The following is a 55,363-nucleotide window of genomic DNA, read 5'->3' as shown; positions in this document are numbered from 1 at the left end:
CCGGGCCCGCTCCGAAGGCCGCTCTCGCGCGCCCGAAGCCCGGTCCCGCCTGGACTCCTCCCACCGAGTTCAACGAGTTCCGCCTGGAGCGCCTGCTCGGCCGCGGCGGCATGGGCATCGTCTACCTCGCCCACGACACCTCCCTGGGCCGCCCCGTCGCGGTGAAGTTCATCGCCCCCGGCCAGCCCGAGCCCCAGGTGCGCGCGTACTTCGAGACGGAGGCACGCGCCATCGCCCGCCTGCAGCACCCCAACGTCGTCACCGTGTTCCGCGTCGGCTCGGTCGGCGAGCACCCGTACATCGTCTCCGAGTACGTCGTCGGCCGAAGCCTCTCGGAGCTTCCCCACCCCCTCCCCTGGCGGCGCGCCCTCACCATCGGCGTGGGGCTCGCCCGGGGCCTCGCGGCGGCCCACCGGCAGGGCGTGCTCCACCGGGACATCAAGCCCTCCAACGCCCTGGTCACCGCCGATGGCGAGGTGAAGCTGCTCGACTTCGGCCTGGCCGAGCAGTTCGATCCGAGCGAGTCCTCGCGGCCCCCCGGTACGCACGAGCCGGCGGGTACGCCGAACTACATGGCGCCCGAGCTCCTCCTCGGCGTGCCGGCGAGCCCCCAGAGCGACATCTATTCGCTCGGCCTCACCCTCTACAAGTTGTGCACGGGCCATCTCCCATCGCGCCCGTCCCCGAAGGGGGCGGCCGTCAGCGCCCTGGAGCAGGAGAAGGCACTCTCGCGCGGGCTCGGAGGGGACATCGACGCCGACTTCGCCGCCCTCATCCTGCGGTGCCTCGCGCCCGACCCCGCCGAGCGCTTCGCCTCCGCCGACCAGCTCCGCGAGGACCTGGAGCGCCTCGAGCAGCGCCACGCCTCCACGCCGCTCGCCGCGGGCAATCCCTACCGCGGTCTGGCCCCCTTCGAGGCCGAGCACCGCGCGCTCTTCTTCGGACGCGACGCCGACATCCGCGCCGTGCTCGAGCGCCTGCGCCACCAATCCCTGGCACTCGTCGCGGGGGACTCCGGCGTGGGCAAGTCCTCGCTGTGCCGTGCCGGTGTGCTCCCCCGCGTGTCCGCCAGCGCCGTGGACGAGGGCCGTGAAATCTACACGGTCACGCTCTACCCCGGTCACCGGCCGCTCCAGGCGCTCGCCGCCGCGCTCGCGCCCCTGCTCGGCAGGAGGGAGGCGGAGGTCGTCACCGCCCTCACGGACACCCCGGCTTGGCTCGGTCAGGCCCTGCGCGAGGCGTACTCGGGAAAGCGCGGCCTGCTCCTCTTCGTCGACCAGCTCGAGGAGCTCATCACGCTCGCCGAGCCCGTCCAGGCGCTGCGCTTCGCCGCCGTGCTCGGTGAGCTCGCCCTGCCCTCGGCGGGAGTGCGCGTGCTCCTGGCGGTGCGCGGCGACTTCCTCACGCGCGTGTGCGCGCTACCCGGCCTGGGCGACGAGGCCGAGCGCGCGCTCTACATCCTCCGGCCCATGTCGCCCGAGGGCGTGCGCGAGGCCATCGTCGGCCCGGCGCGCAGCCGCGGCGTGGTCTTCGAGTCCAGGGAGCTCATCCAGACGCTCGTCGACTCCACGGCGAACGGCGCGGGCAGCCTGCCCCTGCTCCAGTTCGCGCTCGCCGAGCTGTGGGAGCGGCACAACCCGGCGCACGGCCGCATCACCCGCGCGGCGCTCGACGAGATGGGCGGCGTGGCCGGAGCGCTGTCGCGGCATGCCGACGGGGTGCTCGCGAGGTTGAGCCCGGCCGAGCAGCAGGCGGCGCGGCGGCTCCTGCTCCAGCTCGTGACGGCGGAGGGCACGCGCGGGGAGCGGAGCGAGGAGGAGCTCGTCGCGGCGTCGGATGCCGACTCCCGCGCCGCCCTCCACGCGCTCATCGAGGGCCGGCTCCTCCACGCGAGGAGCACGGGAGGCAAGGCCCGGTATGGCATTGCCCATGACTCGCTCATCACGAGCTGGGGCACGTTGCGCAACTGGCTCGATGACGACATCGGCCACCGCGCGGTGCGCCAGCGCGTCGAGGTGGCGAGCGCCGAGTGGGAGCGCCTGGGCCGCGCCCGGGATGCCCTGTGGGGACAGCGTCAGCTCGACGAGACACGCCCGTTGGACTCCACGACGCTGGGGCCCCGCGAGCACGCCTTCCTCCAGGCCTCGCGCCGCGCCCTGAGCTTCCAGCGGTGGGGGCAGACCGCGGCCCTGCTCCTCGGGGTGCTCGCCCTCGCCGCCCTCTATGGGGGGCTGCGCCTGCAGGCGTACCTCGAGGATGCGCGCTTCGTCGCCGACGCGATGGACACCGCGCGCAAAGCGCTCGCCGAGGGCCGCACCCTGGGACAGGAAGCCCGTGCCCGCCGCGAGGAGGCGCTCGCGCTGTTCGACGGCCGGGCTCCTCCGTCCTCCGGCCCGGACAACCCACCCGGCCCCCATGACCTCCGGCCAACCGCCGAACGGCGATGGGACGAAGCGCTCGGATTGCTCGAGAAGAGCGATGCGGCCCATCTCCGCGCCACCATGTTCCTCGAGAGGGCGCTGGAGCGTGAGCGCGGCCACGCGGAGGCGCGGCGGCTCCTCCTCGAGGTCACCCATGAGCGCATGCTCCTGGCCGAGCACTTCCACCAGCAGCGCATTCTGGACGAGCAGGGACAGCGCCTGGAGCAGTTGCTCGAAGGCGCGGACGACGGCTCCGAATGGCGGCGGCGGCTCTCGGCACCGGCCGAGCTCCAGCTCGTGACATCCCCTCCCGGAGCACGCGTCCGGCTCGAGCGCTACGTCCCCGATGAGCGGGGCGTGCTGCGCCCCCAGTACGTCCAGGAGCTCGGCCAGACGCCCATCACCCGCGCGCTGCTGCCCGCGGGCTCCTATCTCCTCCACATCACCGCGCCCGGCCACGCGCCGGTCGACCTGCCCCTGCTCCTCACGCGGGGCGAAACCGAGCGGCGCCACCTCGAGCTCCCCACCCGCGTGCCTCCTGGCTACGTCTACATCCCTCCCGGTTGCTTCCTCCAGGGCACCGCCAAGCCGGAGGAACTCCGGGAGTTCATGAGCAGCGCGCCCCTCCACCGGACCTGTCTCAACGAGGCCTATCTCATCGGCCGCACGGAGGTGACGTTCGGTGACTGGGTGACCTACCTCGACACCCTCCCCCCGAACGCGGCGGCCCGACGCATCCTCGAGCAACCGCACTTCAGCCACGCCAGAGCCATCACGCTGCGGCATCAGCCCGGCACCGGCTGGGTCTTCTCCTTCCATCGTTCGCGTGAAGGCGTCCTCTCCGCACGGGACGGAGAGCCGTTTCGCTACCCGGACCGTACCCGCCGCGATACCGCCGACTGGCGCCAGTTCCCCCTGTCCGGCGTCTCCGCCGAGGATCTCGCGGGCTATTTCTACTGGCTGGACCACTCGGGGCGTCTGCCTGGAGCGCGCCTGTGCAGCGAGTTCGAATGGGAGCGCGCCGCCCGTGGCGCCGACGGCCGCGAGTACCCGCATGGGGAGCGGCTCCTGCCCGATGACGCCAACATCGACGTGACCTACGCCCGGCAGCCCATGGCCTACGGGCCCGACATGGTCGGCTCCCATCCCATCTCGACGAGCCCCTTCGGACTCGTCGACATGACCGGCAACGCGTACGAGCTCACGCGGCCCGTGACACCGGACCTCGGGCGTATCGTCCTGCGAGGAGGGGGCTGGTACTACGACATCATCATGGCGCTCGCCGCCAACCGCTCGGCTGGCGACCCCACCCAACGCGACCCCGAGATTGGCGTGCGCGTCTGCGCGTCCGTCTCCTCCCGGTAGTGCCCGCGGCAGGCGTGACTCCTGTCACACGAAGCGTGTGAGGGCGCGCACATCCCCACCGGAAGCACGTGGGTAATTCTTCATCCACGGTGCAGCCCTTCACGGTCAAAGGGACGGGGAAGGGCCGCGCCGGGCATGTCGTCCCCACCCCAACGGAGAGGTATGTCCATGAAGACGTGGAACAAATCCCTTATTGCCTCGATGTGTCTGCTGTTCACCACGCCCGCGTTCTCCGCGAGCCCGGCGTCCTCTCGATCCCAGAGCCCGGCGAGCGCGGCGGTCAGCACGGTGGCCCCGGTGTCCGAGACCGAGCGGTACGCGCGCCGCTGCCAGAGCCACGCGCCTGACCGCGGCAACAAGCCTCAGGGCACGCTCCTGTGGGGCACCCGGAAGGAGTGGAGCGCCAGGCACCAGGGTGACGAGCGACGCAGCGTGCTCGTCTCGGTCGACCTGGAAGCGCCGCTCCGCAGCGATGCCCAGGTGGGGAGTCCGCGATTGGAGAAGGGGCGCCTGGTGGGCTCCTCCCAGACCGCCACCAGCCTGGTGGGCACCGTGCTCCGGGGCACCTCCAGTCAGGGCAAACCCGTGGAGGTCGCCCTGTGCGGCGCCGAGCCCTCGCCCACGGACCCCGACGTGGTCTGGTACCGCATCGAGGCCTGGAACCCGGTGGCCCAGGAGTGGGAGAACCCCTGCGCGGCCATCGGCACCGTCTCCGATCCGCGGGCGCTGGCGGTGAGCGGCGTCTGGGATGCCAGCGGAGCGCACCACGACGTGCCGGGCAAGTTCACCCTGGCGTGCGAGACCGGCGTCATCTCCAAGTGCATCAGCTGGGGCTACAAGCCCTGGGCCAGCTGGAACGGGCAATCCCTGGCGGAGTTGCATCAGGCCTGCACCCGCATGGCCCGCGCCGACTACTGCGGCAACGGCCAGAGCCACACCCGCGAAGGCACCGTCATCGACATCTACGACGGGCTGGGCGTGCTCTCACGGACGACGGAGTCCTCTGCGAGCTGGGAGCCCTCGCGCGCCACCTTCGAGGCGGCCTGGGCGCCTGACGGAGCCACGTGCCTGTCGCGAACCCGGGATGGGCAAGCGATGGAGAAGATCCTCCAGGAGTGCCCGGAGCGCTTCCACGTGGGCGAGCCGGTGGATCTGGGACAGGGGGACCGCTGCACCGTGCAGCGCGTGGACATGAACAAGGGGACGACGCTGCTGCGAAACCAGTCGTACGAACGCCTGCAGGGCGCCTCGGCCCAGGCAGCGGCCCCTTGAGAAGCAACGTTCGTTTCTGGAACGAGCCGGGCAGGCAGGTCATGTCACCTGCCTGCCCGGAGGCGTTTTCGGAACGACCCCTGGCCAACGACGCCACCGCTGGCCGGCATGAGACGACCCGGGTCGTGACGGCATTCACACCCCGGCCGTGAGTCCGCGCACAGAGCTGGAAGGCAATCACTGGCACCTTGGTGGATGTCAGGACAACACCTTCCCGCGAGCGACCCATGCGAACCCAATCCTCATCCTTCTCGCGGCAGTGGTTCGCGCCGATGTCCTGGGCGATGACCCTGCTGCTCTCCCTGCCCCTGCTGCTGGCTGGCTCCGGCCAGGCCCTGGGCATGAGCCAGCGCCCGGACTTCCGGGAGACGTACAAGTCGGTGGAGAACCGCTCGCGCACCGCCGACATGGCATGGCCGGGCGATCGTCTCCGCTACACCATCACGACCACCAACACGGGCGACGACGTCTCCCGGGACACGAAGCTCACGGATCGGCTGCCCGCCCAGCTCCAGTACGTCCCCGGCACCATGATGTTGAACGACCGGAGCGTGACCGACCAACCGGGGGATGACGTGGCGTGGTTCAACGACGCCACGCGCACCCTCACCCTCTACCTGGGTAGGGACGCCACGCCGACCCAGGGCGGGAAGATGGCCATCGGTGAGTCGGTCACATTCACGTTCGAGGCGTGTCGCTGATGCGCTCGCGGCGCATGGGCTCCTCCACCCGCCGGGCGTCCTCCGCCGCCGGACTGGCGGCCCTGGGAGTGCTGTCCGCTCCCGTGGCCCGGGCCCAGGACTCCGCCGCCCCCCTGACTCAAGCCATCGACGTGCAGCGCTACAAACCCGGCCCTGGCGCCACGGACATCCTCGGCGTGCACGGTGCGCGGGTGGAGGGACACCTCGGCTGGCACCTGGGCGCCTCGCTCGACTACGCGAGCAACCCGCTGGGCTTCCTCGACGTGCGGCAGGATGACTTCGTCTACCAGGTGGTGGCCCACCAGGTGACGGTGGACCTGATGGGCTCGCTGTCGCTGTGGAACCGCTTCGAGCTGGGCGTGGCGCTGCCCATCACCTACCAGTCCTCCGAGCGGGGCGCCGCCATCACCCCCGCCTTCGCGGAGGGCGTGAGCGGCGCGGGCGTGGGAGACCTGCGGCTGGTGCCCAAGGCGCACCTGTACTCGAGGGGCGCGCTGCACCTGGGCCTCGCCCTCCCCGTGCTGCTGCCCACCGCGGGCGGCCAGGGTTTCCGTGGCGGCGCGGGCGTGGCCGTGCGGCCCCAGGTGGTGGGGGAGTGGGCCCCCGCGAGCGGCGTGCGCGTGGTGGCCAACCTGGGCGCCCAGGTGCGCGACGAGCTGCGACTCTTCAACCTGCGCGCCGGCACCGAGCTGTCCCTGTCGGTCGGAGCCCGGGTGCCCGTGGGCGAGCGGCTCGCCGTGCAGGCCCAGGTCGCGGGCGCGCTCGGGCTGGCGCGCGGTTCCACGGAGGCTCCGCTGGAGGTGCTCGCCTCGGTGCAATACCGCGTGCGTGACGGACTGCTGGCGCACGTGGGCGGAGGCCCGGGCCTCACGCGCGGTTACGGCACTCCCGGCTTCCGCCTCTTCGCGGGTATCGACTGGACCCAACCCGGCGAGCGCGCTCGGCTCTCCCGGCCGCTGCCTCCTCCCGCGCCCCTCGCCATGACGCCCGCTCCCGTGGCGCCCCTCGCGCCCTCCTCGCGGCCCGAGGACCTCCTCGTGACGAAGGTCCAGAACGACTGCCGCGACGTGGCCGGGAGCAAGGCCCGCCTGGGGAGCACGAGCATCGTCGTGGACGAGGTCTACTTCGACACGGCGAAGGACGTCATCCTGCTCGAGTCCTTCGACACGCTGAAGCAGGTGGCGGCGGTGCTGAAGGCCCACCCGGAGATCCACCTGCTGCGCGTGGAGGGCCACACGGACGACCAGGGCGATGACGCCAGCAACAGGGACCTGTCGCAGCGCAGGGCGGACAACGTGCGCGCCTTCCTCATCAACGAGGGCATCGCCGCGAACCGGCTGGAGTCGGTGGGCTACGGCGAGACGCGGCCCGTGGACACGAACAAGACGGCGAAGGGCCGGGAGAACAACCGCCGCGTCGAGTTCAACATCCTGAAGCTCGCGGGGACCTCCATCGCCCGGAGCGCGCCTCGAGGGTGATGACTGTTGTCCCGGGGTGGTAACTGTTGTCACCACGTCATTTGGACCGCACCGCCTTCAATTCCATGGAATCAAGTTCTTCCATGGGAAGCGGCTCCTGGCATACCGATTGCTCCGACCAAGAGAGAGGTGGGTCCCCCACCTCTCAGCCAATCGCAAGGAGAGCATCATGACGTATAGGAGGGTGTACCGCTGTCTGTCGTTGTTGGGCGTTCTGGGTGGCCTGGTGGGATGCGGTGTCATCGAGCCGAAGACCGCCGAGGAGAGCGGGCAGCTCCAGAGCGAGGCCATCGTGTCGAGCATCTCGGAGGGTGACTACGTCATCCGCTCCGTCGCGACCAACAAGTGCATCGACATCGCCTCGGGCAGCACCGCGGACGGAGCCAAGGTGCAGCAGTACGACTGCAACGGCAGCAACGCGCAGAAGTTCCACATCTCCCCGACGTCGGATGGGTACTGGAAGATCATCAACGTCAACAGCAACAAGGCGCTCGACATCTCCGAAAACAGCACCGCGCAGAACGCCAAGGTGCATCAGTGGACGTACGTAGGCGGGAACAACCAGCAGTTCAGGTTCGTGGCCCGGGGCAACAACCAGTTCAGCATCCACGCGCGCCACACGGACATGGTCATCGACCTGTATTGGGGCTCGGCGGCCAACGGCACGGAGTACGTCCAGTACCCGTACACCGGCACCACCAACCAGCTCTACACGCTCGACAAGGTGAGCGGCGGCGGCTCGGACAACCCGGGCCGCGGATGCGCCGTCGCCGATGGGCAGACCACCCTGCGCTTCATCAACAGGTGCTCCTTCGAAGTCGAGTTCGCCGGCAACAACATCACCGGAGGCACCCTGGGCTCGGGCCAGGAAGCGTGCCGGACCATCGGCTCCGTCACGGCGTACATGCCGACCAAGCGCTACTGGGGCTTCCGCAAGGGCGAGGACCCGGGCTTCGAGAAGCACTCCCTGGCGGAGTTCGGCTTCAACGAGGTGTTCTACTCCTACACCAGCTGGGACTGGTTCAACCTCAGCCACGTGGATGCCCACAACCTCCCCCTGAAGATCGTTCCCTATGAGCTGGGTGGGGGGACGACCTGCTCGGGGCAGACCCGCAGCTGCCCCATGGACCTGCTCCCGGGCTGCCCCGCGGAGGGCCAGTTCCGCAACGCCGCCGGCAAGGTCATCTCCTGCGTGAGCCGCGACCGCGACAACCCCAACAGCGTCGTGGCCCGGTACTTCGACGCGGCCTGCTCCCAGTCCTACTCGTGGTCCGGCGATGACACGGTGATGGCGGCCTGCAACGCCGAGGACTTCGACATCGTCTTCTGCCCGCCCAACTGAGCGGCGGCCTGGCGGGCATGGGGGGGGCCCGCGATCTTTTTTTCGGCCGACCGATGACTTTCGTCGATCGTGGCGGTCCAACCGTCGAATCCACTCCACGGAGGACCCATGACCACGACGACCCACACCGAGCTCCAGCACTCCGCCCCAGAGACCCGCACGCGGACGGGCACCCAGCCCGCCAAGAAGGCGCTGTGGACGGGACGCATCCTCAGCGGCCTCGCCGTCCTCTTCCTGCTGTTCGACGCCACTGGAAAGTTGCTCCAGATTCCCGAGGCGCAGCAGGGGACGATGGAGCTCGGCTACCCCGTGAGCGTGCTCTTCGGCCTCGGGCTCGTTCAACTGGCGTGCCTGGCCGTGTACCTCGTTCCGCGGCTCTCGGTGCTGGGGGCCGTCCTGTGGACGGGCTACCTCGGAGGCGCGGTCGCCACCCACGTCCGGGTCGGCAACCCGCTCTTCACCCACACGCTCTTCCCCGTCTATATCGCGACGCTGCTCTGGCTCGGGCTCTGGCTGCGGGATGAACGGCTCCGCGCCGTCCTTCCGGTCCGGGCCACGAAGTAATACGAGATAGCGCGCGGCACGACCGATGATTCCGGGCCGCGCGCGCCGTCAATGAAGCAGGAACCCTATTTTCGAAGCAGCAACCCACTCACTCCGAGGAGAAGAACATGGCAGCCACCCAGTCCCGAATGCTCTTCGTCAACCTGCCCGTGCGTGACCTGAAGAAGTCCATGGAGTTCTTCTCGAAGCTCGGCTTCGAGTTCAATCCCAAGTTCACGGACGACAAGGCGGCCTGCATGATCATCAGCGAGCAGGCCTTCGCGATGCTCATCACGGAGCCCTTCTTCAAGACGTTCACCAAGCGGGAGATCTGCGATACGAGCCGGTACTCGGAAGGACTGTTCGCGCTGTCGTGCAGCAGCCGGGCCGAGGTGGACGAGCTCGTCAAGAAGGCCATCGCCGCGGGCGGCAAGCACGCCATGGACTCGCAGGACCATGGCTTCATGTACGCCTGGAGCTTCTACGACATCGACGGCCACCACTGGGAAGTCATGTGGATGGACCCCAAGGCGGCCCAGTAGCCAGGGCGCTGCCCGAGCCTCGGCACGCTACCGGGACGGCGAGGGCCGGTAGGTGCCGAAGCTCCAGACGTACCCTTCCGGGTCACGCGCGGAGTAGTCCCGGGAGCCGTAGTCGGTATCGCGGGGCTCCATCACGATGGTCGCCCCCGCGGCCCTGGCCCGAGCGCAGTGGGCGTCGATGTCCCGCACGTAGACGTAGGGGGCCATGACGCCCTGGGCGCCGAACACATCGTCCCGGACGCTGCCCAGCATGAGGATGCTCGTCCCGAAGCGCAGCTCGGCGTGGGCGATGGTGTTGTCCGGACCGGGCACCACCAGCTGCTCCTCGAAGCCAAAGGCGGCGGCCAGCCACTTCAGGGCAGCGGCCGCGTCGCGGTAGCGCAGGTTGGGGTAGAGGGTCGGCGCGGTATCGGTGGTCATCTGTGTCTCTCCTGGGGTTCAGCGAGTATCCGCCAGGAGATATAGGCGGGGAGACATCCCCCGTATTGGACGGATTTGACCTGGGCGCGCGGGACTCAGCCCCCACTCACCCCACCGTTGTCCGGCAGCTGGCGGAGGAGGAACTCGCGGGGACTGCTCCCGGTGAACTGGCGGAAGTCCCGGATGAGGTGCGCCTGGTCGTAGTACCCGTGCTCCAGCGCGAGCTCTCCCCAGGCCGGCCGGCCGCCGGACTTCACCTGCTCCAGGAGGCGCTCGAAGCGCACGATGCGCGCGAGCAGCTTGGGCGGTAACCCCACGTGCTCGCGAAAGCGGGCGATGAGGTGGCGGTGGCTGAAGCCGAGCGAATCCGCCAGCGTGCCCACCTCCACCAGGCCGCCACTCTCCTCGATGCGGCGAAAGGCCCAGGCCACCCACTCGGGCACACCACGCGCGGCGGTGAGGCGCGCGGCGAGGTACTCGTCCAGGAGGGAGAAGCGCTCCTCCCATCCGGGCGCATCCTGGAGCCGCTCCGTCAGCAGGCGGCCCTCCGCGCCCAGCACGTCCTCCAGGCCCACCACCCGGCACGCGAGCTCCTCCATGGGCAACCCGAAGAAGCGGCGCGCGCCCAGGGGCGTGAAGTTCACCTGTACCCCCGAGGAGGAGCCGGGCGTCTCGGTGAGGGCGAAGGAGTCGTGCAGGCCCGCCACGAAGCCGGCCCGGTGCCGCGCGACCACCGTCTCCTGGCGCGGGTCGAGGATGCGCAAGGTGGGACCGAAGTCGATGATGAGCACCACCTGCGCCGAGGGGAACTCACGTCGCCGCATGGGCCCCGGGGTGCTCTCCACGAAGCCGCAATACTCGCGCACGTAGGGAGCCAGCCGCGGGTCCGGGTCGCCGTTCACCATCTCCCAGTTCCCCAGGTCCGACGCATGCCGCACGACACGGACCCGAGGGACATGCATCGCCATGAGCGACCTCCCGGACTCCTCCGAGGTGTAGCACGCGCCTACCGAGCGGGGCACACCCCACGCCACCCCGAGCCCTGAGCGCTCACCCCGCCGGGGGTCGTAGGCCGTCCAGCAGGATGGTCAGGTAGCGCTCGGCGAACACCTGCCGCTCGCCTCCGATGCGCACCGCGTGCTCGATGCCGCACATCAGCCGTTGGAGGCCGGAAGGTCCTGGAGAGGGTACACGCCATCCACGAGCGGGAGTACGTGGCGGGCGCCAGGGCGGCCTGAGGCCCGCGGCCTGGCGAAGCGGGAACCCCTGTGTGCCTTGAAGCGAGTCGGAACCAGACCGGGCGCCCATGGTGAGGGCACTTGTGGAGTAGGCCAGCCCGGAGCCACCACGCACCTCCTGGAGCGGGAGCACGGCTCGGTGCAAAGGAGGGCACCGGGCCTTGAGTGCTCGGGGCCGGCGAGGAGCACGCGTGGACGAGAGCGACGAGTCGAATTGGGAGGAAGTGGAGCGGCTGGGGCCCTACCAACTGCGCGAGCAGGTGCCGCTGGACGAGCACAGCCGGGGTGAGCTCTTCCGAGCCAGGAACGAGACGAACGGGGCGGCGGCCCTGCTGTTCAAGCCCGCCGAAGCGGACGGCTCGGAGCCGCTGACGGACTGGCGGGTGCGCTGCGTCAGCTCGGCCTCGCCGGGCTACCTGGCGATGGAGGTGGAGCAGACACCCTGGTCCGTGGCCCCCGACAAGCAATCCACGGAGACGCTGGTGTGCACGTTGGCGGATGTGCTCGCCGGAGTGCGTCGCATGTCCCAGGCCGTCTCCGGTGCTGACGAGCCTCGTCACTGGCGGCACCTGGGATGGGTGATGACGGGCGTTGCCCTGGCGTGCGCCCTGGGCTTCGCCCTGGCGCGCATGGACTTCGCGTCCCCACCGCCGAGCGAGCCGGACTCCCTGGCGAGCGCGCCAGCGCCCATGGACCAGGAGGCGCCCACGGACACGGTGGTGTCGGACTCGTTCACCAGCGGCCTCGGGGACACCACGCCCCCGGGACTCCCCTTTCTCGCCCGGCCCCTGCCACGCGAGCCTTTCAAGGGGCAGAAGCGTCCCCCCTGCACACGCTACACGGAGGTCGAGTTGGTGGGCGCCTGCTGGATGCCTCACAAGCTGAAGGCACCGTGCCCGGATGCCATCTTCGAGTACCAGGGAGAGTGCTACGCGCCCGTCTTCAGTGCCAAGCCGCCGCCCCAGTCGGTCGGTCAGTGAGAGTGACGCGGGGCACGTGGGCCGAGCCCCGCCTCCGCATCACGGTGAGGCGCGGCGTCAGTCTGGTATCCAGTAGAGACTGCGCCGGGTGCGCACGACCTGCTCCAAGAAATCCGAGAAGGACCTGGCGATCTGCTTGCAGTAGGCCGGATCTGGCTAATACGCGCAGGCGGGGAACGCCCATTCACGGGCGTAATAGTCCCCCGCGCGTAGCGCGCTCCGCAGCGGCGCGGATGGCTCGTCAGCGGCGAAGGCCCGCGTCGAGCTGGTAGAAGAGGTCGTCCAGCCGACCGCGACCAGCGCCGCGAACCGGCATCCGCCGCAGAACCTCGCGAACTACCGGCGAGGCGTGCTCGATCGCCCATCGGATCTCCTCGTCACCGACGCTGGGCTCGTCGCCCGCCGCGAGCTCGCGGGCCCGCGCCCCGTACACAGCAGGCCCAAGGACGTGTTTCGCCTGGTGAGGGGTTGCCAATGCGTGGAGGTAAGCGGTTGCCGCCGCGAGACCCGCGGCGCGAGCGGCGGCTGTGGCAGCCGGATTGCCGACCTCGCGTGCGGCTGCGTAAGCCGCCCAGGCAACGGAGCGCAGCCGCGCTGTCCGCTTTCCCCCGCGCGAGAAGGCCCGGATCCCCTCGATTGCCTCGCGCGGACGGGTGTCGGAGGGAGCCTGCGCCTCGAACAGCGGCAGCACCCGCTCGGCGCAATCGGCAGCCCAAAGTCCGACGAGGCGGCGGTCTTCGTCACTCAGCGTCATCCGACTGGTTTCGCGCTCCATCCTTCGCCTCCCTCACGTGATGGGCAGAACCCGGAAGCCGCAGGTCCGGGTCCAACTCCCAGCCCACCCGCCACTCGAATGCCTCGAGTTCCTGCCACTCTTTTATCCAACTTGCCCGACAATCGGACAAGTTGTTGAAGCCCCAGCCCGGAGGAGAGCGGGAAGCGCTGTCCATGCGGTTGATACAGCTTGCATCCTTCGGGATATGCCCCCGTCCTCCAGATACGCCATCGGGGCGGACTCACAGCACGACGCGACCGCCTACCCACCAGCCCCTCGCGTCGTCCTCGCCCGACCGTCCCACCACCAGGCGGCACGGACGTCCCATGTCCTCGCCTTGAGTGATGGTCAGACGCTCGAGCCCGGGATGTCCCCCGACCCGCCTGAGCCACAAGGCGGGTGCGGCGGCGGAGCCTCCCGTGGCCGGATCCTCGACAATGCCGATCCCGGCCGGGAACTGCCGCGCGGCGAGGTGCGCACCCATCGCATCCGCACGTTCGACCACGAAGGCGTAGAAGCCGGTGCAGCCCAGTTCAGAAGCGATGCGAGCGATGGACCCGGGCTCGACGTGTATCGCCGCCAATCGCTCGCGCGACTCCAACGGAACCAGCGTCTTCAGGCGCGCCCCGCCCGCGTTCCACAGTCGTTCGGGCAGGTCCTCCAGCGTGAGCCCGAGCGCCGCGGCCAGTGCCGCTCGCAACTCCCGTCCCGCCTCCACCGGAACCAGGAGCTGCCGTCCCAACTCCACCGAGACCTCGAAGGTGTGGGCGTCCACCGCCTCGACCCGCGCCGTGAACTCCCCGGAGGGGGTCGTCACCGTCACGGCCCGCCCCTCCCCAGCGATGCGCCCCTCGCGTCGGGCGAGCGCCAGTCCACCCAACAGGCCGTGGAGGCACAGGCTCAGCTCCCCCTCCGGCGCGATGAACCGGAAGTCCCGGCCCTCCACCTCGAGCGTCACCTCCACTCCGGTCTCGCGCGCCAGCACCCGGGCCATGTCGATCGCCGCTCCGACCGCACCTGGCTCCCGTCCCACCGGCAACACCCAGGTGGAGTTGCCGCCGCGTATGTCGGCGGAGATGAAGGCTCGGGCATGGTGGGCCTCGGCTGGCACGGCAATGGTCACGTCGGTGCTCCTCGGGAAGGTGGCGCCCCTGCTTCGGGTCCCTGTATCAGGGAGCCTGTGAATCAGGGGCGGCGTAGGTCTGCTCCAGTGCGGTGGTCAGCTCGTCACATTCCAGGAGGCCCATGACGGTGCGAGAGAAGGACGCCTTGGCATCGAAGACCTCCCGGGCCGGAAATCCCGAGGAGGCCAGATGCGCGTTGTACTTGTCCTGGAAGCAGAGCGCTCCTTTGGGATGGGTGACCTCGTCGAGGCTCGCGCGGTTCTTCTCCCACTCCGCGATCTTCACATGGCACTGCTTGCAGCCTTCTTCCTCGCACAGGTGTCTGGCTTCCCGGGTGTTCTGATAGACCCAGGCCTCGATGCTGTAGAAGGGGACGAGCAGGCGGAGCCTCTTCATGCGCTCGCTGGGAGCGTTGGAGTCCGGAGGCTGCTTCATGAAGGCACGCACACCGGCTTCGATGGGAGGAAGCATGCGCGATTTGAATTCGCGCTCGTTCTCGCTCGATTGCCAGGGGCTTGAAGTCGATGCAGTGGGTCCGCACACCGGGAACGAGCAGCTTGAGCATCTCCTTCACGAGGGCGCGCACGGTGTCATGAGCGCCCGTGCCGGAGTCCTCGGTCAGCACCATGACCGAGGGACGAGAGAGATGGCCGCTCACCAGAGCCCCTTGGATTGAAGCAGCTCGCCGACCTGTTGGAACCCGACCTTGTAGGAGTCGAAGAAGTCCCGTGCGGCCTCCTCGGACATGTTCTCCCAGACCATCTGCTCGGGGCCCTTTTCCCACCCGCAGAGGACGAAGGCGGAGCGAACCTCCTCGGGAGACTGGAAATTCAGATAGTCGAGCAGGAGGGGATTCTGGCTGGTGAGGAAGGCCTGTCGTTGCTCGATGGCCTCGAAACAGGAGCGAATCCAGCGATGGTGGAGGCCATTCACGAGTTCGTCGGCGATGACGACCGACCGGGCCGTGTCCAGGTAGTGCATGAATGCGAGCATGCGCTTCTGGCCATAGCTGAGCATCTTCTCCGAGATCTTCCAGCCGCCCCGGTGGCTGAAATAGAATCGCATGCCGCCAAGACGCATGAAGGCGAACTGCCCTTGTTTGCTCGAGTCCTGCAGCTCGATGATTGCTTCAGCGGACTCAATGTCAAGAAGCTGAATTGTGCGGTTCAGGAAATGAATCTGGGCATCGGTCAGGACATACCGGTCTGCTCCCCACTTCTTTTGCGCCAGACCACGTAACTGCATCCCCGTGGGGATATCGAAGGTGCCGCGACCGGGGAAAACGGACCCATCCGTCCTTCGGTAGAAAGTGACATGAAGTCGTCCCAGGTTATTGAAATACTCGAGTGACTCATCGAAGCGTTCAACCCCGGAGAGGATGAGCTCGCCGAGTTCGGCGATTTCGGAAGATGGCTTCGGTACAACAGACGCATTGGCTTCCCATTGCGACAATCCGTAGAAGAGCGCAAACCCTGGCGTCAACTCAGCGAGGTCAGACAGGTCGATCTCGAAAGGTTCTCCTGGAGTTGGCCCATCCATACGCAGCAGCGAGCCGCGTTTGCCTTCGGTATCGAGCTTGATTTGAAGTCCCGTCTGTTTGATGGAAACGACCGCTGTGACGGAGAGCACCGGGGAGAATATCATTCCCTCGGGCGACAGCTCTCCCAGTTTCCGAAACGAAGCACCTTCGGCCCCAGAGAAAGCACGGTTCTCATTGCGCACCGAAAAGGTGACCGTTCCCTTGTCCGAGGCGAGCTCGTACGAAAGGTCGAATTCTTCTTCCTTGTACTCACTGAAGTCCGACTTGACGGCCGCCGCCACCAGGTTGAGCAACGTGGTCTTCCCGGTGCCGTTCTGCCCGAGCAGCACGTTGTAGCCCGGGTTGAAGGTCAGCCGCGTTCCCGGTTTCACCGAGCGGAACCTGTTCACCTGGAGCCAGTTGAGCTTGACCATCGGACACCTGGTTTGGGTGCAATGCGCGCCCACGGAGGGGAACGCCGAGAATACGTGCCGGCCCCTGGGTGTCCAGGACCGTGACGGGTGCCCCCTCTTCCTCTCTGGAACAGGGAGTACGAAAAATGCACGGGAACTGTACCGAGCAGGAAGGCGCGGGTTCATGCACCGGTCCCCGTTACCGCCGCGTGGCTCGCGGTAGATTCAGGGCATGCGCCCCCACCAGGTAGAGCGGCCCACTCCCCATCGCGACTCGCCACCGTCGCCGGTGTCGCGTGCGGCCCTCCTCACGTTCTTCTCCCTGGCCACGCTCGCCTTCTGCATCCACGCGCCACGGGCCCTGGCCGCCGCCCCACGCGCCCCGTCTCTCGGCATCACCCTGCCCATCGAGGTCATCGGCAAGGATGGAACCAAGAGCTCCGTCACCCTGCCCATCTCGGAGCGGGATGCCCACTCCCCCCTCGAGCTCTGGCTCCAGGTCCACAACCTCAGCTACGAGAACAAGGCCAGCATCCGCTTCAACACCGGCACCTGGATTTCCCTCAACAACTCGACCGCCTCCGTCGAGGGACTCGGGAAGAACTTCGGTGGGATTGGGGGCGCCTTCGCCACGCTCCCATTGCGCATCCAGCTCCCCGCCGGTGTCCTCTCGCCCGGGAACAACACGATCCACTTCCGGCTCAACCACACCGATGGGCGCTCCATCGGCTTCCGCGTGCTGAAGCTCAATTTCATCCGCCCCGATGGCAGCCGCGTCTTCGCCGAGAGCCAGTTCACCCAGGAGGATCCCAACACCTGGCGGCCTCCCTTCCCAGACAAGAAATCCATCAAGGCCGGCGAAGCGCTCTGGCGCACCGCGGCCCTGGTTCAATCCAGCAAGCGGCCCGTCCGCATCAAGGCCCACTGCATGGATTGCCACACCCAGGACGGCAGGGATCTCAAATACTTCAACTACTCGAACCAGGCCATCATCGAGCGCTCCAGGTTCCACGGGCTGTCCGAGAAGGAGGGCAAGCAGATCGCCTCCTATATCCGCACCCTCCAGGGCGTCCCCAATCCCGGCCGCCCCTGGAACCCTCCCTACCAACCCGGCCCTCGCGTTGGCTCCCAGCCCGTCGCGCACTGGGCCGCGGGCGCCGGTATCGACCAGGTCCTCGAGAAGGACCGCGACATCCTCCCGTACATCTTCCCCCGCTTCCCCCACATCAAACAGGGCGACGTGCGCACCACGGGCTACCTCAATACCCGCACCACGCCCATCCCCCTCCAGCTCCCCGACTGGAATCACTGGCTTCCCACCATCCACCCCATGGACGCGTGGGGGAGCAACTTCCTCGAGTCCCCGGCCTACACGCTCTACAACGGGAAGTCCGGTGGCCGCGCCGAAGACGCCTCGACCATGCGCGCCCGCGCACGCTACGTCCGGGAGAACGGGTACTCGCCCTACTTCACCCGCCTGCACTTCGCGAGTCAGCAGTGGAATCTCGCCCTCTACCAGTTCCTCTGCCCGAGGTACCCCAACTCCCAACGGTGCAACACGTCCTCCGGCAAGAAGCAGAAGCTCCCCGACTCACTCATCGGCCATGACTCGGTGTACGGCCAGAAGATGTACTCCACCGCCCTCTGGGCCATGGTCAAGATGTGGGAGATCATGCAGGAGTTCGGACTCGAGGGTCACCAGAAGCAGCTGTTCTCCGAGTCCCGCGAGGACTGGGGCTGGATGACCAATTACAGCTTCGACACCTCCCCCCACCTGCTGGGCCTTCATCGCGACAGGACGGGCATCAACAACAACTCCCCTCTGATGTTCGTCTACTTCTCCGCCGCCTGGTACCAACTCTCGTTCATCCTCTACAATGGCAACCACGCCGATGGTGCTCATCGTGACGGACAGCGCCCCATCGACTGGCCCTACGCCTATGCCTTCCTCGGCGAGCTCCAGAACACCCCCAAGCCCTACGTCCCCTTGAATGGTCTGCTGACCCTCTGGTTGGTCAAGGCCATGCAGATCGCCGACAACTCCATCGGCACCGATGGACAGCGCATCCGTCCCTCCCTCAAGGCCTCTCCCATCAGCCCTCACACTCCTTCTCCCGGGTGGGCCACCAAAACCGTCGCGGATATCAGCCGGCTCGTGGCTCCAAGCTTCATGAAGGGATGGGCCGACATCTCCCAGGAGGAGCGTCGCGGCATCCTCGAGGCCCTCCTCTACGCGTGGTGGGAGAAGTCCAACGACTTCCCCCCCTCCCTCTGGTGGAAGAACAGCACCGTCGCCAATACCCGGGAGAAGCTCACCGGCAACTACGACGGCTCCGCCGGTGACAAGCTCTGGTATCTGCTACCCCAATTCAAACACCACGGCGTCAGCCCCGAGCTCGTGAAGAAGGTCGCCCACTGGGCCCAGACCATCTGGCCCCAGAAGAACTGGAGCGACGTCGTGAACGCACGGTGCCGTCCCCATCAGCACTACTTCGTCTGCAGCACGGAGGCTCGTCAGTAGGTCCGGGGGTGCATCCCGAGTGGCACATACCCTCACCCTGACCCTCTCCCGGAGGGAGAGGGGAGATTGTCTTGTGGTCGACACTCTATTCTCGTGAGATGTCTGGACTGGCGGGGTTCTCTCGTCAGTCGCGATAGGTTTGTTCGAACCATGAACAAACTGGTCGGGACACAGCACGCGCCGGAGGGAAGAGACACACCGCTCGTCCGCGTCGAGGCGCTGACCAGGGTCTTCCCCGGTGTTCAGGCGCTCGCCGGTGTGAGCTTGTCCCTCATGGCCGGCGAGGTTCATGGAATCGTCGGCGAGAACGGGGCCGGCAAGAGCACCCTCATGAAGATCCTCTCGGGTGTGTACACGCCCTCCTCGGGACGGGTGCTCATCCGCGGCCGTGAGGTCACCCTCCGCGGCCCCAGCGATGCCCAACGCCATGGCATCGCCATGATCCACCAGGAGCTCAACCTCGTGGACGAGCTCAGCGTCGCCGACAACATCTTCCTCGGCCGCGAGCACGTCCGGCGCGGACTCATCGACCGGAAGGTCACCCGCGAGCGCTCGGTCGAGTTGTTGAAGGCGCTCGACTGCCCGATCGACCCGGAGCGGATGGTGCGCTCCCTCTCGCTCGCCCAGAAGCAGATGGTGGAGATCGCCAAGGCCCTGTCCACCGACGCCCGCGTGCTCATCATGGACGAGCCCACCGCGGTGCTCACCCAGCGCGAGACTCGCGCCCTGCTCGCGCTCATCCAGCGCCTCAAGCAGCAGGGCGTGGCCATCGTCTATATCTCCCACCTCCTGCCCGAGGTCCTTCACATCTGCGATCGCATCACCGTCCTGCGTGACGGGCGCGCGGTGGCCTCCGTGGAGGGGCCGAGCATCAAGACACTCGGCGAGCGCGAGCTGGCCAGCATGATGGTCGGCCGGCCCATGAGCGAGCACTTCCCCCCTCGCCGGCCCCATGGCTCGCAGGTGCGGCTCGCGGTGCGCGGCCTGAGTGTTCCCGGGCTCGTGCACGACGTGAGCTTCGAGGTCCGCGAGGGTGAGATTCTCGGCTTCGCCGGGTTGATCGGCGCGGGCCGCACCGAGATGGCCGAGGCCATCATGGGACTCCGGCGGGGACGCGGCGAGTTGCTCGTCGATGGCGCTCCCCTGTCCATCCGAGACGTCCGGGAGGCCGCCACCGCGGGTCTCGCCTACGTGTCGGAAGACCGCAAGGGCACCGGCCTCGTCCTCGGCATGGGCGTGACCGAGAACACCACCCTCGTGTCGCTCCGCAAGTACTGCCGCACGCCCCTCGCCCTGATCGATCTCCCGGCGGAGGACCGGGCGACGCGCGAACACATCGAGACGCTCCGCATCAAGGTCGCCACGCCCAGACGCGCGGTCGAGACCCTCTCCGGCGGCAATCAGCAGAAGGTCGCGCTGGCCAGATGGCTCGAGATGGCTCCGAAGGTGCTGATCGTCGACGAGCCCACGCGTGGCGTGGACATCGGCGCGAAGGAGGAAATCTATCGGCTGCTCCAGGCGCTCGCGGCGCAGGGCATGGCCTGCATCATGATCTCCTCCGAGATGAACGAGCTGCTCGGCATGTGTCACCGGCTCGCCGTGCTCCACAAGGGACGCCTGGTGGCCACCTTCGACGGAGCCACCGCGACCGAGGAGCAGCTCATGCACGCCGCCGCGGGCATCGCGTGAGCCGAGCAGCCAGTACGCACGCAACAGAGGCCGAGACAACACCATGAGCGACACGAACGACACCGGAGCGCTGGTTCAAGGACAGGCAAGGCCGACGCCGCGCGAGTGGATGGCAACGCTGCCCTCGTGGTGGGTGCCAGCGGTGGCGCTGCTCGTCCTCATCGTGGGCACCATCCTCATCGAGTGGAGCACCAAGGGCTCCAGCACCTTCATCAGCCCCGAGAACCTGCTCAACATCCTGCGGCAGTGGTCCTTCGTCGGCATCATCGCCGTCGGGATGACCTTCGTGATCATCCTCGGGGGCATCGACCTGTCCGTGGGTTCGCTCGTGGCGTTCCTCGGGGGCCTCGGCATCCTGCTGATGAACCACCTCATGGGCCAGGGCTGGGGCGAGCTCTCCGCGGCCTCCGTGGCCTTCGTCGTGATGATCTCCCTGGGCGCCGTGGCCGGAGTCCTCAACGGGACCCTCATCACCCGCGGGAAGCTCGCGCCCTTCATCGCCACGCTCGGGGGGCTGGCCGCCTATCGCTCCCTCGCGCTCGCCCTGGCCGACGGCGGGGAGTTCCGGTCCGCCAGCGCCGAGTGGTTCAAGGCGCTCGGCACCGGTGGACTCGCCATCCCGGGCACCAACATCGCCCCCCGCGCCCCCGAGCCCATCCCCCTGCTCTTCCCCTGGCCCGTCGTCATCTTCTTCGTGCTCGCCGCCTCCGCCTGGGTCCTGCTCAACCTCACCCGCTACGGCCGGTATGTGATTGCCATTGGCAGCAACGAGCGCGCGGCCGTCTACTCCGCCATCCCCGTCAACCGCGTCAAGCTGCTCACCTACTCGCTCCTGGGACTGTGCGTCGGCATCTCCGGCGCCCTGCTGTCGTCCCGGATGAACTCGGTGAGCAGCTCGGGCACGGGGCTCCTCTACGAATTGGATGTCATCGCCGCCGTCGTCATCGGTGGCACGCGGATGCGCGGCGGCGCCGGCACCATCGCCGGCACCGTGATTGGCGTGCTCATCCTCGGCGTGGTCGGAAACATGCTCAACCTCTTGCAGGTCTCCGTGTACCTGCAAGGTCTGGTCAAGGGCGTCATCATCATCGGCGCGGTCCTGCTCCAGCGCGCCGAGCGGCTGTAACGAAACAACGCAACGGAGGAGTCACGCATGAAGCGGCTGTTCACGATGCTCGCGGCGCTGTCCCTCGTCCTGGTCCTGCCGGGCTGCAAGAAGAGCGAGGAGAAGAGTGAGGCCGCGCGGGCACCCACGGCGAAGAAGCTGAAGATTGGTATCTCCATCCCGGCCGCGGACCACGGTTGGGCGGCGGGCGTCGGCTGGTGGGCGAAGAAGAAGATGGCCGAGTACCCGGACGTCGAGTGGGTGCTCGCCACCGCCAACGAGCCCGGCAAGCAGACGTCCGACATCGAGGACATGATGGCGCAGCAGGTCGACGGGCTGGTGGTGCTCGCCACCGAGTCCGCCCCCATCACCCCCGTGGCCGAGAAGGCCAAGGCGCGCGGCATCTTCATCGTCAACGTGGACCGCGGCTTCCTCAAGCCCGTGGCCGATGTCTTCCTCGAGGGCGACAACAAGGCCTTCGGCCGCAAGAGCGCCGAGTTCATCGTCCAGAAGCTCGGCGGCAAGGGCAACGTCGTCATCCTCCGCGGCATCCCCTCCACCGTGGACACCGACCGCTACGAGGCCGCCATGGAGGTCTTCAAGCAGAACCCCGGCATCCAGGTGCTCGCGGCCCAGCCCGGCATGTGGAACCAGCAGAAGGCGCTCGAGGTCATGCAGAGCTACCTCTCCCAGTTCCAGAAGATAGACGCCGTCTGGGCCAGCGATGACGACATGGCCCTGGGCGCGGAGAAGGCCATCAAGGAGGCCGGGCGTCAGAACGAGATGTGGCTCTTCGGCGGCGGCGGCATGAAGGACATCGTCAAGCGCGTCATGGACAAGGATCCCCTCTACCCCGCCGACATCACCTACCCGCCCGCGATGATCGCCGCCAGCATCGACCTGGCCGTGGCCAACCTGCGCGACGGCAACGAGAAGGCCATCGCCGACAAGCTCCCCGCCCACCTGCGCATCGACAAGAGCCAGCTCCAGGAGAAGCGCGCCGCCGGCCAGACGCAGCGGCTGCTCAAGCTCGACGTCCACCTCATCACGCCGGAGAACGCCAGGGAGTTCTACTTCCCCGACTCCGTGTACTGAGCCAGCGACGCGTCGATGGCCGACGGCGCGAGCACCTGATCCACCACCCCGAGGGCACACCCCATGATGCCCGCCCGGTCGTCCAGGCTGCTCGCCACCAGCCGCAGGTGGCGCGCGGCCAGCGGGGTGGAGCGCCGGTGCACCACCTCGAGCACCCCCGCGAAGAGGTGCTCGTGCGCGTGCGCCATGTCGCCGCCAATCACTATCACCGCGGGGTTGAAGAGATTGACCGCCCCCGCCAACACCTCGCCCAGCCGGCGCCCCGCGGCCCGTATCAGCCGCACGGCGTCGCGCTGTCCCGCTCGGGCCAGCTCCACCACGTCCCGGCTGTGAGCCGCGCTCAGGCCGAGCGCCCGCAGCTGGCCCGCCAGCGCCGAGCCCGACGCCAGCGCCTCCACGCAGCCCACGTTGCCGCACTGGCAGACCTCGCCCGAGTGGTCGCTGACCTGGATGTGCCCCACGTCCCCCGCCGTCCCCTGCGCCCCCCGGTGGACCCGCCCGCTCGCGATGATGCCGCAGCCGATCCCCGTCCCCACCTTCACGAACAGCAGGTCCTCCACCTGATCGCGCCACACCGCCCCGTACTCGCCCAGCGCCATCAGGTTCACGTCGTTGTCCACCAGCACCGGCACCGGGAACCGGGGACGCACCCGCTCGGGAATCCGGATGCCGTCCCACCCCGGCATGATGGGTGGACTCACGGCCCGCCCCTCGTCGAACTCGACGGGACCCGGTACCCCGATTCCCACGCCCCTCACCTCCGCCCCCGTCCGGCCCGCCGCATGGAGCAGCTCGTCGAAGCGGTCCAGCATCCACGGGAGCACCTCGTCGGGCCCTCGCGCGATGGCGAGCTCCGCGGCCTGCTCTGCCAGCACCTCGCCCGCCAGGTCCGTCACCGCCAGCCGGCAGTGCGTGGCCCCCAGGTCCGCCGCCAGCACCACGCCTCCTCGCGCGTTGAACGCCAGCCGCATCGGCGGACGCCCGCCCGTGCTCGGACCCTCGCCCGACTCGGTGAGCAACTTGTGGGCAATGAGCGCCTCGACACGCTGCGAAATCGTGGAGCGCGCCAGCCCCGTCGCTCGCGCCAGGTCGGCTCGGGACATCGCCCGGCCCTCGCGCACCAGCTGGAGGAGCTCACCCGTCGTGGCGGGGCTCGACGAAAAAACATGACGCGTGGAAGTCTTCACCCCCGGCAGAATAGAGACCCCGGGCTTCATTTGAAAAGCGATGAAAGTCCGCGCTTTCTCATACACCGAGCAAGAATGGAGGGCCTGGAGCAAGGGGACTTCTGCTTGTTCGCCGAGCAAAGTCCCCCTACCATCCGGCGTATGTCCAAGCAGCTACGGGTAGCGATCGCGGGGACCGGGTTCATCGGGCGGGTGCACGCCAGGTCGGCGCGGCTGGCCGGAGCCCACCTCGTGGGGGTGGCCTCCTCGAGCGCGGAGTCGGCCCGGAAGGCCGCCGGGGAGCTGGGCGCCGAGCGGCACTTCGAGTCGGCCGAGGCGCTCGTCACCGCGCCGGACGTGGACGTCGTGCACATCTGCACGCCCAATGCGCTCCACGAGCCGTTGGCGCTCGCGGCCCTGAAGGCGGGCAAGCACGTGGTGTGCGAGAAGCCGCTCGCCATGGGGCTCGCTGGCGCCCAGCGGCTGCTCGACGCCGCCCGGGCCCACGGCCGCGTGGCCACCGTGCCCTTCGTCTACCGCTTCTACCCGACGGTCCGCGAGGCCCGCGCCCAGGTCGTCGCCGGCACCACCGGGCCCCTCCGCCTCCTGCACGGCACCTATCTGCAGGACTGGCTGGCCTCGCCCGATGACTGGAACTGGCGGGTGGACCCCGAGCGCGGCGGCGACTCGCGCGCCTTCGCCGACATCGGCTCCCACTGGTGCGACCTGGTCGAGTTCGTCTCCGGCCACCGCATCACCCGCGTCTCCGCCCGGCTGTCCACCACCGTGGCCCAGCGGCTCGCCCGCCAGTCCGTCAACGCGTTCGCCTCCGGCCAGGGCTCGGGGCGCCCCGTCACCGTCAGCACCGAGGACGTGGCGCTCGTGCACTTCGAGACGCACCTGGGCGCGGTGGGCTCGCTCGTCATCAGCCAGGTGTCCCCCGGCCGGAAGAACCGGCTCTGGTTCGAGCTGGATGGTGCCGACGCCGCCCTCGCCTTCGACCAGGAGCAGCCCGAGTCGCTGTGGGTCGGCCGCCGCTCCGGCCCGTCGCTCGTCCTGCGCGACCCGGGCCACCTGTCCGCCCCCGCCGCCCGCCTGTCGCCGCTGCCCGCCGGCCATCCGCAGGGCTACCACGACTGCTTCGATCTGTTCGTCGCCGATACCTACGCCGCCATCGCGGGCGCCGAGCCCGACGGTCTCCCCCGTTTCGAGGATGGAGTCCGCGCCGCCCGCATCACCGACGCCGTCCTGGCGTCCGCTCGTACCCAGTCCTGGGTGGAGGTGCCCGCATGAAGCTCGGTTTCCTGACCGCGTGTCTGCCGCAGAGGTCCCTCGAGGAGATCGCCACCTGGGCCAGGGCCCAGGGCTACGAGGCGCTGGAAGTGGCCGCCTGGCCCGCCCTGGGCAACCGGCCCTTCACCGCCACCCACCTCAAGGCCGAGTCCTTCGGCTCCGCCGACGTGGAGGCCGTCCAGACGCTGTTCCGCCGCAACGGCCTCACCCTGTCGTCGCTCGCCTACTACGACAACAACCTGCACCCGGATCCGACCGAGCGGAGGGCCATCAACCAGCACGTGCTGCGCTGCATCGACGCCGCCAGCCTCCTGGGCTGCCCCACCGTGGGGACGTTCGTCGGGAGGGATCCAACGAAGTCGGTGAAGGAGAACCTCCGGGTGGCCGAGGAGGTGTTCAAGCCCCTCGTCGACCGGGCCGGAGAGAAGGGCGTCAAGGTCATCATCGAGAACTGCGTGATGGAGGGCTGGCACCCGGATGGCTACCCGGGGAACCTGGCCTACTCCCCCGAGCTCTGGGAGTGGATGTTCTCCATTGGCCTGTACCTGAACTTCGACCCGTCCCACCTGATGTGGATCGGCGTCGACCCCGTGGAGGCCGTGCGGCCCTACCTGCACCGCATCCCCCACGCGCAGGCCAAGGACGTGCAGCTCTTCCCCGAGCGCCGCAACCGCTACGGCTTCTTCGGCAAGACGCGCGAGCGCGACAACCCCTGGGACGTGGGCTGGTGGCGCTACCGCGTCCCCGGGCTCGGGCAGGTGGACTGGGTGCGCCTCATCGACGCCATGTACGAGGGCGGCTTCGACGGCGTCCTCTCCGTCGAGCACGAGGACCCCGTCTGGGGCGGCACCGAGGACAAGGTGAAGACGGGCCTGGAGATCGCCCACCGCACCCTCCGTCCGCTGCTCGTGCGCTGAGCGCGGTGGGGGTGGCTCAGCTCAGGCTCTCCTCGAGCACCGCCGCCCCCTCCTTCAGCGCCTGCTTCGTCTGCGACAGCGGCTCCTTCGGCAGCGTCCGCAGCCCCACCAGCCCCAACGCCACCGAGCCCCCGAGCAACCCCAGTCCCGCCAGCAGCACACCCCGCACCGGGTTCCTCGGCATCGCCATCGCCGCCGCCAGCACCAGCGCGCTCAAACCCGTCATCCCCATCCACGCGCTCGCCCCCAACAACAGGCCGCCCTTCCCCATGTCGCGCGCGTCTTCCTTCATCTCCACCCGCGCCCGCGTCATCCCCGCCCGCGCCACCCGCCGGCCCTGCGTCATCAGCTCCGACAGGATGGAGCTGCTCGCTCCCCGCTCGTTCCGCTCGTCCATGCTCGCCTCCGTCCGCTCCTCACCGTAGGAACGCCCGCGCTCTCGCGGCCACCCGGGGAACGCCCGTGCCCGCCGGACAGCCTGGCGGAAGAGGAGGCAAGACGCGCAGTTCCTGGGAGGAGCTGCTCAGCCACCTGCGCGGCCAGGGCCGGGACGACCTGCGCACCGTCCGCAAGGCCTTCCTCGAGCCCAATGGCCGCATCACGTTCCTCTTCCGCGAGAGCGAGAGCGCCTCGTCGCACCGAGGCGCCCCCGGAGGACTCAGGCCTGCGCGCTCATCTTCCGGCAGGACTCCGCGCAGCGGCGGCACGCCTCGGCGCACGCCTTCATCACCGCGTCATCCCCCATCTTCTCGCACTCGGCCGCGCACCGGTCACACACCTCGGCGCAGACGCCACAGGTGCGGGTGTGCAGCGGCGAGCCGCGCAGCATGAAGTCCGCGCTCGTCTTGCAGATCTGCACGCAGTCCTGGAGCAGGCGGATATGGTCGGACGCCGCGTGCCGGCCCCCCTTCTGGAGGCAGTACGTCACCGTCTGCAGACACACCGCCGAGCACGACAGGCAGTTGTTGATGCAGCCCTTCAGCTCCTCCGTGAGCTGGCCGGCGTCGGCGGGAAGAAAGGGCTGTAGCACGCCTCGCTGCGTCTCTATCTGTGCCATCTGGGTCTCCTCTCGAGGGGTTCTCGGCCTCGGACTCATCCTTCAAGGAGTCAACCTGGGCATCCCGCCGGAGGCGCTCAGCCCCCCATCTGTCCGAGGAAGAAGGCCGCCAGGAAGCCGAGCACGGTGATGAGCCCCGTGAGGCCGTGACTTCCCTCGACGGCCTCCGGAATCATCGTGTCGGAGATCATCGCGAGGATGGCCCCCGCCGCCACGGCCAGGGTGCCCGCGATGAGCCCCGGAGAGGAGCGGGCGGATGGGCGAGCACTCGGCGCCCCCGCCTGCCCGGAGAATGTGTCAACCACAGGAAAGGCCGTGCGCGTTCTCCCGGTCGCCCCCTCGGGCAGGAGGTATGGCAATGCGGATGATGCTCTCGAAACGGCTCCTTCCCCTCGCCCTCGCCGTGCTCACGGCCGGCGGGTGCGCGCGCCAGGGCGTGGAGGCGGCGCGTCCCTCGAAGCCCTCGCTCACCCGGTGTACCAACCCCGCGGGCCGGTACTCGATTGCCCATCCCTCCGCATGGAAGACGAACACCGGCGGCGGCGTGGAGCCCTGCCGCTTCTTCCACCCCACGCCCTTCGAGGTTCAGGCCGGTACCGAGGAGCCGCTCGTGGCCGTCTCCGTGAAGCGCGAGCCCGTGCCGCTCGAGACGTTCGTCGAGGGAAGCACCGGCTCCAGCGCCGAGGTCCTCCAACAGGAGCGGCTCACCCTGGCCGGCCGCCCCGCCGTGCGCCTGGAGCTGCGCGCCACCGCGGACTCCCCCCTGCTCCCCCCGGGTACCCGCGAGTACCTCTACGCCATCGGGGATGGGGACACCGTCGTCCGGGCCAGCACCCTGGCGGTGCGCGGGCTCGACTACGAGGGCAACAAGGCCATCCTCGACGACATGGTGCGGACGCTGGAGCTGCGCTGAGCCCTCAAGGCAGCATCAAGAGAACCCGGAGGAACTCCCTCAGGGCCGCGATGCGCGGGAGGTCCAGCGCCGCGCCCTCCAACCACCGGTTGTCCTGGATGGACACCTGGATGGCCTTGCCCGGCCTCAGGATGCCCGCCATACAGGCCACCATGGCCTTGTGTGCCCCGGCGGGCTTGTTGAAGTCCTTCAAGTCATCGGGAGTCAGCGAATACGCGCCCGCCCGCACCCTGGACACCAACGAGCGAACATCCGAGAGGAGGTCCGGATAGGGAATGTCCGCGCATTCCAACAGGAGGGACTCCAGGGTTCCGGGATTCACGTTGTCCGGCAGGACGAAGATTCCACACCGGGGCGAGGCGGCGGACACCTGCCCTGGCTGCTCGGGCACGACGAGGTTCACCCTGGCTTGCAACGCATGGCGGACCTCGCCGAAACGCTCCACCGGCGGCAGGGCCCGATCGGCATCCAGCAATACCCCGACAGCATCTGGAGGAGCGACGAGAGCGGCTTGAAGCGTCTCTTCCACCCGGTTCGCAATCTCCGAGTCACCGCCGGAGGCATGCACCGCGACCGAGACGGTATCGGACACGAAGAACGTCGGCACCGGGACACGTCGGCTCAGGTCTCCGCCGTAGGGGAATCTCGTGGGTACCAGCGGCCTCCAATATGGGTCCAAGCGCGACTCATTGTTCTCACGCTTGAAGCGATGAGGCTTCAGCAGGCGCCCGACGAATTCGACATCGTGAGGGCCCTCGACCACCAGGTAGGCATACCGCATGCTCACCTCACGTCGAGCCCGCGCTCGTAGCGCATGCGCTTGAGCAGATCCTCGCCAAAGCGCCGGGCCGACGTACGGCCCTCTCCACGTTCCAGCCGGAAGCCGACGATGTCCTCTTCCCGGGTGTCATCGGCGCCGAGGATGGCATCCACCACCTCCAGGCTGTGGGTCGTGGCGAAGAGTTGGACGTCGTGCTGCTTGCAGGCCTCGAGCATCCAACGGAACACCTTGCCGAGCGCCGAGACGTGGATGGCCGTCTCCAACTCATCGATCAAGAGCACGCCGCCCTTGACCTGCGGTAGGACGAGCGCCAGGAGGAGCGTGCGGCGAATACCGTCTCCGAACATGCTCAAGGGGATGAGCCCGGCGGCCGCGTCCCTCACATACAAGACCGCCTCGCCGCTGGGTGCCAGAACCTCCAGGCCGTCGATGCGTGGGTCGATGGCCTTCAGGAGCACGCGAACGGACTCCTCGAGCCCACTCAGGCGCAGTTCGGAGAAGCTCCTGACCGTCAAGGAGCCCAGCCAATGGTCCGGAGGGCTCACGAGCCTGACGGGCACACGCAAGCGCGCGGCAACCGCGCCGCCCAGTGGCTCCACCTGTCCATCATCCCAGACGGAGAACGTGAAACGCATGGGCTGCGCCTCTTCCGTCTCGATGAGGCCCTCGAGCCTGGCCCCGTGGCGCTCCCTGGTCGGCTCCAACTCCTGCTCTCCCGCTCCGGAGCCCATCCGGATGATGCGTCGTGGCTCCATCCGTCTCGACGGAAGCCCCGTCAATCCGAGGTAGCTCGCCTGGACACCGCGGACGGCGCTCCTCCCGGTTGCCGTCAACCGGATACGGGCTTCCCCTGATTCGTGGGTACCCGGAGCCGGACGTTGTGGAAACAACCACCTCGTGACCTCCGAAACCGGAAGGGGGTCCGAGGGGGACATCAGGGGATCGCGTCCAAGTGCCACGTGAACCCACTGCATCGGGTCCAGCGGATTGCAGTAGAGTGACAGGGCCTCCAACACCGACGTCTTGCCCGAATCATTGCCGCCCACGAGCAGATTCACCCGCCCGAGTCCCGCCAGTTCCACATCCTGGAGACCCCGCAGGCGGTGAATCGTCAACGTGTCGAACGGCAGGCCCATCGCGCTCTCCGGCTCCCTCATCTGGGAGGCTCATCCAAGCGCCGCCAGCACGAGGGTTCGTACGTCCCGCCGAGCATATACACGCTTACATCGGACGGTGCCCCGACTTCCGTGCGCCTGTCCGGCGCCAGCACCACGGCGTGCCCCTCGGAGCGACGAGGGCAGCCTCCCCACGCATGGCCCGGAAGCGGGTGGCGACCCGCGGCCCCCCGTGGACCTGGCGACCGGCCGAGCGGTGGACCGGTGGGGAATGGGGTCCTGAGTTCCTCCTCCCCATCCCCATATTGCCCGGAGGTCAGGGGAGAGTTCCCGGACACGGGGCTCCCAGGAGGAATCATCCACGGTGGGAAACACGACTGGAGAGAAGAACCCCCGCCTGCGGACGGGCGTGGGCGGACTGGATGCGGTGCTCCACGGCGGGCTGTTGCGAGGCGCCATCTACCTCGTCACGGGCGGGCCGGGCACGGGCAAGACGGTCCTCTGCTCCCAGCTGGCCTTCCACCGCGCGGCCAGGGGCGAGAGCGTCCTCTACGTCACCACCTTCTCCGAATCCCATGGGCGCCTGCTCTCCAACCTCGAGAGCTTCCCCTTCTTCGACCGCTCGTTCGTCCAGAGCCGCATCACCCTGTTGAGCGGGGTGTCGGCGCTCGAGGAGGGCGGGCTCGAACGGTTCCAGTCCATGCTCAGCCAGGCCGTGCGCACCCACCGCCCCTCCCTGCTCGTCATCGATTCGATGGCGGCCATCTCCGAGCTGGCCACGTCGCCCTTCGCCTACCGCAAGTTCCTGCGGGAGCTCGGCGCCCTCTTCACCCTCCTGGGCTGCACGGCGCTGCTCATCTCCTCCAAGCAACAAGGCACGGGGAGCTTCGAGGAGTTCATCGCCGACGGCATCCTCGAGCTCGGCCAGCACGCGGTGGGCATGCGGCAGGCGCGCGAGCTGGTCATCCACAAGTTCCGGGGCAGCTCGCACCTGGAGGGCCGGCACCTCTTCGACATCACCCCCTCGGGCCTCACCGTCCACCCGCGCCGCGAGTCGCTCCCGCTCACGCAGGAGCAGGTCCCCCCCACCCTCTCGCACAAGAGCCGCTTCGGCGTCCCCGGCCTCGACGACATGCTGGAGGGCGGCGTGCCCCCGGCCTCCGTGACGGCGCTGATGGGGGCGCCCGGCAGCGGCAAGACGCTGCTCGGACTGCACCTGCTGGCCGAGGGCCTGAATGCCGGGCAGAACTGTCTCTACTTCGGCTTCTACGAAACACCCTCCCGGCTCATCGCCAAGGCCGAGGGCGTGGGCCTGCGGCTGCGGGAGCACGTGGAGGCTGGCCGGCTGGAGGTGCAGTGGCACCAACCCACCGAGCAGTTCCTCGACCCCCTCGCCGAGCAGCTCCTGGAGGCGCTCCATCGCCACAAGGCGCAGCGGCTGTTCCTCGACGGCATCGACGGACTGATGCAGGCCGTGGCGCACCCGGAGCGCATCACCACCTTCTTCACCGCGCTCAGCAGCGAGCTGCGCGCGCTGCGGTTGACCACCGCCGTGTCCATGGAGACGTCCATCTCCGGCGCCAAGCTCGACATTCCCCCCGTGGGCCTGTCCTCCTCCGTGGAGAACATCCTCTTCCTCCGTTATGTGGAGCTCCGTTCGCAGCTCCACCGCCTCATTTCCATCCTCAAGGTCCGCGAGAGCGGCTATGACCCGTCCATCCGCGAGTTCCACATCACCTCACGGGGTCTCGAAGTGGCGAGGACGTTCGAGAGCGCCGAGGAGGTGCTCGACCAGATGACCCAGGGGAAGGCGGGAGCTCCCACGCGCGGCTCCAGCCCACCTCGCATGTCCCACCGTCCTCCCCCGGAAGACTCCGGAGAAGACGCATGAGTCACGTGCTCATCGTCGACGACGAGCCGGATATCGCGACGGTGCTGGCGGAGATCCTCGGCGACGAGGGATTCGACGTGCGCGTCGTGCACGACGGCCGGCAGGCCCTGGCCGCCATGGCGGAGAAGCTCCCGGACCTGCTCATCACCGACCTGATGATGCCCCGGATGGACGGGCACGCGCTCATTCGAGAGATGCGGGGCAACGAGGCCTTCCGGCACATCCCCATCGTGGTGATGAGCGCCGGCCTCCTGGACAAGAGCCTCCTCGCGCCGGATCTCCGCTTCGTGCCCAAGCCCTTCGAAATCGAGCAGATGCTCGAGGCCGTCACCCGGCTGCTGCGCGAACGGGGCAGCACCCGCTGAGGGGCCCCCGGGGCCTCACAGCAGGATGAAGGTGCTCAGCAGCGCCAGGCAGTACCAGTAGGTGAACAGCAGGTACGTGCGGTGGTCCGCGGCCGGCGTCCGCCAGCCCACCACGCGCGCGGCGATGACCCAGCTGAGCAGCGCCAGGCCCGCGTCGAACGCCACCACCGCCGGCGTCAGCCCCAGCGGCACCATCAACACCCGGTGGATGACCCACGGCAGCAGCCCGAAGAGCCCCGCCAGCACGTAGCGCGTCCGCGTCTCCCCGAACACGAGGGGGAACGTCTTGCGCCCGCTCGCCCTGTCCCCCTCCACGTCCCGCAGGTCCTGCAGCGACACGAGGCAGAACACCACGCACGCGAGCACGCCAATCCACCGCCACACCGCCAGCGTCAGCGGCGCCGCCAGCTCCCACGCCGCCGCGAGCTGCGCCACCACCCCCACCGCGATGGACAGGTTCTTGGCCCACCACCGCCGCGCCCCGCCGCCCTCGTTGTGCAGCACGGTGATGAGCAGCCACAGGAGCGCCCACCGCCACACGCCGAACCCCCACCCCACCAGCGCGAAGAGCCCCGCGCACACAACCAACCGCCAGCGCGTCCCGCGCACCGACGCCTCTCCGCTCACCAGCGGCCGGTGCGGCTTGTTCAGCCTGTCCTCCTCCAGCCCCACCAGCTGATTGGACAGACAGAACACGTAGGCGAACAACCAGAAGTAGAGCGCGCCCCGGCCCAGCGTGCCGAGCAGCTCGCCCACCGGCAGCCGAGCATGCGCGCACGCCGCCCCGAGGAACAGCATCGCCGGCACCACCGCGGACGACGAGTCCCCTCCGGTGAACCTCCAACTCAGCCTGAGCTCCCGCAGGACGAGCCGTGGCCAGGCTCCCGCGTCCCCGGAGTGCGCCCCCTCCAGCGAGGTCTCCATCATCCCTCTGGGCTGCATCATCTCCACCCCCCGGCTCGCTCCATGCGCGCCAGGCTCAAAGCCTAACGCCAAACGGAGACAACGGAACTTCCGGATTGCCCGGAATCGTCCTCGCGTGCAGCCGAGCAAGGACTTTACAGGCACCTTGTGCCGGGCCCGGGAAGCGCGTTCCGCCTCATCGAAAACTGACACAATGGCGCCATGACCCCCTCCCAGCTCGGACTCGAGTTCACCCCGCTCGAGCCCCACTTCCTCAACGACCCGTTCCCCTTCTACGCACGGCTGCGCCGCGAGGCGCCCGTCACCTTCGCCCCCGCCTTCCACTTCTGGGTCGTCAGCCGCTACGCGGACGTGATGACCGCCCTCAAGGACGCGCGCCACTTCAGCTCACGCGACACGCTCCGCCCTCCCGTGGCGCTGCCTCGCGAGGTGATGGCCATCCTCGAGCCCGCCGGCTACAGGGCCGACTACCCCCTGCTCGGAGATGATCCGCCCGCCCATACGCGCCTGCGCGCCCTGGTGGGCAAGGCCTTCAACCAGGCGCGCGTGAATGCCCTCGAGCCGCGCCTCCGGCAGCTCGTCGGAGCGCACCTCGACACGCTCCGGGACGGGGAGCCCCGCGCCGAGCTCATCTCCCAGCTGATCTCCCCCCTGGCCATGGCCGTGATGACGGAGCTGCTCGGCCTGCCCACCTCGAGCGGCAAGCGCATCAAGCAGTGGTGCGACGACGAGAAGCTCTTCTTCGTGCCCATCCCCCTCGACCAGCACCTGCGCGCGGCCCGCGGCGTGGCCGACTTCCGCCGCTACCTGCGCGAGCTCGTCGAGGACCGCCGCAAGTCGCCCCGCGATGACCTCATCTCCTCGCTGCTCCAGGCGCGCACCGAGGGGGACAGGCCCCTGGACACCGAGGAGCTCGTGGCGCTGACGTGCGTGCTCGTGTTCGCCGGCCACGAGACGTCCACCAACCTGCTGGCCACCGCGCTCCACCACCTGCTGCGCCACCCCGGCGTCTGGGGCGAGCTGCGCAAGGACACCTACCTCGTGCGCAACGCCATCGAGGAGTCGCTGCGCTACGACTCGCCGGTGGTGGGGATGATGCGCACGACGACGGAGCCCCTCCAGCTCGGAGGCACCTCGCTGCCCGAGGGCGCGCGCCTGTTCCTCCTCTTCGCCTCGGCCAACCGGGACGAGTCCGTCTTCGAGCAGGGCGAGCGCTTCAACATCCACCGCGCCAGCGCCGTGAGGCACCTGGGCTTCGGCCACGGCCTCCACTACTGCGTGGGCGCGTCGCTCGGGAGGCTCGAGGCGCAGCTCACCCTGGAGGCCCTGCTCGAGCGCCTGCCGGGACTGCGGCTCGCGCCCGGAGAGCCCGTCACCTACCTGCCCAACCTCGTGCACCGCGTGCCCCGCCAGCTCCTGGTGGAATGGGACGCCTAGCCGGTGAGGACGCCCGCCGTGGAGGACAGACGGGTGCGGCTGCTCGGTCTCCGTCAGCACGAGGGGACGGGCGCAGAGGTGGAGGCCGTTGGCGCGGAGGGCTTCCGCCAGTTGCTGGAGTGGGCGCGCTTGCTGCCGCACCCGCCTTCAGGGTTGTTCTACCTGGGGGGAGGCCAGCGCCATGTCGAGTGAATACCCGAGTCCCGGGGCGGGGGAGGGCGGCGGTACGAATCTCAAGGTTCGGCGGAGCTCGCGGGGCAGGCCGTGGTGGACCTCGCGTGTAGTGGAGCTGGTGCTCCTCGGGCTGCAGACGGCGTGCGCGACGGGCTACCCCATGGGCGGGATGCTGGTTGGCGGCGCTCGCCATCGGTGGCGGGTACAGCACACGAGTTCCAGGCCACAGGAGATCGCTGGCCGGGCCCAGGAGGTGTCTGCACAGACGACCGGGGAGGCCAACGAGAACCCGGAGGGCACTGACGCGGGAGCCGAGGAGCGCGAGGCCGGTGTCCCGGTGGTGGTGGGCGCGGCTGAGGCTGCCGGGGCGCCGGAGCGGGCGCGGCAGCGACCGCGCGGCGCGAGCGCGGCGGACGAGGAGGAGGACCTGGAGGGGAAGGGCGTTGGATGGCCGGATGGCGTGGGCGACGGGCGGCCCTTCGAGGTGCCCATGACGCTCGACTACTTCCAGGGGTTCCTCGCGCGAGCGGGTGTGCCCAGCACCGCGTTGCCCAGGGACGGGCGCACGTTGGCGCCTCAGCAGGCATTGGAGCTGGTGCCCCATCTGCTCTCCACGCCGCTGACACCGGACAACTTCGGGCTCCGCCGCATGGCGGCACACCTGCTCCTGGAGGTGGCCGTTGGGGGCGAGGTCGTGACGAGGGACGAGCTATACACGCGGATGCGGCGCTTCTCGCGGCTGCTGGTGCTTCGTCCAGACGGCTATCTGGTGAAGGCCACCTCGGGAGTGGCGGTCCAGAAGATCGGTCAGGTCGTGCTCGCCGAGAACGGGACCCTACGGGCCGGGCGCTTCGAGGTGGGCCCATTCTACGCCAGCGACGGCGAGCGCCTCTTCCCGGTGGACCAGGCGCTCGAGGTTCCGAAAGGGGCGCGCCCGGCGGGCCTCTACAAGCCCGACGACAACCCGGCGCTGGCAGTGGCCGAGGGGGCGGTGCTCGCAGTAGTGGACATGGTGGAAGGCCTCTACCGGCTGGTCTTCTACACGGGCGAGACGCTCGAGGGGCTGGCGCAGCTTCCGGGGGCGGTGAGGCAGCTCTACGAGCACTCGCCGCAACTGTGGGAGGAGTTCCGCCACAAGCCCTACGCCGAGAAGGTGCGCACCGTATCGAGGATAGCGATGGGCGCGGTGCTGACGGTGGGCACGGCCGGTGCTGGAACCGCGAAGGTGGCGGCCTGGGGCGGCAAGCTGGGGAGCCTCACGGTGCCCCTGCTGTCGCTCTCGGGCGACGGGCTCCTGGCGGTGCGCCTGGTGGCCGTACCCGTGGGGAGTGTTGCCACGGCGGCGGCGCCAGCGCTGAGTGCCACCTACGTCCTGCACATGGCCAACACGAGCGCCCAGGGCGCGGGGGGCGGTGGTGGGTGGCCTCCAGTAGGCGGGCCCGGGCAGTGGGTGGAGGACACCTCCAACATGTCGGAGCAGGCCCGGGCCTACCAGGCCCAGGTAACGGGTGCCCCCAAGAAGTGGTGCTACAAGGTCTGCCGCGGAACAGACTGCGCGGAGTACGACGGCTTTGATCCGAAGACAGGAACACTGCTTGAAGCGAAGGCCCGCGAGTATCAGAAGTGGTTCGATAAGAAGCTCGACCCCCAGTGGAACTACCAGGGGCTCAACGGCATGCTCGAACAGGCGGAGCGGCAGCTCCGGGTTGCGAGAGGAATGCGCCTGCGGTGGCACGTCGCGGAGGAGAGGATGGTCGCGGTTCTTCGGAAGCATTTCGACGCTCGCGGCCTCCATGCGATTGAGGTCGTGTACACGCAGCCAGTGCTATGAGAGCCGTCACGCATGAGCGAGTCTTACGGTATCAAAGCTTATTGGGGAGCGCGGCCAGACTCGGCTGAGGAGTGTGCTCGGCGAGCGGAGACATTCTTCCGGCTGCTGGCGAAGTGCCATCCGAGCTACACGCGCTGGTATGAGCAGAACAATTCCAGCCGGAAGGCGCTTCAGCTCGGATTCGAGCCCACGCATGAGAGCTTCCTGAGCTTCTTCGGAAAGAAGAAGTATCAGAGCGGCTCGGACGGTTTTTCATTTGGTGCGTGGACGGGGCACGTGAAGCAGGACCAAGGCGGTATGGTCATGCTCAGGTGTGGGTCGAAGGCTGAGGTTGCGCCGAACTTCCTGTGGCTCTTCTACCCCGAGGAGGCCCTGGGTCACGAGCGGATGCTCAGCGCGCCCGTTGTCGCGGGCGTCATGCATGCCATTGCGTTGGCCTGGGAACCGGAGTGGGCGCTCGCGACGGCGGACGGACTCTGGAACCAGCTCTCCGGCGGCAGTCGCATCGGCTGCTTCCTGGGGTGGATGACGTATTTCTCGCGAGAGCGTGGGGAGGTGCCTGCCCTGCCCGCGCCGGTGCGGGTGGAGCCGGTAGGCGACAAGGGCACGCTCGTCATTCTGACTCCCGAGCGCCTCACCCCGAACAACCCCGAGCACATCGCTCTCGCCTGGCATGTCCAGAAACTGCTTGAGGAACGAGGTCTGCTCCGGCTCGTCGTTGAGCCACGGCCCATGCACCCTGATTGAGGTGAGGTCCGCGTGCGCCAGACAGGGCGGCTTGCCTCGACCTCAATCCCCTGATCGCCTACTTCGAGGAGCACAGCTAGCTGTGCATCTCAGCCAGGACGGAGCGGGACCTCATCTGGTGCGTCCCCTCTCGCCGTGACGAGTCACCACACCTAGGCGAAATCTCCTGGACTACCTCCGTCCGCTCAGCAGCCAAGGCGTCCTGGCGCACGGCCCACATTGAGCGAGAGGCGCGTCGTCACCGTGCGCGACTACAGCGAGGGGAGTGTCTTCAACGGCTCGGTGAGGACCTCGTCCTCGTCCAGCCCTACCCCTTACCCACCGACGCTGGCACCGAGGCCGGCATCGCCCGCGAGCACGAGCTCATCTCCCTGCTCGGCCCCGAGTGCTTCTACGACCACTCCCTCCACACCCTCCCCACCCGCCGCCCCTTCCTCGACACGCTCGGACACTCCCTTCATTGAAGCCGTGAGGGGAGTGTCCTCGAAGTCCCGGGCCCGCTACTCGATGACGATGGGCACCTCGATCCACTTATAGAACTCGGCATGGCAGGAGTTGAAGCCTTCGCACGCCTCCACGCCGGCGCCCCCCTGGCCATACACCCTCAGGACATAGCTGCCGGCCTTCAGCGTGGGCAGGGTCATTCGGATGTGGTTGCCATCCACCTGGAAGGCATCCACCTGCCGCGAGTCCGTTCCGCCCATCACCTTCACCTCCACCTTCTCGAGTTGGTCGGTCGCCGGAAGCCACTCGATGTCGACCATTGCCCCACCGCGGAGGGTGGCCTGCTCCTGGCCATTCACACGGATGCGCCGGGGCGCGCGGAGCGCCTGGAAGACAGCGCGCATCCTCGTGCGGCCCTCCGTGACGAGAAACTCGGTGCGCGGCTCGTCGGCCGGGCGCGGCGGGCCATCGAAGCTGGGGTACTCGCAGCTGAAGGCCCCATCGAAGCTCAGGTGCGTATCTCCCCGGCTCCACACACGGGTGGCCTCCCCGTTGATGGTGACTCGGGTGTCGGAGGGAACCCGGTAGCAATCTCCGCCCATGCTCCAGTCGAAGTGGAGCACGGCCGACTCTTCTTCACTCGCCTGCGGAACGAAGAGCCTCAGGCCTGGAATGTCTCGCAGCTCCCGGTGGAGCGGCTCGCGTCCGCAGGCGGTGACAGCCAGGGCCAGCAACAGCATGCGCTTTTTCATGGGCGCGCCGCTTTGCAGGGTCCGCGCCAACACCTGGACACAGAGAGCCGCGCCGCGCGGTGTGTAGCCGGTTGTACGGCCGTTGCACAGGGGAGGACACGCGGTGCACGCCGTGGCCGAGCGGCTCAGCGCACGATGAAGTCGAACCGCTCCACGGCCGCCTTGAGTTCCTCCAGCGTCGCGCCCGAGCGCTTCGCCTCGGCTGGCGCGTAGAACGTCAGCGCGACCGTCGTGGGCAGTTCCTTGAGCGGCCCCTTGAGGGTGACCGGGGTGAAGTCGCCAGGCCACGGCACGCTCAGCAGTTCCAGCCCGTGCTGGAGGGGGTCCACGATGGTGAAGCATGGCCACTTCGGAAGCCGGATCGTCCCCATGTCGCAGCCCTGAAACCGGCACAGGTCCAACCGGGCCTCGGAGAAGTCACAATCCTCCACTCCTCCGTGCTCCCACCATCGCTCGTCTCCAGCACGCTGACCAAAATCCACGCCCAAGAAGCGGCCCTTGAAGCGACAGCCCTTGAAGCTCATCGTCGTCAAGCGTGCGTCCACGAGCTCGCGCTTCGCATGAATGGTGCAATCGATCAGCTTCCCCCACATGGGAATGACCTGCCGTTCCCCCACGCCGATGACCACGGTGCAGCCCCGGAGTGTGAGATTGGGCCCGAGCCAGTAGTTTGCATCCTTGTCCGTCAGCTCGAGCCGCTCGCCCTCTAATTCTCGATTCTCGTAGTGGATGTTCGGACTCACGCGGACCTCAGAAGAAGATCATACGAAAGAACACGCCCTCCATCCGCCGCCCGTGAAGCTCGAAGTTCGATTGCGTCCCGGAGAGAAGTTCGTAGTGGTACCGCTGGCCCGCTGGGCCCACTACATCAACCCCCTGGCGTTTCCAATCCAACGAGGGAAAGAGCTTCTCGACTTCCCGCTCCACCCACCGTCCCCGCGCCTGACGCTCCAGCAGCGTTGCGCGGTGCACGAGCCCTCTCTTGAGCATTCGGTCGATGGCTGCCCTCACGCGCGGCGGGTAGCGAGAGGGTCCCCACCGTGCCGCCACCTGCCGCGCCGCCGCCTGGAGTTGATCACCCAAGGGGTCCGACGCGGGAATGTCGTTGACGGACACGCCTCGCGGCAGGTGCCAGCGCTCGCCGTTTCTCTCGACCTGCCTGTTGCCACCGCGGTGCCGATACACCTCTTTGGCCGGGGACCCGCCCGCGCTGGAGCCCGCCCCGCTGTTGTGGCTCATCATCGCGCCAGCCAGGGCCCCTTCGGGCGCCACGGTGAACGCCAGAGCCCCCTGCGCCGAGGCCTCAACCGCCCGCACCCGCTCCACCCGCGACAGAACCCAGCCCGGCCCGCCCTGCCCCACGAACTGTGACTGCGCGAGACGGAAGCCCGGCAGCGAGCGCAGGGCCGTGGGCACATCCCCCAGCGCCCGCCCCGAGAGCGCCGTCACCGCCAGAACGAGGGCCCGGGCCGCGTCCGTCCCCAGCACCCTGGCGAACCCCGCCCCGGCCTCGCGCAGCTCGTCGAAGGTGCTGGCCACGCGCGCCTTCATGACGAGCTCCGCCCAACCGTCCATGAGGCCCCACACCGTGTCGATGCCAAGCCAGGCCACCAGCACAACGGTGAGCACCGCGGCGATCCCCTTCGTCGCCGGTTCCGGCAATAGCCACAGGCCCAGGTAGAGACCGACCGCCCACATGACCGAGGCGAGAATCGCCTTGGGACTCAACTCCCGCCCGAGCGCCGCATACGTCTCGTCCAGGACCGAGCCGAAGGCCAGCGCCAGCGCCATCGTGCTCCGGTCATCCGAGCGCAGGTAGGGCCCATCCTCCAGGAGTCCGAGACAATCACCACCCCCTCGGACGATGCAGAATCGCTCGTACCTCGCCCGCAGCGCGGCCTCGGCTTGGGGCTCGAGGCGAACAGGCCCCCACTGCTCCTCTGGGAGCAGGGAATCCACCCTGCCTCGGCCCCCCTCTGCCCACGGGTCCAGTTCCGCCGCGAATCGACCTGCCGCCTCGACGTCCGAGACGGGCCGCGCCTCCTGGGCCTCGCGCAGCCACTCTCGCTCCTCGAGCAACGCCGCAGCCACCTCCCGCGGCGTGCCGTGCGCTTGGAGACCTCGCGCGAGGCGCTCCACCTGGACCCGAAACTCCGCCTGGTTGATGGGCACGGGCCGGGTACCCACTCGCCCCGGCTCGACCACCACCACGTCGAGAACCTCCCTCCCCTCGAGCCCACGCTCCGTCGCCGCGCCCGCTCCGGTCCTCTCGTCCTTCGCCAGCCCCCATGAGCCGGAACCGCCCCCACCCGCAGTGCCAGCCATGGGCGCACGTGTCGCGCACGCCGTCTGGAGGACCAGGGCGATCAGCCAGAGGCCTCCAGCCGCCGCCCACCACGGTCGCCCTCGTCCACCAGCGCCCTCCCTCTCGACAGTACGGCGGTGCGATTTCTCCAAACCTGGTGCCTCCCCCCGAATGGAAACCTGCCCGGAGGATAAAGGAGGAATCCCCCCGCGCTCTGGCCCTACGCTCCCCGGGATGACGACGCCGAAACCCGTGGTCCTCTGGACCTACGCCCCCCTCGAGGAGCGCACCGACCCGGAGCCCTCCCCCGCGCATGCCACGCGCTACCTCCCGCGCGAGCTGCTCCCCGACCCGCGCCACGAGCTGCACCTCGAGGACGAGGGCGTCGAGTTCGGCCCCGGCGACGAGGTGCGCTACCCGCCGCTCGCCGAGCGCCTGCAACGTCTCGCCTCCTGCTCCAGGGAAGGCCCCAGCCCCCACGCCGAACGCTGCCTCGCTCACCTCGCCGCGCTCGACAGGGCCGCCGCCGTGGAGATCGCCCGCCAGTGGAGCCAGTCCGAGCTCCCTGAAATGGCCCAGCCCCTCGTCACCGCCCTCCTCCAGTTCCCCTCCCCCGGCTCCCTGGAGTCCTTCCTGGACGGCCTCGGCCTGACGGATCAGCTCTCCCTGGACCTCGCCGACACCGAGGAGCGCCCCATCTCCCTCGAGGAGCTGCTCCTCCAGCGCGGCCGCGCGCACGTCTTCCCCCTTCGTCCCGAAGAGGATTCCGTCCGCCCCGACAGGCTGCTTCGGGAGCTCGCCTCGCTCGCTCCCGGCGTCCTCGACGGCCTTCTCCTCGAGCAGCTCCCCCCGGCCGAGTCGAAGCTCGACGGCGAGGGCCTGGAGACCGACGACGCCGAGGAGGAGGATTTCCTCGAGTACGCACCCGCCGGGCGTCTCGTCGCGCACGGTGCCGGCAAACGCTACGAGGCTCCCGCCCGCGGCGAGTTCGCCCTCGACCAGGACGACGGATTCATCGACCCCGGTGCACTGCTCGACTTCCTCAATGCCCTGGCTCGCGCTCGGGGCAGTGACGTGCGCTGGGTGCTCTTCGACACCGACGGAGAGGCCTGTGTCGTCGCCGCGGGCCCGGCTCCCGCCCTCGAGGCCCTCCAGGCCCGGGGCCTCATCCCCGCCACCTCTCCCGAGCGGATCCGCGCCATCGAGGCGCGGTATGGCGGCGGCTCGCCTCCCGAGCTCTAGGGGCCGGTCCGCGCGGTTCTTGGACACGGCCAGGAGCACGGAGATGCATACCCTCACCCCCCGCCCTCTCCCAGGGGGAGAGGGAGCAACTCAACGAGCTACTTCAGCGGCAGGAATATGTCCGTGACGGCCTCGTGCTCCGGCACGTCCGGGAAGAAGCGGACGCGCTGGAGGAACAGTGGGAAGTCCCGCGGCTCCTCGCCGCTCCCCGGCAGCCACTCCGCGTACAGGTACCGGATGCTCGCCCCCAGCGTCTCGTCCGAGCCCGCGTGCCTCAGCACCGCGCACCGCCCTCCCGGGATGCTCTTTTCCACCACCCCGAACGTGTTCTCCTTCACCTCGCGCTCCGTGGCCGCGCAGATGTCGAAGCGGTAGTCCTCCGGTGCCACCTCCTCCGGGTTGTCGTGGAGGATGTTGAAGGTGGCGCTGAGTCTCGGCGGCAACCCGTGCTGCTTGCGCCAGGCGATGAATGTCCGCACGGAGTCTCCCACCCGCCGCGGCTCTCCTCGATGCTCGAGCGCCGCGACCTTCGTGTCCGGGAAGACGACGACCTTCACCTGCTCCGCCTGATGTGTGGGTTTCATGTGATGGTTCCTCAGCTCGCTCAACGGTTGGTACGTCGTGCGCCAGGGCTCCCACCGCGGCTGCTTCCTGAACTCCGAGGGCGTCTGCCCCACCCGCTTCTTGAAGGCACGTGCGAACGCCTCCGGGCCCTCGTAGCCGCTCGCCAACGCGACCTCGAGGATCGACTGCTGCGCCCGGAAGGCGAGCTGGTACGCGGCCCTCTTCAGGCGCTGCATCTGGACGTACTCGTATACGCCCATCCCGAAGAGCTCGGAGAACTGCCGGTGGAAGTGGAACTTCGAGAAGGCCGCCACGCGGCCGAGCCGCTCCACGCTCAGCTCCTCCTCCAGGTGCGCGTCGATGTACTCGAGCACCCTTCGGAATCTGGCGAGGTATTCGTCCGCGTTCGCCGCACTCAATGAAGTGTCCCCTTGACGCTCCTCAAGGTACCGGCCTCATCCACTGATGACCTGACAGATATTGCGATTGTGGAGCTCCAGGCTCGCAATACCCTCACCCCGGCCCTCTCCCGGAGGGAGAGGGGATGGCGTCGCTCAGCGCGCCCACTCCGCGTTCAACAGCGCTCAGGGCTTCGTGCCGGACAGCAGGCCCTGGATACGCACCCAATGCGTGGACGTCGGGTAGCGGGCCCGGAAGGCCCCGGCGCGCGCCCCCGCCTCCGCGCGGCGTCCCATCCTCACCAGCGCGTCGATGGCCAGCACCTCCCGCTCCTGCGCCAGTGCCCCCGAGGGGAAGCGCACCGCATGCCGCTCCGCCTCCGCGAGCGCCTCCGCCGCCTCCCCTCTCTGGAGTGCCTGATAGGCCCCCTCCAGCAGCGCGAGCTCCTCGTCCAGGGGTGGAGCCTCGGGCGCTCGTGCGCGCGGGACCCGGGGCGTGGGCGCGGCGGACGCCCTCGGCGTCACGGGCTCGGGCGGAGCGGGCTCGGGCGGAGCGGGCTCGGGCGGAGCGGCTTCCACTCGCGCCGGCTCGGGCGTGGGCCGGGTGAGCGCCGCCACGGGCTCCACCGCGCGGGTCTCCGCTCGCTCCCGCTCGAAGAGACGGCCCGCCTGGAAGCTGCCTCCCGCGAGCACCGCCACCGCCACTCCCGCGAGCACCTTCCCCTTCACTCCGGGCGCTGCCGCCGGCACCACGCTCCCCGAGGCGGAGGACGTCCCTCCCGATGGAGGCGCCGTCGGCGGTGCTCCCCCCGGCGGTCCGAGCAGCGGCCCCAGCTTCCCCGCCAGCGAGGCGAGCTGCTCGGCCGAGGGCTCGTCCAGGCGCGCCGCACCGAGCAACTCGCGCAGCTCGTCCGAGGCCTCGGAGTCCTGCTCCAGCAGGCGCACGGGCTCGCGTGGATTCATGACTCGCCTCCTTCCGCCCGGGCCCGGGCCACCGCCTGCTTCACGTGCTCGCGCCCCGCGTACAGCCGCGAGTACGCCGTCTGCAACGGACACCCCACCGCCCGCGCCACCTCCGCCATCGGCCATTGCTCGAGCTCGAAGAGCACGAACACCGCCCGCTTGTCCTCGTCCAGCTCGTCGAGGATCCGATCCAGCAGCACCCTCGCCTGCTTGCGCGCCACCACCTCCACCTGCTCCGGCGCCTGCGCTCCTTCCGGCAGCTCCTCGGCGGCCGTCTCCCGGCGGATGTGCGCCCGCCTCCGGTAGTCCGATGCCACGCGCCGGCAGATGCCGAACAGCCACGTGCGCACCGCCGCGCTCCCATCGAAGTCCGACAGGCGCCGGTGCACCACCACGAACGCCTCCTGGCACACGTCCTCCAGGTCCGCGTCCCGCACGCCCAGCCGGCGCAGCGTGCGCCACATGAACGGCGCGTTCTCGGCGTACACCCGTTGGAAGTCGGGGCGCGGCATCATCGGCAGGGGAACCAGCGCCCGACCCTACCCCATCCCTCCCCAGGGCCCGAGAAACGAAACGCCCACGTCCAGCGTCACCTGCACCGGCAGGCCCAACCGCAGATCCTCCGCCGTCCCGTCCGGCTTGAGCAGCCGCACCGTCGGACGCAGCCAGCCGAACCCCGCCCCCAGGCCCACGTGGAGCGCCGTGCGCTCGCCCAGCCTCCTCTCCAGCCGGGCGCGCGGGCCCAGGTCTCCTCGAATGATTGGCTCGAGCCGGCCCTGCTCGAAGCCCACGCTGTAGGCGAACACCAGCGAGAACGTGGCCGTGGCGCAGCCGGACGCGGACCACGCCCCGTCCGCCCAGGACACCGGGCACACGCCTCCCTCCGCCACGGACGTCACCAGGGCCAGGCGGCCCCCGTCCTTCTCGTAGCCGGCGTAGGGCGCCAGGGCCAGCCGGAGCAGCCACGGCCATCCACCAGGAGAGAACCAGGCGGTGCCGGAGATGCCGGGCGCCACCCCGAAACCCCCTCCCACCGAGCCCGTGGCCGCCGCCGTGAGCACCGTGCCCGAGCCGCGTGGCGCCGGTGGCCCCGGTTGAATGCGACTCCGCGCGGTCTCCGGCGGAGGCGCGACCCGGGGGACGGCGGGCGCGGAGGGTGGCGGAGGCTCGGAGGCCATGGGCTCCTGCGGACGCTCCGGCTCGGGCGCGCGCTCCGGCTCCGGCGGGCTCGCGGGAGCGGGGCGCGCGAACGCCGCCGAGGGATCGATCATCACGGCGATCACCAGCAGCAGGCGGGGCTCGATGGCGGTGCAGGCCGCCTCCGGCGTGGAGACCTCGCGGCTGCCGAGCACGTTGCCCCGCGCGTCCACGAGCGACAGCCTCGCCTTCCACCCCGAGGGCCCGCCGCGCTCGAGCACCCCGTCGATGAGGAACCCGGGCTCGGGCCCGAACACCGGGCGCCCCAGCCGCGCCTCCACCGCCCGGGCGAGCGGCGCCGCCTGGATGCACCCGGGCGCGCCATTCCAGCGCAGGCCCCAACGGGACTCGGGCCGTGGCCCGGCGAGCGCCGGACCACCGACGAGCAACAGGAAGAACGCACACCGGAGCATCACACCCATGCGCGGCGTTAAACCACGCGGAGTGTCTCAAGACGACGAGGGCGGAGTCCTCCGCATCACGACGCCCTCCTCGCCGACGGCCCAGACATCCGTCTCGCTCGCGCCCCAGACATCGCGGAACGTGAGTCCCCCGTACAGGTCCTCCTCGCGCTCCTCGAGCCACGTCTCTCCGTCGAAGTGGAAGATGGTGCCGAGCTCGCCCACCGTCCACGCCTGAGCTCCCGAGCCCCACACACCGATCCACCCGTTGCCGAGCAGCGGGAAGTCCGTCTCCTCCGCGGGCAGCAGCGTCCAGCCGTTCCCGTCCTTGCGGACCACCCTCCGGTCCCCGACCAACTCACAGAGCATCCACATCTCGCCGGACGCCGTTCCCGTCAGGTCCAGGACATCCGGATACGAGCCGATCTCCAGGGGCACGGCACTCCACGCCGAGCCCGTCCAGTGCATCAGCTTGTCGCCCTCCGTCTGGGAAACCCAGACATCCCCCGGCCCCGAGCCCCACACCTGGTTCGCCGCCCACATCGACGAGCCGGGAAAGACTCGCACCGCCCAGGTCTTCCCATCGAAGTGCAGGGCCCCGCGAATCATGACGCCGGTATCCAGCGTCACCCAGACATCGTCCGGACCGCTGGCCCAGACTCCCGTGAGACGATTGGAGGACCCGACGTCCACCCGGGACCAGCGGCTTCCATCCCAGTGCAACACCACGCCCTGCTGGCCCACCGCCCACGCGTCCCGGGGCCCCACGGTCCACACCGCGCTCAGGTCCACGCTCGTTCCCGACTCCACCGCGCTCCAGCTCCTTCCATCCCAGTGGATGGTGGTCCCCAGCTCCCCCACCGCCCAGATATCGCTGGCACCGCTACCGTGGATCGCCGTGAGCGACTGCGTGGTCTTGCTGTCCGCGCGTACCCACTCGACTCCCCGCCCGCCACACGCGGTGAGCACGCCACTGGCCGTCAGCAGGGCCAGGCATCCAACACGAATCACATTCAACAGGTTCAAGTTCTCTCCCATTCAGGTGTCCGACACCCCCTGAATGGGAGGACCCCGCCGTTTTTTTGAACCGGATTTCCGTCCCCATTCCGCTCGCGGCCCCGTGCGCCCCCCGTCCGGGTCGACCGCCGGGTGGTGGACACCACATCCCCGCGTCCGGACGACGCCCCTCAATGTCAGACACCTCGCGTAGGGTGTCCTTCCGAAGATGATGAATCACGAGGTGTCGCATGAGCTGGATCATCTATTTGATGGGCGCCGCTGGCTTCGACTCGGTGAGGGACTTCCCCGAGGGTTGGTCACCTCCGCCGCTCGGCCCGCGCGAGGTCGTCATCCGCCGGCTGCACGAGGCCCTGCCCTCCATCGTCTTCCCCACGCTCGCCGAGGGCTTCTTCCACGGTGACGGCTTCTCCATCACCTTCGAGCTCGGCCCCTGGGAGCCGACGCCCCGCGTGAAGCTGCTCGTCCACGGCGAGGGGGACGAGGTGCTCCATCTCATCGGCAAGGTGGCCGAGGTGCTCGACGCGCGCGCGCTCGACACCGGCCTGGGGGACTTCATGCGCTTCCACAAGGATCCGGACACCGGCCGTCACGTCTGGCGCGACGCGCCCAAGCCGGGCCAGTGGGTGGCCCCGGCCTGAGTCCCGGGGACGGGGAACCCGCGAGCGTCCAGGCAGGCGCCGCTCCCCTCCTCGGGCCCCCGTCGGGCCCGCCCACCTTCATGAGGGGCACTCGCGCGCCGGCCCCCAGGGGGACCCGCCTCCGCACCGGAACGGGCCGGGGCTCCGCGACCGCTCGGACGCTCTCCGGGAGGACGGCCCCGACCCGCGTTGCCCCCCGCCGGGATGCTCCCCACGGTTTGGCGGAAGGGGAGCCGACACCCCGCGGCCCCCAACCCAAGGAGCGGCCATGGCCAAGATGATTCGTGAAGTGATGACGCGCGACGTGGAGGTCATCAACCCCAACGACACCCTCCGCGACGCCGCGGAGAAGATGCGCAGCCTCAACGTGGGTCCCATCCCCGTGTGTGACGGCCAGCGCGTGCTGGGGATGATTACCGACCGCGACATCGTCGTGCGGGCGATTGCCCTGGGGAAGGACCCCAACACCACCCAGGTGTCCGACGTGATGACCTCCGGCATCCAGTACTGCTTCGACGACGATGACGCCGACGACATCCTCAACCGGATGAAGGAGAAGCAGATCCGCCGCTTCATCGTGGTGGACCACGACAAGAAGCTGGTGGGCATCGTCGCACTGGGAGACCTGTCCGGCGAGACGAGCGAGAAGAAGGTGGGCGAGGCCCTCGAGGGCATCTCCGAGCCCGCCAGCTCCTCCATCTGAAGGTGACGGGCGGGCCCCGTCCGTTCCCGAGGCCAGCCCGCCCTCCGGCCAGGGGCCATCCCATCGCCCTCCGGCTGGATGGTTCCGCCCACCAGGAACCCCACCTTTCCCTCAAAGAGGTGTCACGTGCGCGGAGCCTTCAAAATCGCCACCCTGCGGGGCATTCCCATCCGGGTGCACTACTCCTTCCTGTTGGTGCTGCCCTTCCTGGCCTGGCTCTTCGGACAGGCCTTCCGCAGCGCCGCCGAGGCGGCCGAGGTGCCCCCCGAGCGGCTCGTGGGCCATCCCCTGATATGGGGGTTGGGGCTCGCGGTGGCGCTCTTCCTCGCCGTGCTCGTGCACGAGCTGGCCCACTCCATCTACGCCCTGCGCAAGGGAGGCGAGGTCTCCGACATCACCCTGTTGATGATTGGAGGCGTGTCGCGCATCAGCCGGATGCCCCAGGGCTCGCGGCACGAGGCGCTCATGGCGCTGGCGGGCCCCGTCACCAGCCTCGTGCTGGGCGGGCTCTTCCTGGCCAGCTACGTGCTGCTGGAGGGGGCACGCTCCTTCAACCTGCAATTCGCCGTCTTCTACCTGGGCTACCTCAACGTCTTCCTCGGCGTCTTCAACCTGCTGCCGGCCTTCCCCATGGACGGGGGCCGCATCCTGCGCGCGCTGCTCACCGGGAGGCTCGGCCGCGTGCGTGCCACGCGGGTGGCGGGAGCGGTGGGCAAGGGCTTCGCCGTGCTCTTCGGGCTGGTGGGCCTGCTCGGCGGCAACTTCATCCTGATCATCATCGCCTTCTTCGTCTTCATGGGGGCGGAGGGCGAGTCGCGCGAGGTGCTGGTGCAATCCCTGCTCAACCGGGTGCACGTGCGCGAGCTGATGGTGGCGCGCACGGCGGTGGTGGAGGCGGGGGCGACGCTGGAGGAGGTGGCCGAGCGCATGCGGACGGAGCGGCGGAGGGCCCTGCCCGTGGTGGAGGAGGGGCGCGTGGTGGGGCTGGTGACGCTGGCGAGCGTGCGGCAGGTGCCCGTGCCACGGCGAGCCCAGGTGCGGGCGCGCGAGCTGGCCGTGCCCGTGCCCGAGCTCTCCCCGGACGCCACCGCCTGGGAGGCCTTGAAGGAGATGGGCCAGCGCCGGCTGCCACAGCTGCCCGTGGTGCACGAGGGCGTGCTGGTGGGCACCGTCACCCAGGAGGACGTGATGCGGGGCATGGAGCTGCGCGAGTTGGAGGACACCAACACCCGGGGCCCGTGGGGGCTCGGTCCCCGCGAGCGCGAGTCGCCCACCTGAGCACCTCGGGCGGCTCGAGCACCCGGCCCGCCCTCAGCCGCCCCCGTGCAGCGGCCCCAGCGCCTCCTCGAGCGACGCGAGCGCCTGGCGCTCCTCCCGGCGCACACACCCCACGACGCCGAGCAATCCGTTGGAGGCCCTCGCCACGCGCCAGCCCACGTCCAGGAGGAACTGTTGGAGACGCGCGGCCTCGCCGAGCCCCAGCCGGTCCGCCACGCGCTGACACAGCGGACGCAGGACGTCCAGGTCCGGCGCCTCGCCCAGGCGCTCCGGCCCGAGCACGTCGAGCTGGAGCAGGGCCTCGCCGCAGATGCGGCCCACCAGCGGACTGAGGGAGAAGCGCCCCGCCCCGAGCACCCGCCGGCAGGCCTCGCGCTCACGCGGGCGCACCGGGCCATCCGCGGTGGCCACCCAGAGGAAGGCCCGCAGGGGCGAGTCGTGGAGCGCCCGCCACTCGTCCGCGGAGAAGCCGCACCGCGAGAAGGCGCGCGCCACCGCCTGGGACGCCTCGCGCTCCTCGTCCAGGACGAGCGGCGCCAGGTCTCGAGGTCCGTCGCGGACTGTCCAGAGCGAAGGGTTCATGCGTCCTCCCGGCGAAAAACCGCGCACACGCGCCCGGGGCCTCGGCCACCTCCCCGCCCATGCCTACATGGGCATGCATGGTAGGAACCCACATCCCTCCGAAACATCCACCCCCCTCGCGCCCCGCCAGAAACCCGACACATGGGAGGGACACGTGTGCGGTGCGCATCACCCGCGTACGAGCGGGGAGGCTGATAGCCTTCGCCCTCATGCGAAGACTCCTCTTCTCCGTCAGTGCCTCGCTGTGTCTGGCGATGGGCACGGGTTGCGCCACCGCTCCGGCGCCCGTGTCGGACGCCCGGCCGCTCGCCTCCCCAGCCCCCACGCCCACCGCCACCGGACGCGGAGGCGCCGCCGCCACCGTGGACGTGCGCGCCACCGCCGCCGCCATCGAGCTCCTCGCGTCCGGAGGCAACGCCGTGGACGCCGCCGTGGCCGCCGCCAGCGTGCTCGGCGTCACGGACCCGTACTCCTGTGGCATCGGCGGTGGCGGCTTCCTGGTGGCCTACATCGCGAAGGACAAGCGCGTCGTCACCCTGGACCACCGGGAGACGGCACCCCGGGCGCTGGAGCGCTCGCGCCTGTACGAGGACGGCGCGCCCATTCCCTTCGACGCGTTCGTCACCAGTGGCCTGTCCGTCGGCGTCCCCGGCTCCCCCCTGGGCTGGAGCGAGGCCCTGCGGCTGTACGGCTCGCGCCCGCTGTCCGACGTCCTCCAACCCGCCATCCGCGTCGCCGAGCACGGCTTCGACGTCGACGCCACCTTCTTCGAGCAGACGCGCCGCAACGCCTCGCGCTTCCGCGACTTCACCAGCTCCGCCGCCCTCTACCTGGGCCCGGATGGACAGCCCTGGCCCGTCGGCACCACCGTGAGGAACCCGGACCTCGCGAGGACCTACGGGTTGGTGGCCCGGGACGGCCTCGACGCCTTCTACCGGGGGGAGATCGCCCGGGCCATCGTCGACACCGTCACCCGGCCCCCCGTCACCCCCGGCGCCTCGCGCGTGGTGCGCCCCGGGGTGATGACGCTCGAGGACCTCGCGGCGTACGAGACCGTCGTCCGCCCGCCCGTGACGAGCACCTACCGCGGCTACACCCTGTACGGCATGGGCGTGCCGAGCAGCGGCGGCCTCACGCTCGCCCTCACCTTCAACCTGCTCGAGGCCTACGCGCCGGACGCGATGTCCCGCGCCGACTTCCTCCACCGCTACCTGGAGGCCTCGCGGCTCGCCTTCGCCGACCGCAATGCCTTCCTGGGCGACCCCGCCTTCGTCTCCGTCCCCGAGGCCGGGCTGCTCTCACGCGACTACGCCGCGAGCCGGCGCTCGGCGCTCGACGTGTCCCGGGCCTCCACCACCGCCGCGGCTCCCGGCAATCCGCTCCCCTTCCAGGGAGGAACGCACGCGGCGCCAACGCCCCTCTCCCAGGTGGAGCGCCCCGCCACCGAGGAGCGCGTGCTGAACAAGGAGACGACACACATCACCACCGCGGATGCCGCGGGCAACATCGTCACGTACACGTGCACCATCGAGGGCGAGGGCGGCAACGGCATGGTCGTCCCCGGCTACGGCTTCCTGCTCAACAACGAGATGACGGACTTCGACCTGCCCGCCTCGCCGGAAGCGCCGCACCCCAACGCGCCCGCGCCCGGCAAGCGGCCCCGCAGCAGCATGAGCCCCCTGCTCGTGTTCAAGGACGGCGAGCCCGTGCTCGCGCTCGGAAGCCCGGGGGGCTCCACCATCATCACCACCGTGGGCCAGACGCTCATCAACCACCTCGACTTCGGCATGCCCATCGACCAGGCGCTCGCGGCGCCGCGCGTGTCGCAGCGCAACTCGCCCGACGAGAAGAGCCAGGCCGAGCCCGGATTCATCGCCTCGCCCGAGGCCGCCGCGCTCGCGGCGCTGGGGCATTCCTTCACGGACGCGGGGCCCCTTGGCGCGCTCACCGCCATCCGCTTCAACCCCGATGGCACCGTCACCGCCGCCGCCGAGCCCATCCGCCGCGGCGGAGGCAGTGCAATGGTCGTCGAGCCGGTGAAGCGATGAACGGGCGCGGGCTCAGACGAGGTGGGCCACCTCGAGGTCGAAGCCCTTGCCCTTCAATCCGCCGAGCAGCCGGCGCAGCTTCTGGGAGATGAGCAGCAGGGGATAGGGGCGGAACGCGCCTCCGTTGCGGCTGCGGTACCCAATCCACTGCGCCGCGACGCACAGGTCCGAGCCGTCCCAGTCCGCTCGCCGCACGGAGAGCTCCGAGAGGAGGTTGAGGCCCCCCACGTGGCCCAGCGGGCAGCGGTATTCGCCTCGCGTGTCCGGGTCGAACGGGCTCACCCCGAAACGCGACACCGGGGCCACCCCGAGGGGGCGGGACGTCACCTCCAGCTGGTACCAGGAATCGAGGGCTCCCCGCCCGTCCTCGCGCAGCACCGGGAGGAAACGGGCACCCGTGATGCCGTCCTCACGCAGGGCCTCGACGAGCCGGGACGAGACGATGATTTCGCTGAATGCGATGGTCCTCGTGATGTCCTTGCCGCGTGGGAGGGAGCCCGGTTCGAGCCTCAGCTCGTTGAGCTGACGCGCTCCCACACCACAATGCGGACAGGCCACCGACTCGTCGTACCTCGTGCCGCACTGCTCGCCTTCCGGCTCGAACGCCGAACGCAGCCTCAGGTGGAACAGCTCCGCCGCATCCAACTCCTTCTTCGTATAGGCGCGCCGGATGTCCCAGAACGTGAAGAAGCTCGAGTCTCGTTTCAGGAACTCGAGGTGCAACTGACGGATCATCGCCACGCGGATGTCGTGGGTCTCCAGGACGACCTTGCGCACGCCGCCCATCTGCCCGATGACCTTACCGTCCTCGGGCCGCAGGAACCGCCGGGCATCCTTTTCCTCGATCCTGAATTCGATGGTCTCGCGCATGGTCACGGGTCCGGAATGCCTATCAACTGAGGAATGGGGAACTCGGCGTAGACCTTCATCATGATCTGCCTTGCCTCCTCGGGCGTAGGCGTATTCCGACCGTAGGCCCACCTCGCCCTGAAGGCATTGGTGACGAGCTGATGGTAGGGCGCCGGTACCCTGTACGTCGGCCCATCCGCGCGTCCCCCCAGATACCGGGGCCAGAAGTGGTGCTCCTCGTACAGTCCCACCTTGTCCGGGTACAGCCGCTCGGCCTCCGCCTTCAGCCGCCAGTATTGCGCCCGCAGCGTCTGCTCGTGGGCCGCGTTCTCACTCCTCCGTCGCGCCGCCTCCCTCTGTTCCCGCGTTGGCTCCGCGTTGAACACGCGCTCCCGCGGTTCGAACGGGTTGCGGTTGCGATTGCGCCCTCCCCGCCCCGGACGCGCTGGAGGTGTTCGTAGAGGGGGTCCTCTCGGCGCGCCCGGAGGTCTCATCTCCAGGGCGTCCGCCCCATCGCTCGAGACATCCGTCCCGCGTATCCCCTCGGGAGACAGCGCTCCCGGCGCGGCACACGAGAGCGTCAGGAGCCAGACGGCCAGTAAGCTCATCCACGTGCGTGAGGGCTTCATGCCGGGCCTCCGAATCGGGCCGCCCCCCACCAGCACGGCGCTCTCCTCAGTGTCTCCCGTTCTTCCGCTCGATTCGCTCCACCTCCCGGCCTGGCGTCACGCGCCCGACAACACCTCCACCTTCCGCCTCAGCTCGCCCGGCCCTCGGTGGGCGTTCCACGCCGCCACGCGCTCCAGAGCGTACGACCGAGCAGTACGACCATCAGCCGCGCCAACAGAAACCTCGCCGCGTTCAGCACCTGGATGCGCCCAGGTAGTAGAGGAGCCGTCACGGAGCCCGGACGCTCGCGGCCGAGGGCTTCTTCGACGCCGACTCACGGGACGGGACTGACCGGCTCGCGGGCGCGGGCTCAGACGAGGTGGGCCACCTCGAGGTCGAAGCCCTTGCCCTTCAATCCGCCGAGCAGCCGGCGCAGCTTCTGGGAGATGAGCAGCAGGGGATAGGGGCGGAACGCGCCTCCGTTGCGGCTGCGGTACCCAATCCACTGCGCCGCGACGCACAGGTCCGAGCCGTCCCAATCCGCTCGCCGCACGGAGAGCTCCGAGAGGAGGTTGAGGCCCCCCACGTGGCCCAGCGGGCAGCGGTATTCGCCTCGCGTGTCCGGATCGAACGGGCTCACCCCGAAACGCGACACCGGGGCCACCCCGAGGGGGCGGGACGTCACCTCCAGCTGGTACCAGGAATCGAGGGCTCCCCGCCCGTCCTCGCGCAGCACCGGGAGGAAACGGGCACCCGTGATGCCGTCCTCACGCAGGGCCTCGACGAGCCGGGACGAGACGATGATTTCGCTGAATGCGATGGTCCTCGTGATGTCCTTGCCGCGTGGGAGGGAGCCCGGTTCGAGCCTCAGCTCGTTGAGCTGACGCGCTCCCACACCACAATGCGGACAGGCCACCGACTCGTCGTACCTCGTGCCGCACTGCTCGCCTTCCGGCTCGAACGCCGAACGCAGCCTCAGGTGGAACAGCTCCGCCGCATCCAACTCCTTCTTCGTATAGGCGCGCCGGATGTCCCAGAACGTGAAGAAGCACGAGCCTTGTTTCATGAACTCATGCTCGAGCCTTCCTACCAGCGCATAACGGGTGTCGTTCGTGTCCAGCAACAGCTTGCGCGTGCTACGCCCCAACGGCTTTCCGTCCTCGGGCTTCAGGAAGCGCCGCGCATTCTGCTCCGAGATTCTGAATTCGACGGTCTCTCGCATGGCTCAGGGGTTCGGGATACCTATCAACTGGGGAATCGGGAACTCGGAATAGACTTCCATCATGATGGCCTTCGCCCGTGCCTCGTTGGGAGGCGCGAGACCGTAGGCGTGCTTCTCCCTGAAGGCATTGGTGATGAGCTGATGGTAGGGCGCCGGTACCCTGTACGTCGGCCCATCCACGCGTCCCCCCAGATACCGGGGCCAGAAGTGGTGCTCCTCGTACAGTCCCACCTTGTCCGGGTACAGCCGCTCGGCCTCCGCCTTCAGCCGCCAGTATTGCGCCCGCAGCGTCTGCTCGTGGGCCGCGTTCTCACTCCTCCGTCGCGCCGCCTCCCTCTGTTCCCGCGTTGGCTCCGCGTTGAACACGCGCTCCCGCGGTTCGAACGGGTTGCGGTTGCGATTGCGCCCTCCCCGCCCCGGACGCGCTGGAGGTGTTCGTAGAGGGGGTCCTCTCGGCGCGCCCGGAGGTCTCATCTCCAGGGCGTCCGCCCCATCGCTCGAGACATCCGTCCCGCGTATCCCCTCGGGAGACAGCGCTCCCGGCGCGGCACACGAGAGCGTCAGGAGCCAGACGGCCAGTAAGCTCATCCACGTGCGTGAGGGCTTCATGCCGGGCCTCCGAATCGGGCCGCCCCCCACCAGCACGGCGCTCTCCTCAGTGTCTCCCGTTCTTCCGCTCGATTCGCTCCACCTCCCGGCCTGACGTCACGCGCCCGACAACACCTCCAATCAGTCAGGACGTAGCGGTCATCACCGGACGGACCCACTCCCGCACCTGGAAGACGCGGAAGGAGATGCCCTCCCGCGCTCCCTCCGGAATGGCGAGGGCCCGGATGCCCGGCCCACGACAGTCCAAGGCCGCGACCGGCGTACGGTGGAACACGGACGGCTCGCGCGCCGGGACGAGGCACTCCCCCGCCTGTTGGCCGCTTCCTAGGTTGGTGGGCACCATGCGCAGCCCTCTCGAGGCCCGCCGGGACACGGGCCAGCTGGAG

The 55,363-nt window shown here is 69.1% G+C and carries 54 protein-coding genes and 1 pseudogene (2 of these 55 only partly in view); 28 read left to right on the top strand and 27 right to left on the bottom strand.

The window, feature by feature from the left end; genetic code table 11:
* From JQX13_RS15010 to JQX13_RS14980, 7 genes are all read left to right on the top strand, one after another.
* Window positions 1-3,785, top strand: partial view of a bifunctional serine/threonine-protein kinase/formylglycine-generating enzyme family protein gene (locus tag JQX13_RS15010; RefSeq protein WP_203409701.1) — the 3' portion only. 82 nt of this gene lie to the left of the window's left edge; the window shows 3,785 of its 3,867 coding nt (coding positions 83-3,867); the start codon falls outside the window, past its left edge; it ends in the stop codon at window positions 3,783-3,785.
* 168 nt (window positions 3,786-3,953) lie between these two features.
* Complete coding sequence (locus JQX13_RS15005) at window positions 3,954-5,057, top strand: ADYC domain-containing protein (protein ID WP_203409700.1); 1,104 nt, start codon at window positions 3,954-3,956, stop codon at window positions 5,055-5,057.
* A 227-nt stretch (window positions 5,058-5,284) separates the two neighbouring features.
* Window positions 5,285-5,758 carry a DUF11 domain-containing protein gene (locus JQX13_RS15000; protein ID WP_203409699.1) on the top strand — a complete coding sequence of 158 codons (474 nt, stop codon included), beginning with the start codon at window positions 5,285-5,287 and terminating at the stop codon, window positions 5,756-5,758.
* On the top strand, window positions 5,758-7,236 hold the full coding sequence (locus JQX13_RS14995; protein WP_203409698.1) for an OmpA family protein: 1,479 nt from the start codon (window positions 5,758-5,760) through the stop codon (window positions 7,234-7,236). Before JQX13_RS15000 ends, JQX13_RS14995 begins: the two co-directional genes overlap by 1 nt.
* A 169-nt stretch (window positions 7,237-7,405) precedes the next feature.
* Complete coding sequence (locus JQX13_RS14990; protein ID WP_203409697.1) at window positions 7,406-8,578, top strand: RICIN domain-containing protein; 1,173 nt, start codon at window positions 7,406-7,408, stop codon at window positions 8,576-8,578.
* Between the two features lie 108 nt (window positions 8,579-8,686).
* A complete protein-coding gene (locus tag JQX13_RS14985; protein WP_203409696.1) occupies window positions 8,687-9,142 on the top strand; it encodes a DoxX family protein in 456 nt (151 codons plus the stop codon).
* A 107-nt stretch (window positions 9,143-9,249) separates the two neighbouring features.
* Entirely contained in the window at window positions 9,250-9,663 is a 414-nt protein-coding gene (locus JQX13_RS14980) for a VOC family protein (RefSeq protein WP_203409695.1), read from the top strand.
* 27 nt (window positions 9,664-9,690) lie between these two features.
* Here JQX13_RS14980 and JQX13_RS14975 read toward each other — a convergent pair whose 3' ends face one another.
* Both JQX13_RS14975 and JQX13_RS14970 read right to left on the bottom strand, forming a co-directional pair.
* Entirely contained in the window at window positions 9,691-10,083 is a 393-nt protein-coding gene (locus JQX13_RS14975) for a VOC family protein (protein WP_203409694.1), read from the bottom strand.
* A gap of 95 nt (window positions 10,084-10,178) precedes the next feature.
* Entirely contained in the window at window positions 10,179-11,051 is an 873-nt protein-coding gene (locus JQX13_RS14970) for a helix-turn-helix domain-containing protein (RefSeq protein WP_203409693.1), read from the bottom strand.
* Window positions 11,052-11,512: 461 nt separating this feature from the next.
* Here JQX13_RS14970 and JQX13_RS14965 point away from each other — a divergent pair, with 461 nt between their 5' ends.
* Complete coding sequence (locus tag JQX13_RS14965) at window positions 11,513-12,301, top strand: hypothetical protein (protein WP_203409692.1); 789 nt, start codon at window positions 11,513-11,515, stop codon at window positions 12,299-12,301.
* Between the two features lie 241 nt (window positions 12,302-12,542).
* On the opposite strand, the gene JQX13_RS14960 is transcribed toward JQX13_RS14965, so the two are convergent.
* From JQX13_RS14960 to JQX13_RS14945, 4 genes are all read right to left on the bottom strand, one after another.
* A complete protein-coding gene (locus tag JQX13_RS14960; protein ID WP_203409691.1) occupies window positions 12,543-13,076 on the bottom strand; it encodes a putative immunity protein in 534 nt (177 codons plus the stop codon).
* 241 nt (window positions 13,077-13,317) lie between these two features.
* The gene (locus tag JQX13_RS14955) at window positions 13,318-14,199 is read right to left on the bottom strand and encodes a PhzF family phenazine biosynthesis isomerase (protein ID WP_203409690.1); all 882 of its coding nucleotides are present in this window, start codon (window positions 14,197-14,199) and stop codon (window positions 13,318-13,320) included.
* 46 nt (window positions 14,200-14,245) lie between these two features.
* A complete protein-coding gene (locus tag JQX13_RS14950; RefSeq protein ID WP_203409689.1) occupies window positions 14,246-14,671 on the bottom strand; it encodes a hypothetical protein in 426 nt (141 codons plus the stop codon).
* 183 nt (window positions 14,672-14,854) lie between these two features.
* Window positions 14,855-16,153: an AAA family ATPase gene (locus JQX13_RS14945; RefSeq protein WP_203409688.1), complete on the bottom strand. Its 1,299-nt coding sequence runs from the start codon at window positions 16,151-16,153 to the stop codon at window positions 14,855-14,857.
* A 211-nt stretch (window positions 16,154-16,364) separates the two neighbouring features.
* On the opposite strand from JQX13_RS14945, the gene JQX13_RS14940 reads away from it, so the two are divergent.
* The 4 genes from JQX13_RS14940 to JQX13_RS14925 all read left to right on the top strand — a co-directional run bounded on the left by JQX13_RS14940 (window position 16,365) and on the right by JQX13_RS14925 (window position 22,542).
* The gene (locus JQX13_RS14940) at window positions 16,365-18,653 is read left to right on the top strand and encodes a hypothetical protein (RefSeq protein WP_203409687.1); all 2,289 of its coding nucleotides are present in this window, start codon (window positions 16,365-16,367) and stop codon (window positions 18,651-18,653) included.
* A 150-nt stretch (window positions 18,654-18,803) separates the two neighbouring features.
* Window positions 18,804-20,342, top strand: a complete 1,539-nt coding sequence (locus tag JQX13_RS14935) for a sugar ABC transporter ATP-binding protein (protein ID WP_203409686.1) — start codon at window positions 18,804-18,806, stop codon at window positions 20,340-20,342.
* A 43-nt stretch (window positions 20,343-20,385) separates the two neighbouring features.
* On the top strand, window positions 20,386-21,468 hold the full coding sequence (locus tag JQX13_RS14930) for an ABC transporter permease (RefSeq protein WP_203409685.1): 1,083 nt from the start codon (window positions 20,386-20,388) through the stop codon (window positions 21,466-21,468).
* A gap of 27 nt (window positions 21,469-21,495) precedes the next feature.
* Window positions 21,496-22,542, top strand: a complete 1,047-nt coding sequence (locus JQX13_RS14925; RefSeq protein ID WP_203409684.1) for an ABC transporter substrate-binding protein — start codon at window positions 21,496-21,498, stop codon at window positions 22,540-22,542.
* Here the strand turns inward: JQX13_RS14925 and JQX13_RS14920 are convergent.
* The gene (locus JQX13_RS14920; protein ID WP_203412032.1) at window positions 22,518-23,645 is read right to left on the bottom strand and encodes an ROK family protein; all 1,128 of its coding nucleotides are present in this window, start codon (window positions 23,643-23,645) and stop codon (window positions 22,518-22,520) included. The two genes, JQX13_RS14925 and JQX13_RS14920, sit on opposite strands and share 25 nt — an antisense overlap.
* Before the next feature lie 225 nt (window positions 23,646-23,870).
* On the opposite strand from JQX13_RS14920, the gene JQX13_RS14915 reads away from it, so the two are divergent.
* Both JQX13_RS14915 and JQX13_RS14910 read left to right on the top strand, forming a co-directional pair.
* On the top strand, window positions 23,871-25,001 hold the full coding sequence (locus JQX13_RS14915) for a Gfo/Idh/MocA family protein (protein WP_203409683.1): 1,131 nt from the start codon (window positions 23,871-23,873) through the stop codon (window positions 24,999-25,001).
* Entirely contained in the window at window positions 24,998-25,918 is a 921-nt protein-coding gene (locus JQX13_RS14910; protein ID WP_203409682.1) for a sugar phosphate isomerase/epimerase family protein, read from the top strand. The genes JQX13_RS14915 and JQX13_RS14910 overlap by 4 nt, the downstream gene beginning before the upstream one ends.
* Before the next feature lie 16 nt (window positions 25,919-25,934).
* On the opposite strand, the gene JQX13_RS14905 is transcribed toward JQX13_RS14910, so the two are convergent.
* Entirely contained in the window at window positions 25,935-26,315 is a 381-nt protein-coding gene (locus tag JQX13_RS14905) for a phage holin family protein (protein WP_203409681.1), read from the bottom strand.
* Between the two features lie 65 nt (window positions 26,316-26,380).
* On the opposite strand from JQX13_RS14905, the pseudogene JQX13_RS55915 reads away from it, so the two are divergent.
* Window positions 26,381-26,479, top strand: a pseudogene (locus JQX13_RS55915) (hypothetical protein); the annotation flags it as partial.
* Window positions 26,480-26,576: 97 nt separating this feature from the next.
* Here the strand turns inward: JQX13_RS55915 and JQX13_RS14895 are convergent.
* Both JQX13_RS14895 and JQX13_RS14890 read right to left on the bottom strand, forming a co-directional pair.
* On the bottom strand, window positions 26,577-26,975 hold the full coding sequence (locus JQX13_RS14895) for a four-helix bundle copper-binding protein (RefSeq protein ID WP_203409680.1): 399 nt from the start codon (window positions 26,973-26,975) through the stop codon (window positions 26,577-26,579).
* Window positions 26,976-27,052: 77 nt separating this feature from the next.
* On the bottom strand, window positions 27,053-27,280 hold the full coding sequence (locus JQX13_RS14890; protein ID WP_203409679.1) for a hypothetical protein: 228 nt from the start codon (window positions 27,278-27,280) through the stop codon (window positions 27,053-27,055).
* A 59-nt stretch (window positions 27,281-27,339) separates the two neighbouring features.
* Between JQX13_RS14890 and JQX13_RS14885 the strand changes: the two genes are divergently transcribed.
* Window positions 27,340-27,888, top strand: coding sequence for a hypothetical protein (locus JQX13_RS14885; protein ID WP_203409678.1), 549 nt, complete (start codon window positions 27,340-27,342; stop codon window positions 27,886-27,888).
* A gap of 4 nt (window positions 27,889-27,892) precedes the next feature.
* Here JQX13_RS14885 and JQX13_RS14880 read toward each other — a convergent pair whose 3' ends face one another.
* Complete coding sequence (locus tag JQX13_RS14880) at window positions 27,893-28,669, bottom strand: DUF3226 domain-containing protein (protein ID WP_343211091.1); 777 nt, start codon at window positions 28,667-28,669, stop codon at window positions 27,893-27,895.
* Window positions 28,670-28,671: 2 nt separating this feature from the next.
* On the bottom strand, window positions 28,672-29,826 hold the full coding sequence (locus tag JQX13_RS14875) for an AAA family ATPase (RefSeq protein ID WP_203409676.1): 1,155 nt from the start codon (window positions 29,824-29,826) through the stop codon (window positions 28,672-28,674).
* Between the two features lie 322 nt (window positions 29,827-30,148).
* Between JQX13_RS14875 and JQX13_RS14870 the strand changes: the two genes are divergently transcribed.
* The gene (locus JQX13_RS14870; RefSeq protein WP_203409675.1) at window positions 30,149-31,675 is read left to right on the top strand and encodes an ATPase domain-containing protein; all 1,527 of its coding nucleotides are present in this window, start codon (window positions 30,149-30,151) and stop codon (window positions 31,673-31,675) included.
* Complete coding sequence (locus JQX13_RS14865; RefSeq protein WP_203409674.1) at window positions 31,672-32,040, top strand: response regulator; 369 nt, start codon at window positions 31,672-31,674, stop codon at window positions 32,038-32,040. Before JQX13_RS14870 ends, JQX13_RS14865 begins: the two co-directional genes overlap by 4 nt.
* Window positions 32,041-32,055: 15 nt before the next feature.
* On the opposite strand, the gene JQX13_RS14860 is transcribed toward JQX13_RS14865, so the two are convergent.
* Window positions 32,056-32,985: a UbiA family prenyltransferase gene (locus JQX13_RS14860; protein ID WP_203409673.1), complete on the bottom strand. Its 930-nt coding sequence runs from the start codon at window positions 32,983-32,985 to the stop codon at window positions 32,056-32,058.
* Between the two features lie 180 nt (window positions 32,986-33,165).
* Here JQX13_RS14860 and JQX13_RS14855 point away from each other — a divergent pair, with 180 nt between their 5' ends.
* The 4 genes from JQX13_RS14855 to JQX13_RS14840 are packed head-to-tail and all read left to right on the top strand — an operon-like array spanning window position 33,166 to window position 37,153.
* Entirely contained in the window at window positions 33,166-34,401 is a 1,236-nt protein-coding gene (locus JQX13_RS14855; protein WP_203409672.1) for a cytochrome P450, read from the top strand.
* An 18-nt stretch (window positions 34,402-34,419) separates the two neighbouring features.
* The gene (locus JQX13_RS14850) at window positions 34,420-34,593 is read left to right on the top strand and encodes a hypothetical protein (RefSeq protein WP_203409671.1); all 174 of its coding nucleotides are present in this window, start codon (window positions 34,420-34,422) and stop codon (window positions 34,591-34,593) included.
* Complete coding sequence (locus JQX13_RS14845) at window positions 34,583-36,406, top strand: Tox-REase-5 domain-containing protein (RefSeq protein ID WP_203409670.1); 1,824 nt, start codon at window positions 34,583-34,585, stop codon at window positions 36,404-36,406. Before JQX13_RS14850 ends, JQX13_RS14845 begins: the two co-directional genes overlap by 11 nt.
* A 12-nt stretch (window positions 36,407-36,418) precedes the next feature.
* Window positions 36,419-37,153 (top strand): Imm52 family immunity protein, encoded by a 735-nt coding sequence (locus tag JQX13_RS14840; protein ID WP_203409669.1) that lies wholly within the window; start codon window positions 36,419-36,421, stop codon window positions 37,151-37,153.
* A 500-nt stretch (window positions 37,154-37,653) separates the two neighbouring features.
* On the opposite strand, the gene JQX13_RS14835 is transcribed toward JQX13_RS14840, so the two are convergent.
* From JQX13_RS14835 to sitA5, 3 genes are all read right to left on the bottom strand, one after another.
* Window positions 37,654-38,349, bottom strand: coding sequence for a hypothetical protein (locus tag JQX13_RS14835; RefSeq protein ID WP_203409668.1), 696 nt, complete (start codon window positions 38,347-38,349; stop codon window positions 37,654-37,656).
* A gap of 125 nt (window positions 38,350-38,474) precedes the next feature.
* A complete protein-coding gene (locus tag JQX13_RS14830) occupies window positions 38,475-39,092 on the bottom strand; it encodes a hypothetical protein (RefSeq protein WP_203409667.1) in 618 nt (205 codons plus the stop codon).
* A gap of 7 nt (window positions 39,093-39,099) precedes the next feature.
* Window positions 39,100-40,674: a SitA5 family polymorphic toxin gene (sitA5, locus tag JQX13_RS14825; RefSeq protein WP_239014757.1), complete on the bottom strand. Its 1,575-nt coding sequence runs from the start codon at window positions 40,672-40,674 to the stop codon at window positions 39,100-39,102.
* Between the two features lie 214 nt (window positions 40,675-40,888).
* Between sitA5 and JQX13_RS14820 the strand changes: the two genes are divergently transcribed.
* Window positions 40,889-41,896 carry a hypothetical protein gene (locus tag JQX13_RS14820; RefSeq protein WP_203409666.1) on the top strand — a complete coding sequence of 336 codons (1,008 nt, stop codon included), beginning with the start codon at window positions 40,889-40,891 and terminating at the stop codon, window positions 41,894-41,896.
* A 98-nt stretch (window positions 41,897-41,994) separates the two neighbouring features.
* Here the strand turns inward: JQX13_RS14820 and JQX13_RS14815 are convergent, their stop codons facing one another.
* From JQX13_RS14815 to JQX13_RS14795, 5 genes are all read right to left on the bottom strand, one after another.
* Window positions 41,995-42,879 carry an AraC family transcriptional regulator gene (locus JQX13_RS14815; protein WP_203409665.1) on the bottom strand — a complete coding sequence of 295 codons (885 nt, stop codon included), beginning with the start codon at window positions 42,877-42,879 and terminating at the stop codon, window positions 41,995-41,997.
* Between the two features lie 165 nt (window positions 42,880-43,044).
* The gene (locus JQX13_RS14810; protein WP_203409664.1) at window positions 43,045-43,821 is read right to left on the bottom strand and encodes a hypothetical protein; all 777 of its coding nucleotides are present in this window, start codon (window positions 43,819-43,821) and stop codon (window positions 43,045-43,047) included.
* The gene (locus tag JQX13_RS14805; RefSeq protein ID WP_239014756.1) at window positions 43,818-44,336 is read right to left on the bottom strand and encodes an RNA polymerase sigma factor; all 519 of its coding nucleotides are present in this window, start codon (window positions 44,334-44,336) and stop codon (window positions 43,818-43,820) included. The genes JQX13_RS14810 and JQX13_RS14805 overlap by 4 nt, the downstream gene beginning before the upstream one ends.
* 24 nt (window positions 44,337-44,360) lie before the next feature.
* Window positions 44,361-45,440 carry a hypothetical protein gene (locus JQX13_RS14800; RefSeq protein ID WP_203409663.1) on the bottom strand — a complete coding sequence of 360 codons (1,080 nt, stop codon included), beginning with the start codon at window positions 45,438-45,440 and terminating at the stop codon, window positions 44,361-44,363.
* A gap of 27 nt (window positions 45,441-45,467) precedes the next feature.
* Entirely contained in the window at window positions 45,468-46,445 is a 978-nt protein-coding gene (locus tag JQX13_RS14795; RefSeq protein ID WP_203409662.1) for a hypothetical protein, read from the bottom strand.
* 221 nt (window positions 46,446-46,666) lie between these two features.
* Between JQX13_RS14795 and JQX13_RS14790 the strand changes: the two genes are divergently transcribed.
* The 3 genes from JQX13_RS14790 (at window position 46,667) to JQX13_RS14780 (ending at window position 49,058) form a co-directional block, all read left to right on the top strand.
* Window positions 46,667-47,077, top strand: coding sequence for a hypothetical protein (locus tag JQX13_RS14790; protein ID WP_203409661.1), 411 nt, complete (start codon window positions 46,667-46,669; stop codon window positions 47,075-47,077).
* A gap of 268 nt (window positions 47,078-47,345) precedes the next feature.
* Window positions 47,346-47,780 carry a CBS domain-containing protein gene (locus JQX13_RS14785; protein ID WP_203409660.1) on the top strand — a complete coding sequence of 145 codons (435 nt, stop codon included), beginning with the start codon at window positions 47,346-47,348 and terminating at the stop codon, window positions 47,778-47,780.
* A 126-nt stretch (window positions 47,781-47,906) separates the two neighbouring features.
* A complete protein-coding gene (locus JQX13_RS14780) occupies window positions 47,907-49,058 on the top strand; it encodes a site-2 protease family protein (RefSeq protein ID WP_239014755.1) in 1,152 nt (383 codons plus the stop codon).
* A gap of 33 nt (window positions 49,059-49,091) precedes the next feature.
* Here the strand turns inward: JQX13_RS14780 and JQX13_RS14775 are convergent, their stop codons facing one another.
* Window positions 49,092-49,640 carry a hypothetical protein gene (locus JQX13_RS14775; protein WP_203409658.1) on the bottom strand — a complete coding sequence of 183 codons (549 nt, stop codon included), beginning with the start codon at window positions 49,638-49,640 and terminating at the stop codon, window positions 49,092-49,094.
* 209 nt (window positions 49,641-49,849) lie between these two features.
* On the opposite strand from JQX13_RS14775, the gene ggt reads away from it, so the two are divergent.
* Window positions 49,850-51,688 (top strand): gamma-glutamyltransferase, encoded by a 1,839-nt coding sequence (ggt, locus tag JQX13_RS14770; RefSeq protein ID WP_203409657.1) that lies wholly within the window; start codon window positions 49,850-49,852, stop codon window positions 51,686-51,688.
* 12 nt (window positions 51,689-51,700) lie between these two features.
* Here ggt and JQX13_RS14765 read toward each other — a convergent pair whose 3' ends face one another.
* The 5 genes from JQX13_RS14765 to JQX13_RS14745 all read right to left on the bottom strand — a co-directional run bounded on the left by JQX13_RS14765 (window position 51,701) and on the right by JQX13_RS14745 (window position 55,320).
* A complete protein-coding gene (locus JQX13_RS14765; protein WP_203409656.1) occupies window positions 51,701-52,558 on the bottom strand; it encodes a hypothetical protein in 858 nt (285 codons plus the stop codon).
* Between the two features lie 2 nt (window positions 52,559-52,560).
* Entirely contained in the window at window positions 52,561-53,145 is a 585-nt protein-coding gene (locus JQX13_RS14760) for a hypothetical protein (protein WP_203409655.1), read from the bottom strand.
* A 371-nt stretch (window positions 53,146-53,516) separates the two neighbouring features.
* Window positions 53,517-54,368: a hypothetical protein gene (locus tag JQX13_RS14755; protein ID WP_203409654.1), complete on the bottom strand. Its 852-nt coding sequence runs from the start codon at window positions 54,366-54,368 to the stop codon at window positions 53,517-53,519.
* A 3-nt stretch (window positions 54,369-54,371) separates the two neighbouring features.
* Window positions 54,372-54,956: a hypothetical protein gene (locus JQX13_RS14750; protein ID WP_203409653.1), complete on the bottom strand. Its 585-nt coding sequence runs from the start codon at window positions 54,954-54,956 to the stop codon at window positions 54,372-54,374.
* Between the two features lie 145 nt (window positions 54,957-55,101).
* Window positions 55,102-55,320, bottom strand: coding sequence for a hypothetical protein (locus JQX13_RS14745; protein WP_203409652.1), 219 nt, complete (start codon window positions 55,318-55,320; stop codon window positions 55,102-55,104).
* On the opposite strand from JQX13_RS14745, the gene egtB reads away from it, so the two are divergent.
* Window positions 55,319-55,363, top strand: partial view of an ergothioneine biosynthesis protein EgtB gene (egtB, locus tag JQX13_RS14740; protein WP_203409651.1) — the beginning only. The gene runs 1,290 nt beyond the window's last position; the window shows 45 of its 1,335 coding nt (coding positions 1-45); its start codon is at window positions 55,319-55,321; its stop codon lies off the right edge, out of view. The two genes, JQX13_RS14745 and egtB, sit on opposite strands and share 2 nt — an antisense overlap.

Origin of the sequence: Archangium violaceum (assembly GCF_016859125.1) — a bacterium.
In the GTDB taxonomy this organism is placed as follows: Bacteria; Myxococcota; Myxococcia; order Myxococcales; family Myxococcaceae; genus Archangium; species Archangium violaceum_A.
This window is presented reverse-complemented; position numbering and strand designations above follow the sequence as displayed.

Bases quoted from the DNA above. Each gene is read 5' to 3' on its own strand.
- JQX13_RS15005 (WP_203409700.1), top strand. From the start codon at position 3,954: ATGAAGACGTGGAACAAATCCCTTATTGCCTCGATGTGTCTGCTGTTC.
- JQX13_RS15000 (WP_203409699.1), top strand. From the start codon at position 5,285: ATGCGAACCCAATCCTCATCCTTCTCGCGGCAGTGGTTCGCGCCGATG.
- JQX13_RS14995 (WP_203409698.1), top strand. From the start codon at position 5,758: ATGCGCTCGCGGCGCATGGGCTCCTCCACCCGCCGGGCGTCCTCCGCC.
- JQX13_RS14990 (WP_203409697.1), top strand. From the start codon at position 7,406: ATGACGTATAGGAGGGTGTACCGCTGTCTGTCGTTGTTGGGCGTTCTG.
- JQX13_RS14985 (WP_203409696.1), top strand. From the start codon at position 8,687: ATGACCACGACGACCCACACCGAGCTCCAGCACTCCGCCCCAGAGACC.
- JQX13_RS14980 (WP_203409695.1), top strand. From the start codon at position 9,250: ATGGCAGCCACCCAGTCCCGAATGCTCTTCGTCAACCTGCCCGTGCGT.
- JQX13_RS14975 (WP_203409694.1), bottom strand. From the start codon at position 10,083: ATGACCACCGATACCGCGCCGACCCTCTACCCCAACCTGCGCTACCGC.
- JQX13_RS14970 (WP_203409693.1), bottom strand. From the start codon at position 11,051: ATGGCGATGCATGTCCCTCGGGTCCGTGTCGTGCGGCATGCGTCGGAC.
- JQX13_RS14960 (WP_203409691.1), bottom strand. From the start codon at position 13,076: ATGGAGCGCGAAACCAGTCGGATGACGCTGAGTGACGAAGACCGCCGC.
- JQX13_RS14950 (WP_203409689.1), bottom strand. From the start codon at position 14,671: ATGCTTCCTCCCATCGAAGCCGGTGTGCGTGCCTTCATGAAGCAGCCT.
- JQX13_RS14945 (WP_203409688.1), bottom strand. From the start codon at position 16,153: ATGGTCAAGCTCAACTGGCTCCAGGTGAACAGGTTCCGCTCGGTGAAA.
- JQX13_RS14940 (WP_203409687.1), top strand. From the start codon at position 16,365: ATGCGCCCCCACCAGGTAGAGCGGCCCACTCCCCATCGCGACTCGCCA.
- JQX13_RS14935 (WP_203409686.1), top strand. From the start codon at position 18,804: ATGAACAAACTGGTCGGGACACAGCACGCGCCGGAGGGAAGAGACACA.
- JQX13_RS14930 (WP_203409685.1), top strand. From the start codon at position 20,386: ATGAGCGACACGAACGACACCGGAGCGCTGGTTCAAGGACAGGCAAGG.
- JQX13_RS14925 (WP_203409684.1), top strand. From the start codon at position 21,496: ATGAAGCGGCTGTTCACGATGCTCGCGGCGCTGTCCCTCGTCCTGGTC.
- JQX13_RS14920 (WP_203412032.1), bottom strand. From the start codon at position 23,645: ATGTCCCGAGCCGACCTGGCGCGAGCGACGGGGCTGGCGCGCTCCACG.
- JQX13_RS14915 (WP_203409683.1), top strand. From the start codon at position 23,871: ATGTCCAAGCAGCTACGGGTAGCGATCGCGGGGACCGGGTTCATCGGG.
- JQX13_RS14910 (WP_203409682.1), top strand. From the start codon at position 24,998: ATGAAGCTCGGTTTCCTGACCGCGTGTCTGCCGCAGAGGTCCCTCGAG.
- JQX13_RS14905 (WP_203409681.1), bottom strand. From the start codon at position 26,315: ATGGACGAGCGGAACGAGCGGGGAGCGAGCAGCTCCATCCTGTCGGAG.
- JQX13_RS14895 (WP_203409680.1), bottom strand. From the start codon at position 26,975: ATGGCACAGATAGAGACGCAGCGAGGCGTGCTACAGCCCTTTCTTCCC.
- JQX13_RS14885 (WP_203409678.1), top strand. From the start codon at position 27,340: ATGATGCTCTCGAAACGGCTCCTTCCCCTCGCCCTCGCCGTGCTCACG.
- JQX13_RS14880 (WP_343211091.1), bottom strand. From the start codon at position 28,669: ATGCGGTATGCCTACCTGGTGGTCGAGGGCCCTCACGATGTCGAATTC.
- JQX13_RS14875 (WP_203409676.1), bottom strand. From the start codon at position 29,826: ATGAGGGAGCCGGAGAGCGCGATGGGCCTGCCGTTCGACACGTTGACG.
- JQX13_RS14865 (WP_203409674.1), top strand. From the start codon at position 31,672: ATGAGTCACGTGCTCATCGTCGACGACGAGCCGGATATCGCGACGGTG.
- JQX13_RS14860 (WP_203409673.1), bottom strand. From the start codon at position 32,985: ATGATGCAGCCCAGAGGGATGATGGAGACCTCGCTGGAGGGGGCGCAC.
- JQX13_RS14855 (WP_203409672.1), top strand. From the start codon at position 33,166: ATGACCCCCTCCCAGCTCGGACTCGAGTTCACCCCGCTCGAGCCCCAC.
- JQX13_RS14845 (WP_203409670.1), top strand. From the start codon at position 34,583: ATGTCGAGTGAATACCCGAGTCCCGGGGCGGGGGAGGGCGGCGGTACG.
- JQX13_RS14840 (WP_203409669.1), top strand. From the start codon at position 36,419: ATGAGCGAGTCTTACGGTATCAAAGCTTATTGGGGAGCGCGGCCAGAC.
- JQX13_RS14835 (WP_203409668.1), bottom strand. From the start codon at position 38,349: ATGAAAAAGCGCATGCTGTTGCTGGCCCTGGCTGTCACCGCCTGCGGA.
- sitA5 (WP_239014757.1), bottom strand. From the start codon at position 40,674: ATGGCTGGCACTGCGGGTGGGGGCGGTTCCGGCTCATGGGGGCTGGCG.
- JQX13_RS14820 (WP_203409666.1), top strand. From the start codon at position 40,889: ATGACGACGCCGAAACCCGTGGTCCTCTGGACCTACGCCCCCCTCGAG.
- JQX13_RS14810 (WP_203409664.1), bottom strand. From the start codon at position 43,821: ATGAATCCACGCGAGCCCGTGCGCCTGCTGGAGCAGGACTCCGAGGCC.
- JQX13_RS14805 (WP_239014756.1), bottom strand. From the start codon at position 44,336: ATGATGCCGCGCCCCGACTTCCAACGGGTGTACGCCGAGAACGCGCCG.
- JQX13_RS14800 (WP_203409663.1), bottom strand. From the start codon at position 45,440: ATGGGTGTGATGCTCCGGTGTGCGTTCTTCCTGTTGCTCGTCGGTGGT.
- JQX13_RS14790 (WP_203409661.1), top strand. From the start codon at position 46,667: ATGAGCTGGATCATCTATTTGATGGGCGCCGCTGGCTTCGACTCGGTG.
- JQX13_RS14785 (WP_203409660.1), top strand. From the start codon at position 47,346: ATGGCCAAGATGATTCGTGAAGTGATGACGCGCGACGTGGAGGTCATC.
- JQX13_RS14775 (WP_203409658.1), bottom strand. From the start codon at position 49,640: ATGAACCCTTCGCTCTGGACAGTCCGCGACGGACCTCGAGACCTGGCG.
- ggt (WP_203409657.1), top strand. From the start codon at position 49,850: ATGCGAAGACTCCTCTTCTCCGTCAGTGCCTCGCTGTGTCTGGCGATG.
- JQX13_RS14765 (WP_203409656.1), bottom strand. From the start codon at position 52,558: ATGCGCGAGACCATCGAATTCAGGATCGAGGAAAAGGATGCCCGGCGG.
- JQX13_RS14760 (WP_203409655.1), bottom strand. From the start codon at position 53,145: ATGAGCTTACTGGCCGTCTGGCTCCTGACGCTCTCGTGTGCCGCGCCG.
- JQX13_RS14755 (WP_203409654.1), bottom strand. From the start codon at position 54,368: ATGCGAGAGACCGTCGAATTCAGAATCTCGGAGCAGAATGCGCGGCGC.
- JQX13_RS14750 (WP_203409653.1), bottom strand. From the start codon at position 54,956: ATGAGCTTACTGGCCGTCTGGCTCCTGACGCTCTCGTGTGCCGCGCCG.
- JQX13_RS14745 (WP_203409652.1), bottom strand. From the start codon at position 55,320: ATGGTGCCCACCAACCTAGGAAGCGGCCAACAGGCGGGGGAGTGCCTC.